The 55,053-nt window shown below is 48.3% G+C and carries 62 protein-coding genes and 4 tRNA genes (2 of these 66 cut by a window edge); 43 read left to right on the top strand and 23 right to left on the bottom strand.

Translation table 11 applies throughout. The features are described 5' to 3' along the window. The 10 genes from NG795_RS10885 to NG795_RS10840 form a co-directional block, all read left to right on the top strand. Positions 1-978 carry the 3' portion of a hypothetical protein gene (locus NG795_RS10885; RefSeq protein WP_367288688.1) on the top strand. The gene continues 963 nt to the left of window position 1, outside the view, so only the last 978 of its 1,941 coding nucleotides appear in the window; the start codon falls outside the window, past its left edge; the stop codon is at positions 976-978. 9 nt (positions 979-987) lie between these two features. Beyond that, positions 988-1,347 carry a hypothetical protein gene (locus NG795_RS10880; RefSeq protein WP_367288687.1) on the top strand — a complete coding sequence of 120 codons (360 nt, stop codon included), beginning with the start codon at positions 988-990 and terminating at the stop codon, positions 1,345-1,347. Positions 1,348-1,540: 193 nt separating this feature from the next. Beyond that, positions 1,541-1,741 carry a helix-turn-helix domain-containing protein gene (locus tag NG795_RS10875; RefSeq protein WP_367288686.1) on the top strand — a complete coding sequence of 67 codons (201 nt, stop codon included), beginning with the start codon at positions 1,541-1,543 and terminating at the stop codon, positions 1,739-1,741. 334 nt (positions 1,742-2,075) lie between these two features. Beyond that, on the top strand, positions 2,076-2,369 hold the full coding sequence (locus NG795_RS10870) for a hypothetical protein (protein WP_367288685.1): 294 nt from the start codon (positions 2,076-2,078) through the stop codon (positions 2,367-2,369). Continuing rightward, positions 2,362-2,571 carry a hypothetical protein gene (locus NG795_RS10865; RefSeq protein ID WP_367288684.1) on the top strand — a complete coding sequence of 70 codons (210 nt, stop codon included), beginning with the start codon at positions 2,362-2,364 and terminating at the stop codon, positions 2,569-2,571. Before NG795_RS10870 ends, NG795_RS10865 begins: the two co-directional genes overlap by 8 nt. Before the next feature lie 8 nt (positions 2,572-2,579). Continuing rightward, positions 2,580-3,062, top strand: coding sequence for a hypothetical protein (locus NG795_RS10860; RefSeq protein WP_367288683.1), 483 nt, complete (start codon positions 2,580-2,582; stop codon positions 3,060-3,062). A gap of 488 nt (positions 3,063-3,550) precedes the next feature. Continuing rightward, a complete protein-coding gene (locus tag NG795_RS10855; RefSeq protein ID WP_367288682.1) occupies positions 3,551-3,991 on the top strand; it encodes a hypothetical protein in 441 nt (146 codons plus the stop codon). Further along, positions 3,992-4,375, top strand: coding sequence for a hypothetical protein (locus tag NG795_RS10850; protein WP_367288681.1), 384 nt, complete (start codon positions 3,992-3,994; stop codon positions 4,373-4,375). Continuing rightward, entirely contained in the window at positions 4,359-4,559 is a 201-nt protein-coding gene (locus NG795_RS10845) for a hypothetical protein (RefSeq protein ID WP_367288680.1), read from the top strand. The genes NG795_RS10850 and NG795_RS10845 overlap by 17 nt, the downstream gene beginning before the upstream one ends. Positions 4,560-4,684: 125 nt before the next feature. Beyond that, positions 4,685-5,449, top strand: a complete 765-nt coding sequence (locus NG795_RS10840; protein WP_367288679.1) for a tyrosine-type recombinase/integrase — start codon at positions 4,685-4,687, stop codon at positions 5,447-5,449. Positions 5,450-6,270: 821 nt separating this feature from the next. Here NG795_RS10840 and NG795_RS10835 read toward each other — a convergent pair. Further along, entirely contained in the window at positions 6,271-6,834 is a 564-nt protein-coding gene (locus NG795_RS10835) for a hypothetical protein (protein ID WP_367288678.1), read from the bottom strand. 266 nt (positions 6,835-7,100) lie between these two features. Here NG795_RS10835 and NG795_RS10830 point away from each other — a divergent pair, with 266 nt between their 5' ends. From NG795_RS10830 to NG795_RS10800, 7 genes are all read left to right on the top strand, one after another. Beyond that, positions 7,101-7,421: a hypothetical protein gene (locus NG795_RS10830; protein WP_367288677.1), complete on the top strand. Its 321-nt coding sequence runs from the start codon at positions 7,101-7,103 to the stop codon at positions 7,419-7,421. A gap of 147 nt (positions 7,422-7,568) precedes the next feature. Continuing rightward, complete coding sequence (locus NG795_RS10825; RefSeq protein ID WP_367288676.1) at positions 7,569-8,180, top strand: hypothetical protein; 612 nt, start codon at positions 7,569-7,571, stop codon at positions 8,178-8,180. After that, entirely contained in the window at positions 8,167-8,424 is a 258-nt protein-coding gene (locus NG795_RS10820) for a hypothetical protein (protein ID WP_367288675.1), read from the top strand. Before NG795_RS10825 ends, NG795_RS10820 begins: the two co-directional genes overlap by 14 nt. A 368-nt stretch (positions 8,425-8,792) precedes the next feature. Next, a complete protein-coding gene (locus NG795_RS10815; RefSeq protein WP_367288674.1) occupies positions 8,793-9,809 on the top strand; it encodes a hypothetical protein in 1,017 nt (338 codons plus the stop codon). A 10-nt stretch (positions 9,810-9,819) separates the two neighbouring features. Further along, positions 9,820-10,215, top strand: a complete 396-nt coding sequence (locus NG795_RS10810; RefSeq protein ID WP_367288673.1) for a hypothetical protein — start codon at positions 9,820-9,822, stop codon at positions 10,213-10,215. Beyond that, positions 10,212-10,703 carry a C39 family peptidase gene (locus tag NG795_RS10805; protein WP_367288672.1) on the top strand — a complete coding sequence of 164 codons (492 nt, stop codon included), beginning with the start codon at positions 10,212-10,214 and terminating at the stop codon, positions 10,701-10,703. Before NG795_RS10810 ends, NG795_RS10805 begins: the two co-directional genes overlap by 4 nt. A gap of 15 nt (positions 10,704-10,718) precedes the next feature. Continuing rightward, positions 10,719-11,060 carry a hypothetical protein gene (locus tag NG795_RS10800; RefSeq protein WP_367288671.1) on the top strand — a complete coding sequence of 114 codons (342 nt, stop codon included), beginning with the start codon at positions 10,719-10,721 and terminating at the stop codon, positions 11,058-11,060. Positions 11,061-11,244: 184 nt separating this feature from the next. On the opposite strand, the gene NG795_RS10795 is transcribed toward NG795_RS10800, so the two are convergent. The 10 genes from NG795_RS10795 to NG795_RS10750 form a co-directional block, all read right to left on the bottom strand. Then, the gene (locus NG795_RS10795; protein WP_367288670.1) at positions 11,245-12,327 is read right to left on the bottom strand and encodes a hypothetical protein; all 1,083 of its coding nucleotides are present in this window, start codon (positions 12,325-12,327) and stop codon (positions 11,245-11,247) included. Continuing rightward, on the bottom strand, positions 12,324-14,519 hold the full coding sequence (locus NG795_RS10790) for a hypothetical protein (protein WP_367288669.1): 2,196 nt from the start codon (positions 14,517-14,519) through the stop codon (positions 12,324-12,326). Before NG795_RS10790 ends, NG795_RS10795 begins: the two co-directional genes overlap by 4 nt. Positions 14,520-14,522: 3 nt before the next feature. Beyond that, on the bottom strand, positions 14,523-15,374 hold the full coding sequence (locus NG795_RS10785; protein WP_367288668.1) for a hypothetical protein: 852 nt from the start codon (positions 15,372-15,374) through the stop codon (positions 14,523-14,525). Then, positions 15,375-16,307 (bottom strand): ribosome-recycling factor, encoded by a 933-nt coding sequence (locus NG795_RS10780; RefSeq protein WP_367288667.1) that lies wholly within the window; start codon positions 16,305-16,307, stop codon positions 15,375-15,377. It abuts the gene before it with no gap. Continuing rightward, positions 16,271-16,930 carry a recombinase family protein gene (locus tag NG795_RS10775; RefSeq protein ID WP_367288666.1) on the bottom strand — a complete coding sequence of 220 codons (660 nt, stop codon included), beginning with the start codon at positions 16,928-16,930 and terminating at the stop codon, positions 16,271-16,273. Before NG795_RS10775 ends, NG795_RS10780 begins: the two co-directional genes overlap by 37 nt. A gap of 77 nt (positions 16,931-17,007) precedes the next feature. Then, positions 17,008-18,105 carry a DUF6788 family protein gene (locus NG795_RS10770; RefSeq protein ID WP_367288665.1) on the bottom strand — a complete coding sequence of 366 codons (1,098 nt, stop codon included), beginning with the start codon at positions 18,103-18,105 and terminating at the stop codon, positions 17,008-17,010. A gap of 7 nt (positions 18,106-18,112) precedes the next feature. After that, complete coding sequence (locus tag NG795_RS10765) at positions 18,113-18,817, bottom strand: hypothetical protein (RefSeq protein WP_367288664.1); 705 nt, start codon at positions 18,815-18,817, stop codon at positions 18,113-18,115. A gap of 48 nt (positions 18,818-18,865) precedes the next feature. Further along, positions 18,866-19,345 (bottom strand): hypothetical protein, encoded by a 480-nt coding sequence (locus NG795_RS10760; protein WP_367288663.1) that lies wholly within the window; start codon positions 19,343-19,345, stop codon positions 18,866-18,868. Continuing rightward, complete coding sequence (locus tag NG795_RS10755) at positions 19,342-19,617, bottom strand: hypothetical protein (protein ID WP_367288662.1); 276 nt, start codon at positions 19,615-19,617, stop codon at positions 19,342-19,344. The genes NG795_RS10760 and NG795_RS10755 overlap by 4 nt, the downstream gene beginning before the upstream one ends. Beyond that, positions 19,617-19,901, bottom strand: coding sequence for a hypothetical protein (locus NG795_RS10750; RefSeq protein ID WP_367288661.1), 285 nt, complete (start codon positions 19,899-19,901; stop codon positions 19,617-19,619). Before NG795_RS10750 ends, NG795_RS10755 begins: the two co-directional genes overlap by 1 nt. Between NG795_RS10750 and NG795_RS10745 the strand changes: the two genes are divergently transcribed. After that, positions 19,900-20,037: a hypothetical protein gene (locus NG795_RS10745; RefSeq protein ID WP_367288660.1), complete on the top strand. Its 138-nt coding sequence runs from the start codon at positions 19,900-19,902 to the stop codon at positions 20,035-20,037. The two genes, NG795_RS10750 and NG795_RS10745, sit on opposite strands and share 2 nt — an antisense overlap. 8 nt (positions 20,038-20,045) lie before the next feature. Here NG795_RS10745 and NG795_RS10740 read toward each other — a convergent pair whose 3' ends face one another. Further along, complete coding sequence (locus tag NG795_RS10740; RefSeq protein ID WP_367288659.1) at positions 20,046-20,375, bottom strand: hypothetical protein; 330 nt, start codon at positions 20,373-20,375, stop codon at positions 20,046-20,048. 216 nt (positions 20,376-20,591) lie between these two features. Here NG795_RS10740 and NG795_RS10735 point away from each other — a divergent pair, with 216 nt between their 5' ends. From NG795_RS10735 to NG795_RS10690, 10 genes are all read left to right on the top strand, one after another. Continuing rightward, positions 20,592-20,873, top strand: coding sequence for a helix-turn-helix transcriptional regulator (locus tag NG795_RS10735; protein ID WP_367288658.1), 282 nt, complete (start codon positions 20,592-20,594; stop codon positions 20,871-20,873). A 75-nt stretch (positions 20,874-20,948) separates the two neighbouring features. Then, on the top strand, positions 20,949-22,367 hold the full coding sequence (locus tag NG795_RS10730; protein ID WP_367288657.1) for an ASCH domain-containing protein: 1,419 nt from the start codon (positions 20,949-20,951) through the stop codon (positions 22,365-22,367). Continuing rightward, positions 22,364-22,633: a hypothetical protein gene (locus NG795_RS10725; RefSeq protein WP_367288656.1), complete on the top strand. Its 270-nt coding sequence runs from the start codon at positions 22,364-22,366 to the stop codon at positions 22,631-22,633. The genes NG795_RS10730 and NG795_RS10725 overlap by 4 nt, the downstream gene beginning before the upstream one ends. A gap of 8 nt (positions 22,634-22,641) precedes the next feature. Then, positions 22,642-22,812, top strand: a complete 171-nt coding sequence (locus tag NG795_RS10720) for a hypothetical protein (RefSeq protein ID WP_367288655.1) — start codon at positions 22,642-22,644, stop codon at positions 22,810-22,812. A 2-nt stretch (positions 22,813-22,814) separates the two neighbouring features. Continuing rightward, a complete protein-coding gene (locus NG795_RS10715; RefSeq protein ID WP_367288654.1) occupies positions 22,815-23,042 on the top strand; it encodes a hypothetical protein in 228 nt (75 codons plus the stop codon). Continuing rightward, a complete protein-coding gene (locus NG795_RS10710; RefSeq protein WP_367288653.1) occupies positions 23,039-23,440 on the top strand; it encodes a hypothetical protein in 402 nt (133 codons plus the stop codon). Before NG795_RS10715 ends, NG795_RS10710 begins: the two co-directional genes overlap by 4 nt. Positions 23,441-23,514: 74 nt before the next feature. Then, positions 23,515-23,970 (top strand): hypothetical protein, encoded by a 456-nt coding sequence (locus tag NG795_RS10705; RefSeq protein ID WP_367288652.1) that lies wholly within the window; start codon positions 23,515-23,517, stop codon positions 23,968-23,970. Further along, the gene (locus NG795_RS10700; RefSeq protein WP_367288651.1) at positions 23,954-24,187 is read left to right on the top strand and encodes a hypothetical protein; all 234 of its coding nucleotides are present in this window, start codon (positions 23,954-23,956) and stop codon (positions 24,185-24,187) included. Before NG795_RS10705 ends, NG795_RS10700 begins: the two co-directional genes overlap by 17 nt. Then, positions 24,177-25,277, top strand: coding sequence for a type IV secretory system conjugative DNA transfer family protein (locus NG795_RS10695; protein WP_367288650.1), 1,101 nt, complete (start codon positions 24,177-24,179; stop codon positions 25,275-25,277). Before NG795_RS10700 ends, NG795_RS10695 begins: the two co-directional genes overlap by 11 nt. After that, positions 25,270-25,395, top strand: coding sequence for a hypothetical protein (locus NG795_RS10690; RefSeq protein ID WP_367288649.1), 126 nt, complete (start codon positions 25,270-25,272; stop codon positions 25,393-25,395). Before NG795_RS10695 ends, NG795_RS10690 begins: the two co-directional genes overlap by 8 nt. Before the next feature lie 26 nt (positions 25,396-25,421). Here the strand turns inward: NG795_RS10690 and NG795_RS10685 are convergent, their stop codons facing one another. Next, on the bottom strand, positions 25,422-25,553 hold the full coding sequence (locus tag NG795_RS10685; protein WP_367288648.1) for a hypothetical protein: 132 nt from the start codon (positions 25,551-25,553) through the stop codon (positions 25,422-25,424). Between the two features lie 270 nt (positions 25,554-25,823). Here NG795_RS10685 and NG795_RS10680 point away from each other — a divergent pair, with 270 nt between their 5' ends. After that, positions 25,824-26,654 (top strand): tyrosine-type recombinase/integrase, encoded by an 831-nt coding sequence (locus NG795_RS10680; protein WP_495855878.1) that lies wholly within the window; start codon positions 25,824-25,826, stop codon positions 26,652-26,654. Between the two features lie 56 nt (positions 26,655-26,710). Here the strand turns inward: NG795_RS10680 and NG795_RS10675 are convergent, their stop codons facing one another. The 3 genes from NG795_RS10675 to NG795_RS10665 form a co-directional block, all read right to left on the bottom strand. Next, entirely contained in the window at positions 26,711-27,430 is a 720-nt protein-coding gene (locus tag NG795_RS10675) for a cell envelope integrity protein TolA (protein ID WP_367288646.1), read from the bottom strand. A 189-nt stretch (positions 27,431-27,619) separates the two neighbouring features. Continuing rightward, positions 27,620-27,692 (bottom strand) — tRNA-Phe (locus NG795_RS10670). A gap of 116 nt (positions 27,693-27,808) precedes the next feature. Further along, entirely contained in the window at positions 27,809-28,258 is a 450-nt protein-coding gene (locus NG795_RS10665) for a PPC domain-containing protein (protein WP_367288645.1), read from the bottom strand. A gap of 241 nt (positions 28,259-28,499) precedes the next feature. Between NG795_RS10665 and NG795_RS10660 the strand changes: the two genes are divergently transcribed. Beyond that, positions 28,500-31,178 carry a phospholipid carrier-dependent glycosyltransferase gene (locus NG795_RS10660; protein WP_367288644.1) on the top strand — a complete coding sequence of 893 codons (2,679 nt, stop codon included), beginning with the start codon at positions 28,500-28,502 and terminating at the stop codon, positions 31,176-31,178. Positions 31,179-31,396: 218 nt separating this feature from the next. Here NG795_RS10660 and NG795_RS10655 read toward each other — a convergent pair whose 3' ends face one another. The 3 genes from NG795_RS10655 to rimO form a co-directional block, all read right to left on the bottom strand. After that, complete coding sequence (locus tag NG795_RS10655; protein ID WP_367288643.1) at positions 31,397-32,167, bottom strand: DUF8692 domain-containing protein; 771 nt, start codon at positions 32,165-32,167, stop codon at positions 31,397-31,399. A gap of 989 nt (positions 32,168-33,156) precedes the next feature. Beyond that, entirely contained in the window at positions 33,157-34,623 is a 1,467-nt protein-coding gene (locus NG795_RS10650) for a DEAD/DEAH box helicase (protein ID WP_367288642.1), read from the bottom strand. A gap of 372 nt (positions 34,624-34,995) precedes the next feature. After that, positions 34,996-36,351, bottom strand: coding sequence for a 30S ribosomal protein S12 methylthiotransferase RimO (gene rimO / locus NG795_RS10645; protein ID WP_367288641.1), 1,356 nt, complete (start codon positions 36,349-36,351; stop codon positions 34,996-34,998). Between the two features lie 666 nt (positions 36,352-37,017). Between rimO and NG795_RS10640 the strand changes: the two genes are divergently transcribed. From NG795_RS10640 to NG795_RS10625, 4 genes are all read left to right on the top strand, one after another. Then, positions 37,018-37,158 carry a hypothetical protein gene (locus NG795_RS10640; protein WP_367288640.1) on the top strand — a complete coding sequence of 47 codons (141 nt, stop codon included), beginning with the start codon at positions 37,018-37,020 and terminating at the stop codon, positions 37,156-37,158. Positions 37,159-37,579: 421 nt separating this feature from the next. Then, positions 37,580-38,722 carry a hemolysin family protein gene (locus NG795_RS10635; protein ID WP_436836042.1) on the top strand — a complete coding sequence of 381 codons (1,143 nt, stop codon included), beginning with the start codon at positions 37,580-37,582 and terminating at the stop codon, positions 38,720-38,722. Between the two features lie 101 nt (positions 38,723-38,823). Continuing rightward, positions 38,824-38,908 (top strand) — tRNA-Tyr (locus NG795_RS10630). Positions 38,909-38,982: 74 nt separating this feature from the next. Next, a tRNA-Thr gene (locus tag NG795_RS10625) sits at positions 38,983-39,054 on the top strand. Between the two features lie 142 nt (positions 39,055-39,196). On the opposite strand, the gene NG795_RS10620 is transcribed toward NG795_RS10625, so the two are convergent. After that, a tRNA-Arg gene (locus NG795_RS10620) sits at positions 39,197-39,270 on the bottom strand. A gap of 499 nt (positions 39,271-39,769) precedes the next feature. Between NG795_RS10620 and NG795_RS10615 the strand changes: the two genes are divergently transcribed. The 3 genes from NG795_RS10615 to NG795_RS10605 all read left to right on the top strand — a co-directional run bounded on the left by NG795_RS10615 (position 39,770) and on the right by NG795_RS10605 (position 42,583). After that, the gene (locus NG795_RS10615; protein WP_367288639.1) at positions 39,770-40,438 is read left to right on the top strand and encodes an Npun_F0813 family protein; all 669 of its coding nucleotides are present in this window, start codon (positions 39,770-39,772) and stop codon (positions 40,436-40,438) included. 135 nt (positions 40,439-40,573) lie between these two features. Further along, the gene (locus tag NG795_RS10610) at positions 40,574-41,563 is read left to right on the top strand and encodes a hypothetical protein (protein ID WP_367288638.1); all 990 of its coding nucleotides are present in this window, start codon (positions 40,574-40,576) and stop codon (positions 41,561-41,563) included. Between the two features lie 207 nt (positions 41,564-41,770). Next, entirely contained in the window at positions 41,771-42,583 is an 813-nt protein-coding gene (locus NG795_RS10605; protein ID WP_367288637.1) for a hypothetical protein, read from the top strand. Between the two features lie 176 nt (positions 42,584-42,759). Here NG795_RS10605 and rsmI read toward each other — a convergent pair whose 3' ends face one another. After that, on the bottom strand, positions 42,760-43,629 hold the full coding sequence (gene rsmI / locus NG795_RS10600; protein ID WP_367288636.1) for a 16S rRNA (cytidine(1402)-2'-O)-methyltransferase: 870 nt from the start codon (positions 43,627-43,629) through the stop codon (positions 42,760-42,762). Between the two features lie 133 nt (positions 43,630-43,762). Between rsmI and NG795_RS10595 the strand changes: the two genes are divergently transcribed. The 3 genes from NG795_RS10595 (at position 43,763) to NG795_RS10585 (ending at position 46,724) form a co-directional block, all read left to right on the top strand. Further along, complete coding sequence (locus NG795_RS10595; protein WP_367288635.1) at positions 43,763-44,674, top strand: sugar kinase; 912 nt, start codon at positions 43,763-43,765, stop codon at positions 44,672-44,674. Positions 44,675-44,752: 78 nt separating this feature from the next. Further along, a complete protein-coding gene (locus NG795_RS10590) occupies positions 44,753-45,232 on the top strand; it encodes a hypothetical protein (RefSeq protein ID WP_367288634.1) in 480 nt (159 codons plus the stop codon). A gap of 628 nt (positions 45,233-45,860) precedes the next feature. After that, a complete protein-coding gene (locus NG795_RS10585) occupies positions 45,861-46,724 on the top strand; it encodes a 3'(2'),5'-bisphosphate nucleotidase CysQ family protein (protein WP_367288633.1) in 864 nt (287 codons plus the stop codon). A 78-nt stretch (positions 46,725-46,802) separates the two neighbouring features. Here NG795_RS10585 and NG795_RS10580 read toward each other — a convergent pair whose 3' ends face one another. Continuing rightward, positions 46,803-47,453, bottom strand: a complete 651-nt coding sequence (locus tag NG795_RS10580) for a class I SAM-dependent methyltransferase (RefSeq protein WP_367288632.1) — start codon at positions 47,451-47,453, stop codon at positions 46,803-46,805. A gap of 400 nt (positions 47,454-47,853) precedes the next feature. Further along, positions 47,854-48,786 carry a CDF family zinc efflux transporter Cdf31 gene (gene cdf31, locus NG795_RS10575; protein WP_367288631.1) on the bottom strand — a complete coding sequence of 311 codons (933 nt, stop codon included), beginning with the start codon at positions 48,784-48,786 and terminating at the stop codon, positions 47,854-47,856. Between the two features lie 122 nt (positions 48,787-48,908). Here cdf31 and NG795_RS10570 point away from each other — a divergent pair, with 122 nt between their 5' ends. The 3 genes from NG795_RS10570 to NG795_RS10560 form a co-directional block, all read left to right on the top strand. Beyond that, the gene (locus NG795_RS10570; RefSeq protein ID WP_367288630.1) at positions 48,909-49,268 is read left to right on the top strand and encodes a hypothetical protein; all 360 of its coding nucleotides are present in this window, start codon (positions 48,909-48,911) and stop codon (positions 49,266-49,268) included. 193 nt (positions 49,269-49,461) lie between these two features. After that, positions 49,462-52,395 carry a TylF/MycF/NovP-related O-methyltransferase gene (locus NG795_RS10565; RefSeq protein WP_367288629.1) on the top strand — a complete coding sequence of 978 codons (2,934 nt, stop codon included), beginning with the start codon at positions 49,462-49,464 and terminating at the stop codon, positions 52,393-52,395. An 8-nt stretch (positions 52,396-52,403) separates the two neighbouring features. Next, positions 52,404-55,053, top strand: the 5' portion of a protein-coding gene (locus NG795_RS10560) for an O-linked N-acetylglucosamine transferase family protein (protein ID WP_367288628.1). Its footprint extends 1,139 nt past the window's final position; the window shows 2,650 of its 3,789 coding nt (coding positions 1-2,650); the start codon lies at positions 52,404-52,406; the stop codon falls past the right edge of the window.

Genomic DNA, 55,053 nt, shown 5'->3' with positions numbered 1-55,053 from the left:
TTAGAGGAAACCGAGGCGGAAAAGCAGCAGGCGATCGACGCGATTAATTTGGATTTGGCTCTAGCAACCGATGGAGATCGCATCCCCTCCCCTGAATGCATGGATGAAAAATTGCAGCCACCGCCCCAACACTTGCGCGATCGCTCTCAGGCAATTTTTGAGGTGGACACTCCCAACGGGTCCAGCTTTGTCCCCAGCAACGGGACCACTGGCGATATTTGGGAATCAATCTGGTGTGAGCAGTGCATTCACTTCACCGATTCCGGTTGCCGAATTTATGTTGAAGCGCTAGCCGGTGAGTCACCGGAGGAATGGCAGTATTGGGATAATAAACCCCTTTGCACCGGATTCGAGGAGGGAATTCCCCCCGAGGAACCCATCGCCCCGCCTCCACCGCCAGAAGCCTCCACCGCTTGCCCGATTTTCTATCCCGGGGATATCGTTCGCCGGTTCATTGAGCCTTATATCGTAGTGGGCCCGGATAAGGAGCGCCCGGGCAATTGGTTGGTGCGATCACAGGAATTTCCCGAGGCGGGGGAATATTCTCTATGTCTTCTCTGGCCTCACCTCAGCACCCCATCCAAATCCTATAAATTCCCAGAGTGTCCGCGCTCCCTATTCTCCCTATGGAATTTAGCCACCGAAAACTCCCACAAAATCCGCCTAATGGACGGGTGGGACAACCGAGATATTGCAGCCCGCTTGCAAAATGCCGGGTTCCAATTCGCTAATCGGATTTGGGATTTCTGCGAATTTGAAAGCTACGAAAAGTTATTTGCTGAGTTTGTCACCTGTGGAGATTGGGTGATTGGGCGATCCGGTCCTGCGATCGTCGCCTGTTGGGACCCCCATCTATTCATCTGGCAGATTGAATCCCAAGATTTAGATTACTGGGTTTCTCAGATTGAATCCTGGCAATCCGAGTGGCGCGATCCAGTGATTGTGAAGTCAAAAACCCTATTAAAAGCCACGGCATAGGGGGAGTGAATGACAGAGCAAAAAATTGAAATCAATGAAAAATTTGCCCAATATCTAGGCCAGCAATACGGACCGAAAGTTGAAGAACGATATCGGAAGATTGCATTAAACCGAGGCGGGCCAAATAGTGGGGCAAAAGCCAGAGAAACCAGAGAAGGTCGCAAGGTTTTCGAGGATATTTTCCGCAACTGTGCTGAGTGCGGAATCCGATTTCAAAAAAGAATCGGAGGCTCTGAGAAATTCTGCGGCAGAAGCTGCGCCGCCAAAGTCACCCAGCGCAAAAAGAAAAGAGAGAAAGAGGCCAAAAAACTTGCGGCTAAACTTGAAGCCGCCAAAGCCAACCCAACCAAGAAAGGTAAGAAAAAATGATGATTTTTGCTGCAATTTTACTCCTGTTTCGGACGACTGTTATACAACCTGTCATACATCACGCCGAACCCGTTCGCGAATGCCGGTCAGACCGCTGTGATAAAGATTAAAAAAAAGAAGGCGATCGTAACTGTCATGAGATCGCCCGTTCGTTCATTGAATTGTTGATTAAAGCAAGGTAGAGGTTACACTCATGACTGATTATAGCACACCACCGGAACTGAACCCGGTAGATTTGTGGCACCAAACCGACAAAACACAAGAGCAATTAGCTGAAATTTTCGACGTTCACCCCACCACCTTCGCCCGCTGGTGCAACGGCACCCGCAAACCCTCCCTCGCTTATCGCCGCCGAGCCGCCGAACTAGCGCACCAATTACTTTCCCGTCAATAGCCAGCGTCAATAGCCTGTCATTCAGACAGGCTTTATATTGACGATAGACAAGCGATAAACAAGCGCACCGGATACGCGATGGATACGCGACTATACAACGCTTCCCTAGCACCTGAGATTAGCTGGCTTACCAACTCCCAAATCGAGCAACTCTTACAGGTCTCCCCTTCTGTCTTACGGCAGGATAAATCAGTTTTAAGAAGCCTCAAACTTCTTAAAATCCCAGAGAGATCTAAAGGGTGTGAGAGGGAAGGGATTCAATTATTAATTGAATTTCGCCAGTTAGTGCAAGAGCGAGGAAGGGAACCCGCAATAAGAGAAATCTGGAGGAAACATGGCCCACGCAAAGGATAAAGAAAAAATTGAGGAACTACAGGGAGAGAGCAAGCAATCCGCTGATTCCCCCATCTATCAAACCGCTGAAATAGCCTCAGAAAAAATGATTGAAGAAGTGGAGGGATTAACCCTTTATCTGTTCCAACAGAAACTACAAACCCGGGCTTTTGGGGATTCCTTTCGCGGCAAACTACAAGCGCTTTTGCAGGATGCTCCCCAAGCTTTTGAGGCCAGAATCTTGCAGTCAACAGGTCCAAACAAACTACTCACCCCTCACCCCAACAATGGCTAATTCAGATAATCCGAACGAGTTTGTAGAAACCACGACCCGGGTCTATCTCCAAAGGGAAGATGCTCGGCAGAGTTCTTTCGAGAGAGCATTCCCTCTTCTAATTCTGGCTTTTATGGTCGCTGGCATGGTGGCTTTAACTGCCAACCAAGGATCGGGACCTTCGACTATCAACAACAATCATCATATTGAGGTAACAAAGTAATGGGATTAATGAGCATAATATTGGGCCGTGGTGGAGAGAATAAATCCAGTGCGATCGCTCAATCCGAAAGCAACATCAACTCTTCCCTAGTTTTCCAGCCCGCTGGCGGATTCTCCCCCAACAATCCAGGCAAGATGGCAAACTTGCGAAGCGCCCCCATCCTGGAAGGACCCCGATACTTCACCGCTGACGAAGCCGACAAACTAGAGGAGCTGGCCCGCCAAAAAAAAGCGCAAGTCAAGCCCACTGAACAAGCCCTCCATGCGTTGGGGCAAGTTGAGAAAGCAGATGCCAAGGTTCAGAGCGCCTACTACCGGGAATATGCCCCCCGGGTTGCCAGTGCGGAACTAAAGAAAATCGCCGCCAAGACTCAGTTTGCAACTCACTTGCATGGGCTTCGTGCTCCCTATGCTTCCCTCGGGGCTGGATTGGGAAGGGCAGAGAATAAGGCAACCGCTGCGGTCGCCGCCATCAAAGCAGGATTAAGGTAATTTAGCTGCCCGGGATTTACCCGGGCTTTAGATATGCTGGCAAGAGGTTACCAGTTTTTAGGTCTATTTTTGTTCGGGTTAGCCCTTGCGGGGATTCCAAGTTTTGCGGTTCAAATATTCCCCCGCTTACTGGGTTGGGGTTGGGCTTGTCTGATTATTGCGGTAGTTTTTCTTGTCCTGGTAGCAGCCTGTGATGATTATCTAGTTACCTACTTAAGAATTGAGAAAGAGCAATTTTGGGCGGGGGTATTTTCCCTTGCTGCAAGTTTCTTGGTTGGGGGGGTGATTCAGTGGCTGTAGTCTTTTTTTCAGGCTTTGACCAAGGCAGGCGAAATGCTTTCACTACTTCAGTGATTCTTCACTTTTTTTGCTTGATTCTGCTATTTTCTGGAATTACTTTAGTTTCCATCTCCCCATCACTCTTTAGGGACAATCCAAGGATTCGGAGTATTTGCCTATTCTATGGCCTATTTTGCGGAATCGGCCTATTGGTGTGTGGCGTTCAGTTGGAGGTGACGGATAGGCTTTTAGAGCGAATTAAAAAAGTTGAGGATGAGATTGCCTTAAGCCAATTCGCTGCGGAGCAATATGCACAACAGCAGTATTATGAACAAATCGCAGAGGAGGCTAACCCGGAACTTCCGCCTACTTCCGCACCTTACTTCCCAGCTACTTCCGTTCCTACTTCCGTTCCTACTTCTGAAGCGCTAACCGTTGGTAGTCAAGGAGTAGCGGATTCTGGAAGTGTTAGTGGAAGTGGAAGTAAAGGGGCGGAAGTTGGGAGTGCGATCGCCACCCTCACCGCCATTAAATCTGCATACTCCGAAGGCAAGAGCGATACTTGGATTATTGAGGAAATCCTGGGAATGAAGGGGCGCAATTTTGAGAAAGGGAAAGAATTGTTAAGTCAATATAAGGGGGTTGTTTGAATGATGGAAAAATATGGAGACAAATATTTAGATATTTCTCACGCCAGAGAAATAGAATTTGACAATTCAGTGAACCCCACTGCTAGGATTATCTGGGCTGATGGTAAGTGGGAAGTTTTTGGAGGGGAAGCCGCTAAATCACTTTACCTCTCGCTTAATCCTGATGATGTTACCGACCCCGACATTATTGGTACAGTAGTAGCAACCCTTACCCTAAATGCCGCACAGAAAAAATGGTTTGTTGGTGTAACTGACGGAATAGTGAAGACATGGGAACAGAGTTACGTTGAAACAGAAGACGTTTTGGCGGCCCTTGTTCCAATGGTCAAAACTTATCTGAAGCGATATTCGGCTAAACTAAAGGCTGATGAAGAGGAATCGTAAGGGGCTAATTGGGATTGAAAGCGATCGGGGATACCTTCGACTGAGATTTCCTCCCCAATTTTTCAAGCGATATCTTTATCTGAATCTTCCAGACTCTCCTCAAAACAGAGCGATCGCCCAAAAACTGGCAGAGGAGAAAAACCAGGAAATCCAGCAAGCTCAAATCGAATCTCTAAATTTTTAATTCCCCCAATCCCTACTCCTGAGAATACTCCCCTAGCCCGAGAGGGGTTGGGGGAATTTTTTTGCCGGTACCGAGAGGCTAAGGCTCAGGAGCTTAAGCCCTCCAGCCTGAAAAATCTTGATTCAGTGATTCGGAAGATTCCCGATTTTCCCCGCTCCGATATTTCCCCAGAAGCCGCCAAAGCAATCAGCCAATATTTGCTCCGAAGTTTCTCCCGGGATTCAGCCCGCCGAGCCCTTCAGCAATTGGGAGCCGCTTGCAATTGGGCGGTAGAGCGAGGGGAATTGGAGGCAAATCCCTTTGAAAATCTACAGCTCAAGCCCCAGAAGAAACGGCCAAAAGTCGATCCATTTTCTGAGGCAGAGCGCGATCGCATCATCGCCGAATTCGAGCGCGATCTACTGCACCGACATTATGCCGGGTTTGTGAAATTTCTCTTCCTCACGGGCTGCCGAACTTCTGAGGCTGTTGGGCTTCGCTGGGGAGATTGCGATCGCGACTTCATTAAATTTTGCTCTCCCGTCGTTGAGGGCATCCGCTTAAACTCCACCAAGACCGGGGAGGTGAGGCGGTTCCCGATTAACTCGCAACTTAAGGAATTGCTCGAATCAATCAGGCCGGAGGAAGTGGAGAGCGATCGCCCGGTATTTCCCAGCAAGTCTGGGGATTTGATTCTGCCCAATAACTTTTTGAGGCGGCACTGGAAGCCTGTACTAGAAACGCTGAGGGTTCCCTATCGCCCGCAGTACAACACCCGCCATTCTTTTGCTACCTTCTGCCTTGCCAGAGGTGAAAGCCCTGCCAGAGTAGCTCAATGGATTGGGGATAGCGTACCCACCCTCATGCGCTATTATGCCGGATTCATCTCCGGGGAAATCCCCGATTTTTGAGTGACATAGGCTGACATAGGCTGACATAGGCTGACTTTCTAGCTTATTTCTAGCTTATTTCTAGCTTATTTCTAGCTAACCGTGAAACCCTCATCCTGTAAGGAATGTAGCCAAAAAATAACCCTCCGAGGACTAGAGTCAATCGGAGGGTTATTTTCGGCTGAAAGCCTTGCTATGTAAAGATGCCAGGAACGAGACTTGAACTCGTGACACGAGGATTTTCAGGGCTAAAAAATAACTTGCTTCCTGTATGCTCCGGTACCTACAACAGATAATTGAAGCACCATATCTCGCGTTCCACCGTATTGATTTACTATCCGGATATCCACCCCATAAGAAGTTGCTACAACTAAAACAATCCCTTGAGTGGCGTACCCGACGTAAGTATCTCGAATTAAAGTAGTGGAAAAGGGAGAGGAAGGGTCAAGTCGGTGTGTCCAAAACTCAACCCTGAACCCCCCAAATCCCCACCCCCCAATGTGTCCACCTCCCGTTAAGTTGCAGCAACAAGCGATGTAAATATCGTCTTGAAAATTAAGGGGGATAGAAAAAAACGGTTCAAAGGAACTAAATTGGAAAGTCTGAATAACTGGTCTGCCAGAGATTTCTGTCCAAGGGATAGTTTCCTCTGCTGGTCTAGCCCCGATCTCCTCCGGAGTAATCGCATCCGTCCTACCCTGGTGGTGAGTAGAAGAGTGGGGAGGGATTCCGGTATTTTGCTCTCCGGTTAGTAAGTTTATTATTTTAGGCATTAGTCCTGTTTATACAGTGTTTACATCCTGTTTACACTTCGATTACAGGGTGAGTACACATTGTGGAAATTAGGGTAAAAACTCTTGAGCCATCGCGAGTTCACCTAAATCAGTAGCGGTCAGTAGTATTGGTGCGTTATTGACAGAGATATTTATTCTTGCATTAAATTCCCCAGTTGTTAAACTGGGTTCGATTCGCCATGAATAAATATTGTAGGTGGTTGCCCTCTGCAAATTCGCCCCCATTATTATAGCATCCGCTAAGTCCTGGGCCCAGGAATTAGAGGCGAAAGTCCCCCCTGCCCCCGATGAAAATCCAGTATTCAGATAGGGTTCTGATTCGATTTTAAATCTCTCTGTCCCTGTCCTGGTCACTTTGCCCGCAAAATCCACACTAGCAGTAAATAGGGCCGTGTTAAAACTGCCGCTCAAAGGGTCATCAGAGAGCGAACTCGTTATATTGTTCTGTCCCGATGGATTAAGGTTTTTATCCCGTTCCCGGGACTGCCCTAATTTGATTAGCCGGAAAATAAGATTTTCGAGCAACTCGCTACCATCAGGGGATTGAATTGTTCCCCCTGTTCCTAATGTAATAGATCTCATTGAGTTGATGTATTTATTGTGAATAAACAATAATTATAGGGGACAGGAGAGGTAAAACGTGGCAAGCCAGGTTCAATCCCCCGATGGGTTCAGATTGTACATCAAGAATTTCACCAATTTTATCAGCCCGCTGGTATGCATTCAGGAATCTTTGCACCCAATGGGTGCAAAGACGCATTTAAACCACAAAGATAGCAGCCAAATCCCTTAGCCTGCAAGGATTTAGCTCTTGACATTTTTCTAAGAGCAGAGTTAAGCTCAAAGGAGAATTTTTCCAAACTACAGGACGATAAGTTATGGCCACTTTGACGGTTGCAGAAGTCGCGGCAAATCTCCCTGTGGGGAGCCTGGTTTCCCTCGATATCACAAATCCTGCCCTAACTGCTTATAAGCCCGTCGATGATTTTTTGACGGCACTACAGGCAGCGCAGGACGCGGATAACGCGGGGACTCCTGCGGGACAAGACGTTAACCTCATCAGCACATCGGAGGGTGCGGCAACGAGCATCGCCGATCCAGCAAACCCAGGACAGTCTGTGGTGGTGGTTCCAAGATTCTATTCCGTCACCACTTATCGGCGAATTGTTGTGAATGAAGTGCTGAGTCCCCTCGTTTAATCTTGAGGGGGGAATTTCTTGCGGGATGAGTGGGGGATTGCCGGGTAGTCAATCCTCCCGGTCTTTAATCTGTTTGGTTCTTTCTAATTAATGGGAAAATAAGGGGGAAAGGTGGGCAAGACTAACGTTTACAAAAACAAACAGCTCATGAGCGTAAAAATGGGCATTCCAATTGGTTCAAGTGGCGTCATCAAGCAGGTAGGGAACTATGGCTTTATGACGAATATTGACATGGCGGAAGCATCTGCACTTGGGCAAGCTCCAGGCAGAACGGGGGGAGTTGCTGGGAGCTATATTCAAAATTTAATTATTGGTGGCGACGCACCCCGGCCTGCGAGGGTGACGAAAAAGACTGTAGAGTATTCAGTAACGTCTTATGTCGGGTATGACAAAATTGCTCAGGCACTGGCTAGTGGATGGAAACAAAGTGCAAAAGTCCAATTTCGAGCCGCAAGACAATCCAAGCTGTCTAAGCTGGTTTTCGTCACGATTCGGGGTGTAAAATATGCGTGGCGAATGAGAGCCGAGCAATATAATAAGATTAAAGGATTCGCTTCAAACATTGGATTTAAGGAGGCTTCCCAAAATGATGCCGACTTGGTTTATGGTGCCACTTTCCCCAAGCCTCCAAAAATTGGGATTACCATCACAGGAGAGGGCGGTATGGATAACCTAAGCACTTTCTGCGATCCCACGAAGATAGATGATTTGAAAGAAGGATGGGTGCTTCTAGATCCGGGCAACTATGGTAACAGCTAATGATGTACGGAGGATCCTGACCCCAGATGATCCAGAATTTGCCTTGTGGCTGGGAATTCCTCCTCCCACATGGCAATCTGAGATAGAATCTAGATCGGGGGAATGCGTGTTAATCGCAGAGGCAGAAAGTGGAATTTTGCGGCCTGCGAGCTGGCAGGAAACGGATGAATATCTCTACGGGGGAGAGTACGATGAGCGGATGCTCTCCTTGGTGGAGATTGAGGATGCTTACGAGTATTATTAGGGATGACGTGGTATCACGCAGGTTCGGTCCAGGCTCTCACTCATTGGATAAGCCTCCCCGCTCCCATTGATGCTGATCCATCTATTGTGAGAGTAGGTTTTAGCCTTCACGGAAACCATCTAAGGATTTACTCGCGGGTATTCATTCGCCCCGTGTACGCTATTGGAGGGGATTGGGTCCGGGGTGCGGGGATCCGAATCTACCCGGATCTAGATGAGCAGATCGTCTCGCTTCCTTTTATCTCATCCGGGATACTGAGATTTATTGAAATAAAAAAAGGATTTAGGTCCTGGCGATGGCGCAACGTACCCGATGCCCCCAACCTGATTAAGGTGGCCTTTTTCGTACCGGAGCAATAGAGATTAGATATGCAAATTGACGAACAAAGATTATCCAGCTCAATTTTTGCAGGCTGTACCCCCCTGGAGATAGCGAAAGAGGTGGCGGGGAATTTTGTAAATGCCGTTGGCGGGGTATTTGCCGATATTGGCCGAGGAATTTTTGGCTGGCTGAAGGGTGCGGCTTCTGGGATAGCGAATGCGATCAACTGGATTCGGGGTGCTGCCGGCAAAGTTAGCCAAGCGATTTCAGGCGCGATCGCCTGGGTCGGCGGCAAGCTCGGACCCTGCGGCAGGCTAATCGCAGGGGGCTTAATCGGGGCGGTAGTCGGTGGGGGAGGTCTGGTAGGATTGGCGATTCTTTCTGCCAAGGTTTCGGCATTTGTTGGCACGGGATTGATTGCCAAGATGGCATTCTCCTCAGCGATGGGAGTTGCTTTGGGTTTTGCCGTTCGGGGTTTTGGGAAAATTTACAACTTCAATTGGAACGTGACGGATCAAGAAATTACCCAATCCCAACAGGGTTTGGTTCGTAATTTTTATACAATCCTGGGTGGTGCGCTCGGAGAGGCTACAGGGCGGATTGGGTGTGGACTGATTCCTGGTAAAGCGGTAGGGCTTTTCACTGTAAACCCAAGCACACTAGCCCGAGTGGAAGAGTTGATCCGCTTCACTGGGGGAAAAGATGGGTTGCGGGAATCGGGCCAGTTTATTGAGGATACGGTGGACGCTCTTTGGCCCATATTAGATTCTGCCGCCAGATCTAGCGCAAACTACTTAATGCTTTCCGCTTACAAGAATGTGCGAAAGATAATTCGGAAAAGCGCTAGTTCGGGATTTTTAAGTAGCATCCTAGGTGAAGACCGCAGAAGAATTATTGAGGCTTGGGGAAGTCCGGGGTCCAATGCGTGGAGTTTCAAAAAGGCGGTTGATTCCCGCGTAGAAGGGATTAAAAATGCAAACCTTAAAGCGTTTGCCGAGAATTTCCTGGAGGAGTTGTTCGATTCGTGCACGGATAGCTTGTTGGCGCTATCATATTCTTTATAATAGAGGAGCCGTGGATATCACATGGGAATTAATAGGGCTACTTGCATCGACAGTGAGCGGCACGGTAGCCATATTGGTGAAGCTAAACCATATAGAAAATGATTACCAGGCGGAAAAACTTAAGAACAAAGATATTGAATCTCAACTTTTAAGAACGACCAAAGACCTGGAAATACAACACAAGGAAATTGCAAGATTAAAGGCTCAGATAGGGAGAGAATTTAACAACATTGCTTGGCAACTCCGTATAATAATCGGAAATCAAAAAGATATAGAGACTTTTCTCGAAAACCGCTCTGGGTACATCCGAAGAAAATCTTCGGAGATAGACTCGGAAGAAGATACAAGGGGATTTATGCTCAAGAAAATAAAAGAATTGGATTCTCCAAATGACGAGGATAGATGAAGAAATTGAGCATTCCCTGCTTTTCCCCAAGGCGGATAAATCCAGGATTGACCTGTATTGCGATGTGCCTCGCTTACCTTGAAGCCGATCGCAAGCCAAAATATTCTCACCTTCAATGGGAAGATGAAATTTATCAATATGCGAGGGATAGCAAATACCCACCCAATTCACCCGATTCCCTGGTTAAAATTGTTCGCGAATATGGGAAAAGCAATCGATTTTCCCAGAACGCAAGCATTGAGCAATTAGAGGATCACCTGGATGGGGGGTTCCCCATCGCGCTCCACGGTTATTTCACTCCGTCAGGGCATATAGTTGTCATCTCGGGATACGAAAATGGTGATTTTTGGGTTCATGACCCTTACGGGGAATGGTATGCGACCGGATACCGAGCCGATTTACCAGGCGCTTTTCAACGGCACTCTTACGATTTAATCCGGGAGATTTGCGGGCCCGAAAGACTTTGGGCGCATCTAATCAGTAATTAATAAAGGTGAATAAATATGTTTTTTGAATTGATGAAAATCACCCCCGCCCCGGAACAATATGCTACAGGGACACCTGTAGTTATTCCGGCCAACACGACCGCAGTCGCTTTGATTCCCGCAAACCCAGCAAGGATTGGCTTGGGCTTGATAAACCAAACCGACGGCCCAATTTACCTCAATAAAGGGGATGTGGCAACCTCGCCAGCATCAGCCTCAGCAAAAATTTTCGTAATTCCGCCTCAAAGTTATGTCAGCTTTGACGGAAAAAGCGAGACGCCTACCGAAGCGCTTAATGTGGTGTGGGCTGGAACGGCTACCGGGAATTTGACAGCTATCGAGCGAGTTGTGGTAGAGTAGAGGGAAGGCGATCGCAGCCAAATTCCCTATCAGGGATTGAAACCAATTTTGACAATCTAGCGATCACAACAATCAATCCCTATCAGGGCAAAAATAATCGGCACTCTGACGAAAGAGTGCCGATTATTTTTTGTCTTACCCGACGAGTTACCGTCGCATCGGGTAACTCGTCGGGTAAGACAACTCACTGAACCGGAAGCAGTAGTTGATTGAGGCGGACCTGAAAGTCGGGAGGTTCGGTTTTGGCGGTGAGCAAGAAACGGACAGTGCTGCCCTTCACTTTCCCGGCATAAGTCCTTCGGCCTCCTGATAGGCGATCGCGCTCCGCCATCTTGACCACTCGCTGAGTCAAAATCCCCACGCTACAGGGGAAAACCTTGTAAGCCTGTCGATCATCCCTATCTTTTTTATTCTCGTTGTCCCCCTGGGTGTAGAAAATCCCTTGGGTTGGGAGTGTCGTTAGTCCAAGAAAACCTTTTAAATTTTTCTTCGCCTCAGACTCGTTGGGGCCGGATGCGTAAACTGCTGATAGCTTTTTAATATCCTCACCTTTACCAATTTTCGCGTTGGCTGAAATTCTCCCCCACATCAGACCCGTATCGCCTCCGCAGACTTCCCTCAATCGCCGGTAGTTTAGGGCTGATCTAGCAACGAAAGGAACCCGGACGGTTTTGTAGTGGACCGGCTTTTCCGTTTTCAACCGGAATATCAGGGTAAGCTTTGATTCTTGCGGGAACTGCCTCAAGTATTCGCCGATCGGGTAACCGACCCACGCCCCCAAATCATATTGTTCTAGTTGCTGCGATCGCTGCATGGCGATCGCAACCTGATTTACAATTTCCCTGGCCGTCCCCCAAAGGATCAAGGAGTCACCATCCAAAACCAGCTCGCAGACATATCGCCCGCCGGGATATTCGTGCCGGATGAAGATGCGAGGGCGATCGGCAAACTCCCGACCCCACGGCTTGTTTTTATCATTGAATTTCACATCCCGAAAGTTGGTAACGTCGGGAAATCCCTTCTCAAAGGATTCTATGAATTTCTTCAAATCCACCAACCCCAATTCATTGTTCAGCAATTCTCTAAACGCGAGAAATAGTGAGGAATTGGCAACGAGGAACGCCTCGGACCCCGCCAGGTGATAGAAGTCCTCCTTGTCCCGGTCGGGCTGGAGTTGGAGCACCTGATAAGCACCTGGGGGATTGGAGGCATTCACCAGATCGAAGATTCTATCTCCCCATTTAGTTATCGCGCCTCCTTCGCTCATCGCTTCCGCCTCCGCCCGTTCTTGCTAATATCCTTAATTCTAGGCTTTTCCTTCGCCTGTTTGGGTTTAGTTTCCGAGTGAAGTCCGGATTCTACATTTTCGTCTGGGTGGAAATTGTCTTCCAAGCGTTCTGAGAAATCTTTCATGTCCCAGTTAGAAGGAAGGCCTAAAACTCTGCGGATTTGCTCCATGTTCAAAGCCCCCTGAACTAATGCGTTTAATCTCGCAGTTCCTAGTGCTTTCTTTAAATCTTCCTTCGAGCTTATTTGCTGGGTGAGTGCTGCGCTGGCTGAACTTGAGTGTTTGAGAAGTTCCAGTAGCCACTCCGTGAGAAGCTTATCCTGATCTATCTTAGTGACAATAATTTCATGGGTACTTGGCCTTAAAAGTTTTTTCAGATAAACATTGACTTCTTCTTCGGTTGGCTTAGTGTATTCCTTCCCCTGATTCGGCAATGTCGCCAAGGGATTAAATGCCATTGGCAAAAAATCCTCTTGTTGGCGAACTTTGTAATCTAAGAATTCCTCAATATTATTAGTCGTCTGGTTGGTGATCGCTGTGATTTTGTGGGTCAGTCCCACCTCAGTGAGGATTGCTCCCAGAATCCTTAAGGTCGGATCTTCATCCGAATCTGGGGAATTCTTGGGGGCGGATCGCGCCACCAAATGAGCTAGGGCTTCTAGTGCTTGCTTGAATCCGTCACTTACAGAGTGAATCTGCATTGAGAAGGGTTGATTCCCCTCGGTACCCGGGTCGATATCTTCGATTTCGACTGTCGTCGGCCAGAATCCGCCCATACGATCTACTTGCTTCGTGATAGCGGAAAGCGCATCTGAATATCCTGCAATGGGGATGTATTTACTCGCGTCGAAATCGTATCCCACTATTTTTCCTAAAATCTTCAATGCTTTATTTTTAAAGAAGCCTACCACGCCATTAGAATCAGCCGGAGAAACTAATCTGCGAGGAAATTTCCCTAAAATTTTCTCTGGGTTGCCCTTCTCATCAAATTTTAAAAATTTATCGGGCTGTAGAACGGCTTCAATCCTTTTTAATCTTCTCAAAGCAGCCTTAGAAGCATCGCAGCAATCATTATTCATTTGTGAGTGCGGTCCTGTTTTTCTTTTGGTCCATTTACAATTGTTGCGATTTGGGGACCATAATGCCCAATACCGCCACGTAGCTTGCACCCCGGCATCCCATGCCGGAGTATCATCCCCAAAAAGGTAATCTAAAGATTCAAGTGCACCGCTTCCATAAACTCTAGCTCGCGGCACGGGGTTCAATGCTCGAATCCATTCAATCACTTGGCTAGGCGAGTAGCCCGCTTCTGCTACCTCCTCGTCTACTGTTATCGCTGCCGCAAAACTTCGCGGACCTTCCATGCCGCTAAGTGTGTGGTAGTAAAAATCAATTCCGCCCTTTCTACCCAATTTGAAAGAAGTATTTGCTGGAATCAATTGACCAGTAGCAGACCGGCGATAGCTTCCGTCATCGTTTTTTAAGTAGTGTTGCCAGCGTTCAAAGTAGACACGGATGGGTTGGCTGTTTCCCCAAGTAAACCGAGGGACAGTAAATTCACCAAATGGAGGCTCATATTTGGGGGGAGAATCCCGTATATAAGCTCTCCACCTTGCCCCATTCGCATTGCCATCGTTATGCCAAACGACTAAATTAATTGTCTTGCAATTAAATCTTACGTTTTCAGAGTTTCCAGGTTCCTCATCTGGCGGAAACGGATATTCTGGTAATGGCGGCGGCGGTTCTTCGGGTTGTGGTGGCTTCTCATCGCATTTCCCGGTTGAGTATGCGATTTGGAATGTTGGCATCTCAAAGCCCAGAACATTCATTTTAAATGTGATGATAATTTCACACTCGGAAACGGAGATATTATCTACGCTAACTCCGGTATCCCTCGGGTCGTTAAGCAAATCCCCTTCACAAAAAGGTGAACCTGGCCAATTTTTGCAATCCATCGGATCTACTGGCCCGCCTGGAGTTGCGCGCAATTCGCCCCAATCGCCTAAATCGAGGACTGTATCTAACGACACGTTTTCCCCTTCGTGAATGCCAAGCTCAGGCACATCCGGAATCCAAGGGGGTTTCATACCACCTTTACCTGGACTTCTTGGCGATTTTCCCCCGGGTGGTTTTTTGCCGCCCAGACCAGGTGTACGCCCTCTTCTGCCCATAAATTACGACGCCTCCATTCCTGTAAGCAAAATAGTCTGATTGACATCCTCCCCTTCTTCCGGGGGGTCAGCAATTGCAGAGATAGAGTGTCCTATTCGATATCTATTCGCTTCGTAATTAAGTGTATCCCCTGGATTCAGGAAAGTTCCCGCCCCAGCAACCGCAGATTGTCCAAAAGATATCCAAACTCGACGGCTCCCAGCGTTTCTCATCCAGATTAATTTTCTGGTTAAGTTGACCGCTCTAACTGGTGTTGAAGTTGTCCCAATATCAGCAGCGAAATTGTTAATAATTTCGCTTTGTTCGGTGACCTTTGGAATTAAGTCGATATTTTGACGCCATGCACCTTTGACAATGACGTAATCGTTTTCTCCTAATGGTCCGTAAAAGTTTCCATTAGTTAGCATTGCGATGAATTTCAAACCAATTTTTGATTTATCCCCCAAAACGTCAACCTCGCCTAAAGCCAGGTAGGGGGAAATAGCGGGGAGATAATATTCTGCCCCTCTATTTTGGAGAATTATAAGTGCCTGCCTTCTCCAGGGGTTTCCATTATGGGACTGGTAGAGTTCCAGTCCTATCTTGGGAAATCGGCGCTCAACATCTCGAATTTTTGCCGCTTTTTCTGAATTTGTGTCGTCGGGTGCAATCGTTGGAATTTCGGCCAAAGCTAGACTCTCAATAAAAACTGTGAATTTTAGCTGCTCTAAATAAAAGGATTGAAAAACGTCATACCGAGAACTGAGTCCGCTGTATTGTTCGTATAATGGCGCGGTATTAAATATCTCTGTGATGTTTTCTTGCGAACTCGCAGAGGTGAATTCGTAATCGAAGGCTCCCGTTTGCTCCGGCATCTAAAACCCCAGAATTGTAAATACTTTGGTGGCAGCGTCAAAATTAATAATGGCGCATTCAAAATAATTTGTTTGGGGATTCTTGGCATAAATGGCCCCTATTTTGCGGGAGAGATTCGGTTTCAATGTAAACAGACTACCAGTGTGGGGAAAGTTTCCTACCCAGCCGTTTTGTTTGATTCTACCTACGAAGTCAGTAGGCAAGCCGTCGATTTCTGGGTTCAAGAGGTCTGAAGCCACCTCAAAAATCGCCCTCATACCGTTGCCGATTACATTCGGCAGCCACACTTGAATGTTGTTGCCCTCGGGGATAATTACGCCAGACGCAACCTCTACTGAAAACGTATAGCTTTGGCCTAACTGAAAACTGGCAAAATCGAATAGTTTGTATCCGGTCACACCGTCAGAGGATTGGAACAAGGTGTTAACCGATTCCAGTCCCTCGGGAGATATCATGGTCGGGTCATACTGATATCCAGGGAAGTTGGACCCGGTCGGAAGAAGTAACTCTATTTCTAATGGTGCGAGCGGCATATCGTCAATGTCCTCTGGGTTAATGGGGTCTCGGCTGCGGATTGAAACTTTAACAGTTCCGATGCCTGATAAAAAAATTTGATTGGCCTCCCCTCCCGCATTATCTTCGGAAAAAGCCATCCCCGGAGCCAGGGGATATTTTAGAGGGTTTCCTGGGGAATCGGCAAAGTGGAGCCAAACTATCGAAGATCCAGAATTAAAAATCAATATTGTGCGAGGGGATGGCCTAATCGTGGCCGGTACGATTAATCGCTCCATTCCTTCAATTGACTCTATCTCCCCCGAATAAGAATGCTTATAAAATTTCGTGAGGTCCGTGGCGTTGGCGTTGCCTGATCCGCCAGAAGGAATAATGGGCATGATTATTTGAGGATATTTGATATTGATTTCGGATACCACTTGCCGCCACGGTGCGATCGCACCCCGGACTCGTTAGCCCAATCCGCGATCGCCTGGAGACTTTTCCCCCTCCGTCGCATTGACCGCATTTTTTTTATTATCGCCTGTTCGGCCTCAACTGGCACGCGCTTCCCATCAACAAGTCGCCAACCGAACCCGTGCCCGCCTAGCTGCTGACCCTGGGATTTTTTGTGCTGGAGTGCGATCGCAGTCCGTTCCCCAATTGTTTCCCGTTCCCACTGGCTGACAACACCGAGCAACCGGAGCATCAGTTTTCCCCCAGCGGTCCGGGTGTCAATTTGTTCGTTAAGGGAAATGAGCTTATATCTCTCCTCAAAATATTCTGAGAGGAGAACTTCCAGGTCAGCCACACTGCGAGTTAGGCGATCAAGTTTGAGCACGACCAACCCCTCAGCGGATCCATCACGGAGGCAACTGAGAGCGTATTGGAGCCCGGGGCGATCAAGCGATTTTGCTGACAACCCCGGATCCTCGCATTCGGCGACCAACCGCAAATCGAATAATTGGCAATATTGCTGAATCTTCATCCGCTGCACTTCGAGAGAGAGTCCCTCACGGGCTTGTTCCTCAGTCGAAACGCGGGAATAACCTGCAACGTTCATGGGGTTAGGGTTTTGCGGTTGCCTGGTGTATAACCAACGGGCGTTGTTTACAAATTGAGTTTAGCACAGGTCAGTTTTTAGGGATTTTTGCCTACATATTTAGAACGGCGTTTGCCACCCTCGCTCCAGTATTCGTACCAGTAGGGACCGTGGGGGCATGATTTGCAAGTTGCCTTACCGCATCGGACGAGTTCCTGCCGCCGATATCCTTTTGATGTCTTGACGGGTTCCCCGACAACCTGCCGACCGCTTTTCACTGGCGGGGGAGTCCACTCTTCATCCTTAATTGTCTCCTGTAGCCAAATCAACAGGCTTCGCTTTTCGGAAATAGACAGTGGGAGGATTTGCTCCCGAATTGTCTTACCCGTCAAGTCTTCATGGCGATTAATCATCTCAGTCGGGTAAGACGGTGAATCAACATTGGATGGGATGTCATTCGTCTTACCCGACGGTTGACTATCCTCGATGACTGTTTCTGTCGGGTAAGACAAAAAGTCAAACATCTCTTCCTCTGGAGAATCAGGCCATGATTCAACCGGGCCATATTTCTCTTCCATTGGGAAAAGTGCTGGAGCGGGGGTGCGATCGCCTTCAGCATCCTCCTGAACTTCTCCCTCCAGAGTCGGCGGGCGATTCTGTCGCCGTGCCTCCTGCCATTTAAGTTTATTTACCTCTCGGAGTTGGTCTCCAAAGCGGTCTGAGAGGATGTCATAAATTTCCTTTGTGCTAATGCCGTACTTTTGGGCAAGCATGAGCAGACTGACATCCGGTTGCTTATATTCCAGAGCGATCACCTCATCCCGAGATAATTCCGTCTTACCCGACAGATTCTCATCCTCGATGACTGTTTCTGTCGGGTAAGATTCCTCCCACAGCAGTGCTTTCCCTGAACTGATGGCACTTCGGGTCCCCTTCTGCCTTCGGGGAATCCCCTTATCCCACTCAATGAGCAAGGTGTCAGACCAGGGATATTTGCCCTGTTTGATTTCGACGATGATGCCCTCTGGGGAATTGGGTAGCTTGGCTTGAATGCGATCGCCAATCTGGAACCGTCTAGTTTCGGGTTCTGGCTGATTGGATTCATTCTCCCAGCCCCAATCCCCTACACTGTTTTTTTCGGGGCGAGAGAAGGCTGATAAGTCGAAGAGAGTTGATTGTTCAATCTGTTTTGTCATAGAGCCTCTATGCTGCATAAATTCTTTGGGAAAGTGATGATTCCTCGTAATAGTCCCCAAATTTGGAAGTGAACCAGTTGAGGAAAGCCACGGAGGATGAAGCGTAATCGGCCTCTAAGGCTCTATAAAGGTATGCCGGTAAGTCCTCTATCTCTGAACCTCTCGCAAGCCTCCATGCAACGTAATTTAGGTGCTGCTCGAAGTAGTCCCGACCCATGAGGGTGTCGAACTGGCGGATCTGGTATCCTGCGATCGCACTCATCCCCGGTTTGGCAGCGAAGTCAATCAGGATCCGTTCCAACTCCCGCTTATCTTGATTAATATCTTTGCTGTTGTTGTTATTACCCTCTGCCGGAATAACTTGATTTGAGGCTACTTTTTCTGCATCGGGTCCCAAATTTTGGGAGTCGATGCCGAGGCGAAAAACTGAGCAAATTAGGCAATCGGCATATTTCCATCCGCACTGTTTCCGGATGATGAGCACGCCCCGATCGCACAGTTGGGCGAATGCCCGTTTTAGGGTGCGGGGGTCATAGGCGTTTCGCCCTGCCTTCACCTCGTCCGCCTCAAATTCTTTAAGGTCTAGCCAAATGTCGCCGATGCCCTTGGCCTTCCACAGACACCACCACCACAGTTTCCGGGCTGTGGGGGATAGGCCAAGCTCGATCGCTGCCTGTTCGTGGGGTTTGCCCCAGTATTCTTTGCCGCTCATAAATCCTCTGAAATGCTGCGATTTGGGCGGTTGCCCGCCCGATGGTCGTTAGATGTATTCGTCGGGGTCTTCGTCAGGGTCGTAGCCGTCGTCCTCGTCCTCTCGCAGTGGGAAGGCTAGGCTTTCGTAATTGTCCTCTCGCGGTGGGAAAGCTAGGCTTAGGCTGTCGGTGGGTGGCTCTGGTGATTTAGGTTGCCAGGGGAATTCCTCTGTGATGGTGATGCCGTGCTTCTCCAGTAGGGCGATCGCTTCGTCCCATTGGTTTCGGAGTCGGGCAAGTGCTTCAATGCCTTGGTCTAGCTTGCGTTCTATCGTTCTGGATTCACTTCTGAGGTCGGTCACGTTCTGGGGTTCGGGTAACTGGATGTGAACCCATGTCTTTAATTTATGGGCGGTTTCATCGGCTACGATCGCAGGGTCTTCGCCTTCCTCGTACTCGATTTCAACTTCGGCATAGACCTTGGCGGTTTCATAGTTGCCAAGGGATTGGGTGTATCCGTATCCAACTTTGGCGATTTTTAGTGTCATTGGAGTTCTGGGTAGTCGGGGTATGTGAATGTCACGTCGGTGTAAACTTGCCCGAATTTTTTGGCCGGTTGGCTGGTCATGGGCCTTCCCCGCCTCCGGTCTGATTCGTCGCGCTCGTAAACTGTCGGTGTGGTTTCGAGGTAAATAAACTCGGTTTCTTCGAGCTTTCCTAAAAAATGGGTGAAGGCTTTACAGTCTGGGATTTCTCCGCTCACTCGCAGATTTACAGAGAACAGGTTGGGCTTTTCTGGGGTGGGTTTGGGCTTGGGCATTATTCCTCCGAGTCGGATTCTGGGCCGAAATACCAGTCGAGTTGGTCCCGGTCAAGCGCCTCGTTTAAGGCTTTGGCGAGTTCTGAGCTGATTGAGTCGAGAACTTCGGTGTAAAACCCTTCCTTGTCGCCTGTCATGCCAGCGGCCAGTTCCATTCCATTTGTTGATTCGCAGACATTGGTTACCGCGAGAAGAACTTTCCCGACGGTTCGGGCGTAGGGATTTGTTTTATCGTCTTTAAGCCGATTGGCGACGGCGATCGCATCTTGAATGGTGTAAGTCATGGTTAAAGCCTCTGAATTTGGGTGGCGATCGCATCTCTACGACCGTCTCCAGGTTTGGTTTCTCGGTTGCGATCGCCCTCAGCATCACCGGCGGCGATCGCAAGTAATAGAAGGATTGCCGCGCAACCCTCTGTAATCCTCTGTTTAGCCATCAATCCTGATGCTGGGCGCATCCAGCTCCAAAGCGCCCTCCAAAATCTGGACTGTGGTGCGATCGCCTGTCGGAATGCCCTGACTCTGGCGGATGTGGCGGATGTAGCCGTCGATAATCTTGAAATCGTCCTCGGTGAGGGCGTTTTGGACGGAGACTACGCCGGTGTGAGCGGCAATAACCCCGCGCTGCCAATCGATTTGTGCCTGCAATTTGCGGTTTTGCGCTTCAAGTAGGGCGATCTTTTGCCGGTTCTCCTGCAAAACTGCGTCCGCTTCGTCAATCTGGCGGATGTGTCCGCGCACGAAATTTAGGTCTGTCATGCTTTTCCTTTGGTTAATGGAATAATTCGTGGGAAGGGGGAGAAAACGGTGCCGTTGCTGCGGCACCGCGTCGGGCAAAGTAAATCAAGTGGATGGAGCTTTCCTATGCGTCAGCTTTTTACTTTTTCTGCGATATAATCACCTCCCCTTATTTGGGGGTCAGGCCCCCAAAATTGCTGTCGTCCGCAACTAGGCGTTACGCCTACTTATGATAACATGGTAGAGAAGCAAGTCAACGATGAACCGGAGAAAAATAATTTGAGATTCCTTCGAGAGCTTCTAGGGATGACCCAGCAAGAGCTGGCTGAATTTTTAGGGGTGGCCGTATCGACCATAAGCCGATGTGAACGTGGCTTGTCTGAGCTAGAACTCCCGTTCGCCAAGTGGCAGAAACTTGCGGCTCTAGTTCGGCAGCGGCTAAAAGTGGATCTTATTGATGCGCCCCCTTTCGAGTTATCAGGGAGCCGAGTGACCTCCCTGCGAGATGTTTTTCGCTAACCCCTTGACATAGGCGTTGCGCCTAGTTAATATGATAACTAAGCACAACGCCTAGTTATTACGGCTAGTAAATTAATGGAAGAACAGCAAGCGGTCCTAAAATTACAAAGAGCCTTTAAGGAAAGCGGCATCCAAACGCGCAAGCTGCCCCGGTCAGCAGCTTTGCGGGTCTCCTTTATGGACTCATTTTTCCGAGTGACTCATGCCGGAGAGGGCAAAGGCTGGTTGGTCAACGGTTACAACGAAGATGGGGACCCGGTGAAGCTGTCCGAGTTGCGATCGCTGTGCGAGGAACTCTCCCCGGTGGCGATCGCACCGGCGACGGATGAAGCTGCTGAGGTGGCGATCGCATCACCGGAACCCGCACTGGGAGAGGAGTTAGCCGGTATTACTCCCGAGTCGCCGGTGGCGGATGAAGCTGCTGAGGAGGCGATCGGCAACTCGGAACCCGCACAGGGAGAGGAGTTAGCCGGTATTACTCCTAAGTCACCGGCGACGGATGAGATTGACATAGACTCATCTGGTCTCTTTTTGGAATCGGTAAAATCGGTTTGCGTTGAGAGTGGCTGGACCCTATCCCAAACGGGAGAAGACACTTTCGATATTCTTGTGCCGGAGGATGAAGATGGTGCGATCGCACCGCCAACGGACCAAATCACCGGAAAAGCCCTCACCCTCCAGCAACCCTGGGCCTGGGCCATCACCCATCTGGGGAAAAACATTGAAAATCGCGTCTGGCCCACAGACTACCGGGGCGAGCTTTACATCCATGCGGGAAAGGGATGGGATGCGAACGGAGCCGCATGGATTGAGCAAAACATTGGAGCCAAAGTCCCGCCACAAAGCGAACTGGCGGCGGGTGAATTGGTGGCAAAAGTCAATCTCGTGAACTGCCAACACTGGACAAAAACCGCAGAACAGCGAGAACACGCTGCGGCAGGCTCCCGGAACCTTTGGTGGCAAAGTTTCGGATATCACTGGTTTTTAGAAAATATTGAAGTGCTGGAAACCCCGATTCCCCTCCGGGGCAAGCTCGGGATATTCACCTTTTCCGTAGTTGATCCAAAGGTGATGGACCCGTGCAACGTGGACAGTAACGCCTGGTGCGTGGCGAATGCACCGATTGCCGATGATGAAATTATCGTTGATTTTGGAGTCCCGGGGACAAAAATCGGAGGATTTACCCTGCTGCCCACTCGTGAGGATGAGTCCGCAGTCCGGCGACGGTATTTAATTGGACAAATTCATAATTTGGCCCGACGCACCGGGGTTAGCGTTTCTAAGGAAGAATCTGAAATCCTAGTTGACCCGGAAGAATGCCCGATGGCTGATTTGGAGAAACTGCTCAATCAATTGCTGACCCTTCCCCCAGTTGAAGCCGGGATTGATTGGTGGCAAGGGCATCAGTCTTGGTGGCGATCGCGCCAAGACGATGACCCCGACGACGACGGCGAACCCATCAACTATCGCCCCAGCGCGGAGATGGCCTCATGAAGAAGAAACAACCAGAATGGGAAAGTCTCCGGCACGTCCCCAACAAAGAATTAATTTTTGGCAGCGCAATGATAATGATTGCGCTCTTGTATGCAATCAAGGAAATCCGAACCATTTCATTGTTGCTGCCCCTTTCCACAATGAGTACACGCCAGCTGCGGCGACATTTCATGAGGAAAGCCAAAAAGAAACTGGGGAACATGACTGAAGACGAATTCGCTGCATTCATCACAGAACACTTCAACTCAGATGATTTTAAAAACTAGGAAGATTTATGTCTGAATTCGCAACCATTCTCATTGTCATGACCTGTGGCGTCTCTTCCATGTGGACAGTTTCAACTCAAAGCGAATTGAAGCGAGAACTCCAGCAAAAGAATCAACAAATTCAAGTGTTAGAAGCTCGGACCGACGGACTAATCACTGGATGCTTAGGAGGGAAATAATCATGAAAGACATGATGATAAACCTTCTGTGCGGCATCCAAAAATACCGATACAGAGTCCGTTTTAACGATTCGCTAGACTCTCATGTTAACGAGACGGAAATAGGAAGCTCTAGCCCTGTCACGGAGAGGGAAGCCGAGGAAATCCTGAAAGAGCAACTCAACGCCAATAATCTTTTCCCAAAATGGGTTCAAGTCATCGAATTTAGCCAAATTCAAGGAGAATTATGATTGAAAAGTTTGGAGACGAATACCTAGACCTTTCTAAGGCCAGACAAATAACAGTAGAAGACCGTGGCTATGATACCATTTTCGCTCAAATCGCTTGGGATGGTGGAGACTTTGACCGATTTAAAGGAGAAACAGCTAAAGCCATACAGTCTTGGCTAAACCCAAAAGACTTCGACCCAGACCCTGTAGCCCAAATCAACCAAAATTCGTTGATTGAACTACTGGAAATCTCTACACAAACTTTTCGCCGGTGGCACGCTGCGTTGGGTTTTCGAGTTAAGAGGTACTACTCAGACTCTGAGAAAGCAGCATTTCTGGATCTAAAGAACCGACTAGAAGATACAGAAGGTTTTGACGAAGCGGTTAACGCAGTCATTGCCTACCACTTTTCAGGTTAACCCCCACGTCATGTCACGTCATGTCACGTCATGTCACGTCATGACGTGACTCATAAACCAAATCTAGGTGCAAAATGAGCAAGGAAGAACTACAGCAACAACTAAGACTCAAAACCAGGCAATGGCAAAGGTGGTGCGGCGCTCTGGGGTTCTCAGCAAGCTTAGAATCTTATTCTGAAGAGCAAATCAACCAGTTGCAAAAACTTCGGCAGCTTCTCAATGAAAAAGTAAATTTTGACGATGCGATCGCCGCCATCACCGGACAACCTCCCCCAGAAGAAAATGCCTTTGCTTCCGCCCTAATGAAACGAGCGAAAAGTCAATTAGATGTCTTGCGCCCGGAAGAAATCGGGGAAGCATTGATTGAAGTTTTTGACCAACGAGTTGCCATCGGCTTTATCAAAGGAGCTAAACGAAAAAAGCCGACCGCATTCGAGCAAATGATTGGCAGTTTCTCTCCATTAGCAATTGAAGGAGATGACTGCTTAGAAGCATTAATCTTGGAGGCAGCAGATGATGAAGTTGCTTGAATTCCTCCCCTTCGTTGTAGCCCCTTTATTTATGGCATCTTGGCTAGAGGCATCTTTTCCCATCTGGAAAAACTGGCCGCCGATTTTATGGATTTTAGGAGTATTACTTCTGCTGATTCTCCTCGGCAAGGTTACAGCAGGAAAATTAAATCCGGCGACTTTAATCGCACTAGGAATTGGGTTTGTCCTCGCCGCATGGAGGTACTGTGCTCAGTAGATATTTACCTGCCATCAATGGACTGGCGGACCGAACGGCCAAAGACCTACATCGCTCTTTTGAATCGGCACTACTCCAAAAGTTTGCCGAAAAAATGAAGGGAGCGGACCCGGATGCCGGTGCGATCGCAGGTTCCCTCGCCCGATGGCGACGGAGGGCAAATCATACCGCCATCGGTTGCGCCGGTGCAGGAGTTCTATCACTTTTCTTCGGCGCTGCATCCCAGCCGGGGACCCCTAGCCGGGTTGGGTTTTCCTCCTTGGCGGTTGGTGCGATCGCCGGTGCTCATATCCAGAGGCGATCGGCAGAAGAAATTGAACCCGTCCTCGGAATCGTCGCCAGAATTCAGGCGCATAACTCCATATCCCCACTCATGCAAATCATGAATCAGCCAACAACCTTACAAGCACATCTAGTACCAGAGGCAACCGTCTCGGGTGCGATCGCACTACCAGAAGCGCAACCCCGATTTTTCAACTGGGACGAACTGAAGGACCCCGACATCTACCCCCACTGTTTAATCATCGGGCCAACCGGCTCGGGAAAAACTTTCAGCACCGAACGGATTTTAAAATTTCTGGGTAGTCCAGCCCGGGTGATCACCACCAAGCGCAAATCAGATCAGTGGGTTGGCTTGGAAGTCATTGGGCATCCCCGAAACTTCCCCGCAATTTCAGAAGCCCTGGAGGATTCTCTGGAGGAAATGCAGTCACGGTTAGAGGCGATCGACAAACCTTGGGAACAGCAGTGGAATGTGATTGACGAGTTGCCCGCGATCGTCGCCAACTTACCCGAAACCCAAGACTATCTGACTACTTTTATCCGCGAAGCGAGAGAGACCCGACTGAGATTCATGTTCCTAGTTCAAGGCGCTCAGGTCAAGACCATCGGATTAGAAGGTCAATCTGACCTCCGGGATAACCTCCTAGAGATTCGACTTGGCAGATTTGCGGTTGACGAGGCTGGTGCGATCGCCCGCAAGACGAAATCCCCCGAAGCCCAAGCCAACCTCGACTGGCTTAAATCCCAAAAATATCCCCTCTTAGTCGGAGACCTTCCAGCACTTTTACCGGAGGCAGGCAATGGATGAATATTACGCCAAGTATTTAGAACGCCAGCATGGGCCAGAGGTAGCGGCAAGATATAGAGAAATCACCACCCCAAAACAAGATCACAAGCCCTTCCCCAAATGTGCCAAATGTGGATAGATTTTCACTCACACGAGAAAAACCGACTATTGCAGCAAGCAGTGTGAGATGAAGTCTTGGGACAAAAAAACCAAAAAACCTAAGAAATAAAAATGCGATCGCTCTGCGCGGGCGATCGCATTCCAGGATTTAGCGGCATGGAAATTTGATTGTATCATGAAACGGCAAAGAAAAGGAACAGTAGGCATTGAGAACACAAACGGATGGTTGCGCCTCCGCTTGCCAAGAAGCGTCTCCCCGAATGGAAAGCAGAGATACATATACTTAAATCTCCCGGACAATAATGAATCCCGAGATATCGCACGAGAAAAAGCGCTTGAGATAGAACTAGATATTCGCCGGGGAACATTGAAGCAAATTGAATATTATTTGCCGCAGGTTTTTCCCCTCCCCCCAGTTCACCAGGGATAGACCTGGGGGATTTGTTTGTGAGATATACTGAGTTCAAATCGAAAACCCTAAAAAATTCCTCTTTTAAAGATTTGAAAAGAACCTTCAAACACTTGGCTGATTTTCCGACAACCGAAATATCCCCAAGCGCGGCCAAAGAGATCCGCGCTCACTTGCTCACGACTCTCTCACAAGAAACAGCTAGGCGAGTATTGCAGCAAGTGAGCGCTTGCTGCCGTTGGGCATCCGAGATGGGATTGATTGAAATAAATCCGTTTGAGGGGCTGCCGACCATTAAGCGGAAAAAGCAGGGGAGTGAAATATATCCATTCACCCGGGATGAGCGCGATCGCATTCTAGCCCGATTCAATTCCGAGCCGATTCACCAACCGTTTGCCCCCTACGTCGGGTTTCTGTTCTTGACCGGATGCCGACCGTCCGAGGCGATCGGTCTCCAGTGGCGTCACGTTAATTGCGAGTTTGTCACTTTTGCCGAGCCCGTCGTCGAAGGGTTCCGGGAATCTTCCACCAAAAATGCATCCATTCGCAGGTTCCCAATTAACAAATCACTGGCAGAGTTGCTAGACTCCATCAAGCCTGCCAATTCCAGCCCAAATTCTCCGGTGTTTGTCAGCACCGGCGGGGGAATGATTCGCCAAGAAAATTTCAATCGGCGCCACTGGCGTCCGGTGCTGGACTCGCTAGAAATTCCCTACCGGAGACCCTACAATACTCGCCATAGCTTTGCCACTCTCTGCCTGGATGCCGGAGTTCCGGTCCAGCAAGTCGCGTCATGGCTGGGGCATTCCCCCACCATGACTCTGAAACATTATGCTGGCTTGACCCGTTCCGAAGTGCCGGAACTCTAAAGTCTTACCCGACAGAGTTAATATCTTATCTAAGATTCTGGCGGGTAAGACAGGGACTAGCGGCGACGGGACCGCTTCTCTTTTTCAGTGATCGCATTGAACATATCCTCAAAGACCGCCTCGGTTGAGGGTGCGATCGCCGGTTGCTTCCGAGATTTTAAAGCCCGCTTCTCAGCCTTAGCCAACTCCTTCGCTGCCCGTGCTTCCTCATTGGCTTTTTTCCGTGCTGCCTTTCGCTCTGCCTTCATAGCCTTGCGATCGGCCCGCCAAGAATTGAAAAGGTATCCAAAATGATAGACATACGACAATGACAGCATCCAACTGGCGGCCCATGAAACCAGGTTCTGTTTCACATCAAAAGAATTCAGGGGCAGACGGTAAAGGCTGTTAAGAATAATCCCTGCCGGAATTGCTGCCAAAAGAAACACAAACAACGAAATAAACCCTTCACCCCAGCTAGAACGGGAGGGCTTATTGGTTTTAACATCACCAAACAGCCGAAGGGTAAAATGGTGGGAGTAAGTAACACCGGGCAGCAGAAAAATCCACGCCAAAAAATATGCTGCTACTATGCTGGCGATGAAATCATCTCGTTCTGAATAATCAAAATCTTTAATGTCTGGATATAAGAACCACAGTACAGCAGAGAAACAAGCTAAGACTAATCCAGAGCGAACAATTGAGATAGGATAGGGAATCCAGTTGGGCCAGAAATTTTTCATAATGCCGCCTCTAAAGCCTGATTTAATTATCAGCCTTTTTTGGCGTATCGTCACTTTATCGTCAGTTTATCGTCAAGCGGAGGATACTCTGGGTGAAGCAACTGCCCAGCCAGGGTTTCCGGCGTCGGGCTGTATCGTCAAACGGTGAAAACGCCGCCAATTGTTACCAAACGAGTAAAAAGACCCCAAAAAGTAAAAAGCGCTGAATCCTTTACAATGTAAGGATTTCAGCGCTTTGAGTTATGCCAGGAACGAGACTTGAACTCGTGACACGAGGATTTTCAGTCCTCTGCTCTACCAACTGAGCTATCCCGGCTTGTTTTTTCATGCTTAACTAACATAGCAAACATCTTTGGAATTGGCAAGGGTTTTTTGAAATTTTTTTTGAGGCGCAAGAAATGTAGCAACATTTGCTGTTACGCCTCAAAGGGATTAGATAGGGCGAAGACGAGTGACTTTGAGGTTAAACTCTCCTACGCCCCCTTCGCCAAAGGCTCGCACTCGCACGATATAATTCCCGGCCTCGGTGATTCGGGAAAATAAGAGGGAGTTGGTGGTACCATCAGGGCCATCATCATTCTCGGCGATCGTCATCCCATTCGGTCCGATCATCGTAACAATGCTGTCAAAACTATCGGAGAGGAGGTCGATCACCACTTGATCCCCCGGTTGTAAGGTGACAATATAATCCCGGGCAAATCCACCTTGTCCGGTGGGAATATCTCGTTCAGATAAGGTATCTGTGATTTCATTGTTGGATGGCAACCGGATGGGGTTGTACATATTTTGAGCACCAACGCTGGCGGCACTCATGGCGATCGCCAAGGCGGTGGCAGGCAGGATCGAGACTAGCCGGAAGTTGACCATAAAAGATTTAACCATGAAGAAACGATAACTCAAGCGACTCCATAAAATTTCTGGCAAACTGAGCAGAAATCGGGGAAAGGAAAATTTGATTTTTGGGGTCTACCATCGGTGAACACCATGATATAAGTGGCAATCTAGCATAGAATCCGGTGAGGATTGCTGCTGAGTGGGAGGGAATTCGGAGTGCCCTGGTGTATCTACAGCGTTCCGGGTAGCGATTTCTAACGATCCATGAAAATCAGGAGGATTTTGGCGGGTGAAGAACTATCAAAAACATCACGGTTGGTTGACGATCGCCGGTTTATGGTTGCTAGGGGCATTCTGCGATCGCCTCTGGTTTGCCCTTGATCGCTCAATACCCTCTTGGGATCAGGCCGATTATTTAACTGGGGCCTTAAACTATTGGCACGCATTCCAAACCCCCCAGTGGTTTTCCGGGGATTGGTGGCGCAGTTTATGGTTACTCTCCTCTAAAATGCCACCGGCCACTTACATCATGACCGCATTTTTTCACAATTTATTTGGGCTCGGACCCGATCTCGCCACCCTGGTTTACCTCTTCTTTAGCGCAATTTTACTCCCTTCAGTCTATGGTTTAGGTCGCTTGCTGTTTAACCCCCAAATAGGCGTCTGGGCGGCAGCTTTATGTCTGATGTTTCCCGGTTTATATCATGCACGGCTGGATTTTCTCCTGGATTTTCCCCTCACTACCCTAGTAACTCTTTCTTTCTATTCTCTAACCCTGTGGAAGGTCACCGAACCGTTAGACTTAACATCTTTCCCTTCAGAAAATCCCCCTCGACATGACATTTCCTTTTTTCTGAAGTCTCCCGCTTGTCAAGCTTGGGTTTGGGCCGTCGTCTTGGGATTATGCGTCGGATTATCTCTGCTGATCAAACAAACCGCTTTATTCTTTCTAATCACCCCAATTGTCTGGGTGATTGTGAGTACGATTAAAGACCGGCATTGGGTCAGATTCCTTCAGTTAATGGTGGCGGCCTTCGTGACGGGGTTAGTGATGTATCCTTGGTATCGCACGAATTGGTTACTGGTGTTCACAGGGAGTCAACGTGCTGCAATTCAGGCGGCAGTGGTTGAAGGGGACCCGGCCATTTATACTCTTCCCGCTTGGACATTTTATGGGGAACAACTCCCGGATCATGTATCCTGGCCGTTTCTGGTGGTTCCCCTGGCAGGATTTGTCTTTTATTGGTGGCGTTCACGAGGCGATCGCCACTTAACTGAGTTGACAGCAAATTTGGAAAATCCAGTCTGGAAAAGCCATTTTAATTCTCCATTCAAATGGTTAGCGATTTTTTGGGCAGGGTCTTATATATTATTCTCTTTAATTCTGAATAAAGATTTTCGCTATGTCTTACCCTATCTACCTGTTGTCTCCTTGGTGTTAGCTTATGGATTGATGCTGTTTCCCCGCCAGTGGGGAAAATGGGTGCGTTGGGCGACTTGTAGTGCGGCGCTGGTGTTGATTTTGGCCGATGTGTGGCCGGTTTATGAGTGGCATCCGGATATGGCGTCTCATCATGTCTATCGGGGACCGGATTGGCCGCATCGAGGGGTAATCTCAGAAATTATTGAAACCACTCCTTATTTGCGATCAACTTTGGGGGTGTTACCTTCGACGCCGATGATTAATCAGCATAATTTCAATTACTATGGGAATTTGCAACAGTTTCAAGTCTATGGCAGACAGGTGGGAACCCGGCGATCGCACGTTGCACAAGATGCGCGATCGCTGGATTGGTTTTTGACCAAGACGGGAAATCAGGGTTCGGTCCCGACGGAGGCACAAGGAGCGATCGTGGAATTGGTCGAAACCGGGGGTGAATTTGATTTACAGGCGAGTTGGCCGTTACCGGATGACAGTACCCTCAATTTGTATCATCATCGCTTGCCAATGGTCACGGTTGAGGCAATGGAGGCATCTGCGACTCCAGCAATTCTCACTCTCGATCGCGTGACGGTTCCGGCGGAATCTCCTCCTGGTGTGCCGGTTCCGGTGACTTATGAATGGACGGGAAATTGGGACTCGTTGCGGGATGGAGTAGTTGTCTTAACTTGGCAGTTACAGAGTCCGGCAGCATCTCCCTCGTTCCGTGAGTCTTGGTTGCATGATCATGGGATTGGCAAAGGTGAGCTACAAGCGGTGACGGCACCGTTACAGGCGAAGGTGATAGAACGGATGGCGATGTTACCGCCTGCGGATGTGACACCGGGAACTTATACCTTGGTGGCAACTTATTTGAATCGAAAAACTGGGGAAACTCGGGAGATTGATGTGCCTGGGGTGGCGATCGCCATCAATCCCGCAGCAACGGCGACTGCGGCACCGGAACTGGATTGGATCACCCAGTTGCGATCGCTGTCTGCGACATTACCCCAAGGACCGGAAGCGTTGGAGTTTATTTTTGATGACATGGCACGGGTGAATCAATATGACCCAATTCAAGATTATCTCATTCAAGCCGAAAAATCCCTGCAATATCGGTTACAACAAGACCCAGACAATGTAGAATTTGCCTACAATTTAGCCTTTAGTCAGGTTTTGCAGCAGGATGTGAAGGGAGCAATTTCGGCGTTTGAACGGGTGGTGCAACTGGATTCAGAAAATCCTTATGCTTATGCGTATTTAGGGTTTGTCAATCTGTATGATTGGCATCCACGACAAGGGGAACCCGCTATTAAACAGGCGCTTGAATTAGGACCCGATGGGGTAGAAGTTCAATTACTGTATGGGATTTCAGCCTTGATGCAGGGAAATATTTTCGCCACTTGGTCTCGATTGCGCGGGTTTATTCCGCCTCTGGTACAATTTGGAGTTTTAGTAATGATCTGGATGGGGGTGTTTTTGGTGGGTGTAATTTCTGTGATGATTGGAATTAAATATCAGAAGGTTTTTAACAAAAGTTTTGAATGATATATATAGCGTTTCCCAGAATTATGACGGGAGGTACATTTTGGTCGGGGGAGTATCTTGCTTGCTAGATTATAGCAAGTAAGATGCTCCCACTAAAGACCTTCACCTCATGAATCGAGGAAATGCTATAGAGGCAGGGTTTACCCTTCTATAAATCTGGACCCACCTCCAATGGTAAGGTTAAACTGCCGAAAAGCCATTCAGTGCTTACCCTCAAATTAAGATTGAAAGCGGTGCATCCCTTCTTGAATCTGTTGTTTGCAAGTTAATGAAAAATAAGTAAACCAACTCACAATCCCAAATAGCTTAAATCCATTTTCTAATAATGCCCGATCGCGATCATAAATCAGACCCATCTCCACTAAATCTATAATAGCCCGCATATCTAGCAAAATTGACAAGGCAAAACAGACAAAAGCCAAACCCAAAAACACTAAATAGCGGCTATTCAAGATAATTTTATAAAATTTTATCAGGTACAGCGCCAGCATAATCACATAAACTAAATAAACTATTTTTTCCGAAATGGCCAAATAAGTAGGAAAAACTTCCTCATGAAACTGAAAAGAATCATCCAGCATCAAGACTGTGGTGATCAATCCTCCGAAGAGGAGAAAGCGTTGATGTTTTAGGGAGGGATTCAAGTGTTGGAGATAAAGGGAAGTAAACAGACAAATAGCAGCAGTGGCCGACCATAATAAAATGCCAAATTTGGTGACCATTCCGAGATAAAAAGGCCAATCTGCAACTTTAGATGGGTCGCCCATGAGATGATGAATGGGGACTCGATTTTGCTGTCGGACCAGCAATACAATTAGGAAGGTCGGGAGATAGACGGCCACCATCAGGGGGAATAATTCCGTGAAGCGATCGCGTAAGCTATCCCTGGCTCTAGCTTCCCTAAAATTGTCATTCAGGGGTTCATTTGTCTTAATATCTGGTCCGAAATTTCCAGTTAAATCTCCAACATGAGGCGTCTTTTTATTCATAGATTACCTGCTTAATTTTATAGATTTTGAAGACCATTTTCCAACCGATTGGAATGATTTTTACAGCAGATTATAAGCCAGCATTTTGCAAGTTAGGGACGAGTTTTACCGTAAATTAACCCTATGTTAACCCAAGCCAGTCCGCTTGTCTACCGCCTTAGAGAGGAGAGGATCAAGTCAGTACGATTGGCATCTGGAAAATTCCTAAACCCCAGCCAGAGTGGGTTTAAGAGTGATTGAAGACTAAAAGTCCAGCCGATATTCTGCCACTTGATATCACCGATCGCCCTCGCCAGTTGAGGAAAATACTTGGGTTTTCCCCGAACTCAAAACAGTGCCATAACTAAATTTTCCTAAACTGTCAACGCACTCTAGTTTGAGTTTTTATAGACTATTTGAGATGAGAGGGCAGATTTTTGCGGAACTGCTTCAAAAAATTTAAAAAGATTTAAAAAAAGTTTAAAAAACTTTAAATGAGTGTGAAATCGTATAAAATATTATAAATTTGGCCGAACGAGTTTCTGAACATTGATGTGAGGAGTCTGCCAAGTGTCTTCTCGATTGTCATTGCCGTCTATAAAGAGTAGGCACTCAAAAATAACATCTATCTTAAGGCTGAATTTCAACGGGGATTTCTTAGACTTGAATGATAAACCTCTAGCCCTGGAATCTTGATGCAAGAATAAGTAGTAAACCAGCCTCATCTTAGAGTTCCAATCCCGTTAAATTTTCAGCAGTAGCCCTTGGGCTGCAATTGTCAAAACCCGTCATGCCATCAACGACCTGGATTGGAACTTGCCCAAAAAAATTATGGCCGGTTGCATTCTCAAAATGCTTACCAGCCAGTCAGGTTCTATTGGAAAGTTGAGAGGGGGTACTCTAGCGATCGCCAGATGATCCCCCCTAGAGGTTACCCATCACTCTAGGGTGAGAGGGAACAGGACCCAGACCTATTGTCCTGATTCATTCCCCCTTACCGGCACTACCCTCTACTGACGTTCGCCAATGGGCTCACGGGAAGAAGAAGAGTTACGAGGTTTTGAGCGCTTGATCGGCTTCGACATGGACCGGGATGAGCGATCGCCGCGATCTCGGTTGTCATAGCGCTTGTCAGAGTAGCTATCCATTTCCTCTGGCGCATCTTCCATGATATTGTTCGCCCAGTTGGGACGAGTGCGATCATAAGCCATTTGCAGGGCTGCCGCAGCGATCGTGTGGGGGTCATATTCTTCGCTCAGTTGAGCGACGATGGGCAGGAACGAAGCCAGACGTTCGCCACTGAGGATTTCCCGAACTTGAGCTTGCAGTTTTTCCAGATGCCGCGCCTCAATTTGAGAGCGGGTCGGAATCGAGCGAATCTTCAGGGTTTGACGCAGGTGCCGCTCAATTTGTTGGAGCTTGCGCCGGTCAAACGGCTGAATCAGGGAAATGGCAGTCCCTTCGCGACCGGCGCGGCCCGTGCGTCCGATCCGGTGGACGTAGCTTTCCACTTGATCCGGTAAATCGTAGTTAATGACATGGGTCAAGTGATCCACATCTAAACCGCGTGCAGCAATATCCGTGGCGACAATCCAGCGCACCTGTTGCTTGCGGAAGCGATCGATTAACCGTTCCCGTTGGGACTGGTTGAGGTCCCCGTGGTATTCATCCACGCTGTGACCTGCCGCTTGCAATTGGCTGGTGAGTTCAGCCGCCGCCCGTCGGGTGCGGACGAAAACGATCGCCGTTTCCGGGTCTTCCAATTCTAAAATAGGCAGTAAGGCCCGAGATTTGGACCAGCCGCGAGGGACCATGTAGATTACTTGGTCGATTTGCTTCGGCGTTGATTTGTTTTGCTCAATCTTCACCGTCACGGGATCGCGCATGAACTTATTCATCAGCTTACGAATGGAGGGTTCCATCGTGGCTGAGAAGAAAGCCGTCTGCCGGTCCTTGGGGGCTTTATCGAGGATTTTTTCCACGTCGTCAATAAAGCCCATACTGAGCATTTCGTCCGCTTCATCGAGGACGAGATGGGTGAGGGTGTCCAGTTTGAGATGCCCACGGTTGAGCAAATCCAGAACCCGTCCGGGGGTACCGACAACAATTTGGACGCCTCGTTCCAAGCGCTGAATTTGGCGCTCAATGGAGGATCCACCGTACACGGCAAAAATCCGCACCCGGCGATCGTCGGTTAATTCCCGAATCGCATTACTGACTTGGATCGCCAGTTCGCGGGTTGGGGCCAGAATCAGGGCTTGAACATTCTTGTCGTTAACATCCATCTGCTCCAAAATGGGCAGAGAAAATGCGGCAGTTTTGCCGGTTCCCGTTTGGGCTTGTCCAGCTACATCCTGTCCGGCCATCAGTTTAGGAATGGCTTGTTCTTGAATGGGGCTGGGTTCGGTAAACCCAAGTTTTTCTAGCTGTTGGACGCGCTCTTCTGAAAGACCTAAACTTTGAAATGAAACAGTCATTTATTCTCCTAAAACGTTTGAGTTTGGTGCTGCTCAAGGGCAGCTAATACCATTTCTCGTTTTTGATGCTACATGGGGTTGCTCTTAGATATTTGGAGCTAGGACAGATACGCTTTCGATGTAGAGCATAAAAATAGAATTGGTATTGATGCTAATTGAGATTAGCGGATGTTGAAGGTTACTTCTGATTTGCCTTCTCGTTACCCGAGTTGTAAAGAAAAGGCACGGTAGAATCGGGCTTTCTGTCTTAAGGCCCGGGCCACCGATCCGGGGCAGGTATGGAACGAGCTTTTAAATTGCAGAGGATCTCAACATATCTGTTAAAGACCATACCAAAAACCGTCTTAAACTTCCCCAGAAAATCTGGATTCCTTAACCGAGGGCAATGGATTCCCGTTGTACGAGGTCAGCTACAGTTGCCACATGACCATAGAGGTCGTAAACGTCAGCACTGGCGATCGCCACCGGCACCCTCGAACCGAGACGTGCATTTCCTCGAACATAGACCAACCCATCCACTTCTGGCGCAAATCGCGCCGATCGGCCTATTAACTCCCCAGTTTCGGGGTGTTCTTGTTCGATTAATACGTCTACAACCTTACCGACTTCCCCTTGATTTTTCTTCAGTGAAATCGGCTGCTGCAATTCCATCAAGGCATCACGCCGCTCATCCATCACCTCTTGCGGGAGTTGATTCGGCAGCGTATAGGCGGGGGTTCCTTCTTCCGGGGAGAAGGTGAACACGCCTACATGATCGAACTCATGACGTTGAACAAACTGATACAGGTGATCAAAATGTTCATCGGTTTCGCCCGGGAATCCCACAATAAAGGTGGTTCGCAATACCGCCTCTGGCACTGCTGCTTTAATTCCCTCGATAATCCGATCATTGACCCCCGCTTGCCAGGGCCGATTCATCGCCCGCAGCACTTCTGGATGGGAGTGTTGCAAGGGTAAATCTAAGTACGGCAGCACGTTCGGGGTTTCCCGAATCGCCCGCAGCACTTTCGGGGTCAGTCCCGTAGGATAGGCGTAGTGCATCCGAATCCAGGGGACATCTACCTCGCCCAATGCACGCAACAGTTCCGCCAATTTGGGTTCACCGTATAGGTCTAACCCATAGTTGGTGGTAATTTGAGAAATTAAAATAATTTCTTGGACGCCTTCGGAGGCCAATTGCTTGGCTTCCGCTACGATGGACTCGATGGTGCGCGATCGCTGGTTTCCCCGAAGATGCGGAATGATGCAAAATGCACAGCGGTAATCACATCCCTCCGCGACCCGCAGGTACGCTACACCTTCGGTAGTCGTCCGGTAGCGCGGTGTCGTCTCATCGGCGATATAAGTCGGTTCTGCGGAAATCTCTGTGACTCGCTCGCCGACTTCGACCCGTTCAATCACTTCTACGATTTTATTATAATCCCCAGTTCCCACAACTGCAACTGCTTCGGGCAGTTCATCAAACAGTTGTTCCTGGAAATGTTGCGCCATGCATCCAGTAATGACGATTTTTTTGTTCGCCTCCGCTAGTTCTACCAGCGTCCGGACTGACTCTTCCCGAGCCGATTGAATAAAACTACAAGTGTTGACGATGACGTAATCTGCTACTTCTTCATCAGTATCGACCGAGTAGCCTGCTTGTACCAACAGGCCCAGAATATGTTCGGTGTCAATGCGATTTTTCTCGCATCCTAGATGAGAGATAGCAATGGTTGGCTTGTTGCCCATGCAGTTATTGCTTCGAGTTATTGTAATGGTGCTCCGTAGAAGAAGCGAGTTTCGCTCCTGATCGTCAGTTTTATCAAAATACAGTATAGCCGCTTTTTCTACAAGTTTTCCCAATCGAACTCCTGGGGCTAGGGGTAAGGGTCCTTAAAAAAGGAGTTCCTTATCCTTTCGGTTCTGGCTTGGGGCCTGTTGGATGTAAGGCTCCCGCTGTGGAGACGGTCGGTTGCACGGTCAGCAGCTTGTATCTCGTGTCAATGTACTATAGCATCTAACCGCTATTAATCGCTTTTTCAAAGTATTTTCCCCATGACTTCCCAATCCAGACTCTAGGTGTGGGTTTGGGGACGAGGAATCGGGGCCGAGGGTCTGAGGTCGTTACCCCCGAGGTTGATCACCGCACCCTTGTTCTGGGCCAGTCCATCACTATTCCCCCATTATTTTAGAAGATAGAGTTGAGACCCTCTACCGCCCGAGGAGAATCCGCAGTTACAATGATTAGGGAGAAAAACCAACCCCCGACTCTAAAACGGGGAAAAAAGGGGAGAAATGCTAAGTCTGTTCTCCCCTGACTAAACGACCCTCTCTCCGGGATCTTGAAACGGGGCAGAGGGTCGCGATTGAGCGAACATTTAATCTTTGTTGTGCCTGAGCCAGGAGCGTAGCGCTATGTCAGACTTAAATCGTGGAATTATGAAATTTAAAGGGGCCGACAGCCCATTGCTGGTCGGACTTTCCTCTGTGCTGATTTTAGGCGGCATTGCCTTTTTGATTTGGTGGGGGTTGCAATCTGCCTATAGTTTCAACTAGACGGGGATATCGAGGCGATCGCCCCGATGGGTCCGGTCTACCTTAAGTCTTCATCCTAATATGGGGCTAAGGTTGGGAAATCAGGGTCTGATAGTCCTACCCGCATCGACAGGTAGGGGACCCCTCCTTAAGCCTCCCCAAAACCCGGGGGAGGGGACCGGACTTAAATTAGGGATTTTTTGACTTTTTTAAAAGCCTCTTTCTTGAAATCAGCTAAGACTTTGGCCGGCGATCGCCCCATCAGATCAACCGAGACTCCTTTCGGCAAAAAGAGGGGACTTTTGTCGCCCGGATCATCCGGACTGCTTTGACAACGAGATCCGATGGGAACGTTATTATGGGCATCAAGAGAGAACTTGATAGCCTAATGATCACAACGCTCTCCATTCGTTTCATTCTACCTAATTACTTCTGCCCCATCGTGATTTCTTCACCCTTCCCTCATTCGGTACTAGCAGTTTCTCAACTGCAACCCCTGTTAGGAAATATTTGGCTTGATGTCGGGGTCCTGATGTTCATGCTGGTCCTCTCTGCCTTATTTTCCGGTTCAGAAACGGCTATTACCGCCCTCGATAATCTGAAACTGCGATCGCTCATCAAAGAACAAGGGGACCCTCACCGCATCTTTACCCTGGTTCTGCACAAGCGGACTCGCTTCATTACCACCCTCCTCGTCGGCAATAACCTCGTCAATAATTTTTCCGCCATTTTGACCAGCAATCTGTTTGCCTTGTGGCTGGGAAATGCCGGATTAGGAGTAGCCACAGCCGTGGTCACCCTGTTAGTCCTGATTTTTGGGGAAATTACCCCCAAATCTTTAGCGATTAACAACGTGATTCCCATTTTCAAGGTGGTTGTAAGACCCATCTACTGGTTATCGCGGGTGCTGTCCTTATTTGGGATCGTGCAGTTGCTCGAAAAAATCACCCATCTGATGATTCGTTTGGTTCAAGGGAATAACGTTCAACAAGGAGAATCGTTAACCGATCTCCAACTGATGATCGAAATTCTCGGGGGTCGGGGTCAATTGGACTTGTACAAGCATCAGTTACTCAACAAAGCCCTGATGTTGGATAGTTTAAGCGCCCGGGAAGTGGTCAAACCTCGGATTGAAATGCGAACGATTTCCCATGAAGCGACGTTACAGGATTTGGTGGATTTGTGTTTAGAAACGGGATATTCGCGGATTCCCGTCCAGGAGGAATCCAAGGATAGAATTGTGGGGATCGTTCACCTCAAGCGCGCCATTCAGCAAATTAGGGCCTGTCAACAGGAAGGCATCGAGAATGGGGGCGTGACCCTGGCAATGGATCCTCCGGTTTATGTCCCGGAGACCAAACGAGTAGCCGACTTGCTCAAGGAGATGTTGCAACAGCGGCTGCATATTGCGATCGTTGTCGATGAGTATGGCGGAACCGTCGGTTTGTTGACCCTAGAAGATATTCTCGAAGAACTCGTTGGGGAAATTTACGATGAGAGTGATTTGGACAACCGGACCCACCGCAAAGGGGTTGTCAATGCCTTTCCCCTAGGTATTCGCAGCAACTGGGGGAATGGTCGATGAACTCGCCGGGTCAGGTTTAAACCCGGGCTTTAAAAAAAAGTTCGCTTAAAGCCTTGACTTCTGTGAGAGTTCTGCTAGTATTAGTAATTGTGGACAAAAAAGGGTCGATGCCCGAGCGGTTAATGGGGGCGGACTGTAAATCCGCTGGCTACGCCTACGCTGGTTCAAATCCAGCTCGGCCCACCACAATTCCTTCAAAGTTCAAGGTGAATGGTCAAGAAATCATGACCGCTTAACTGTTTGAAGTTTGAATGTTATCTGCCCGTGTAGCTCAGTGGTAGAGCACACCCTTGGTAAGGGTGAGGTCACGAGTTCAATCCTCGTCACGGGCTTTTGAATCTGAAAATATTAAAGAATGGGGTCTAAAACTGGGAAGAGTTTTAGGCCCTGTTTTTTTGATAACAATTAGGGCAAAAGGGAGAAAAACTCTTTTACCAGGGATTGACCCAATTGGGGAAAACCGGAACCGAGAAACGGGTGCGGCAGGACTCGAACCTGCGACCAACGAATTAGAAGTTCGCTACTCTATCCACCTGAGTTACGCACCCAAACAACGGTTATCGGAAAAACCCGATTGAGGTTCATTTCTTGCAGACCGTCAAAACCCAAGTGGCTGCCCGGGTTGATTTCTGTATTTTATCAAACAAGAGGGCATTTGCATAGCGGTTTTCACAGGAGATTGGGTTTTTCCCTTGAAAAGCCTGCCTCTAGGGATAACCCTCTTCAATCCACCTCAATCGCCTCGGCCAGAAATCACCAGGGGTTGGGGGTGGATCCATGTTCAAAGTAGGAATAACAAGCTTGGGGTTTTTCCGGATAAGGCATAGAGTAAGATAAGGGTTAGTCAGGGCGTTGAATTACGTCGCCAGGGAAATGAGCAAGACTTGCCGAGTTGCGGTTAACTGCGTGAGTCAGACTAAACTAAAGCCAAAGTGTGGTTCAACTTAATCTTGAAACCAAGCAGGCCGACAAACGAAACTCTGGCTTGAAGCCATTTCCATTGAACCGACAGCACCCACAGGCCACGAGGACTCAATTGGCAGCGTCATGTTTATTCTGAAACGGCAGGATGTTGAAATAACGGGTATTCAGCACCCAAAAACGGGTCAGCAAATACCGATTTTGAACTATCAAGGTCAGACCTTTCGCTTAATTAACGTGTTTAGCGCTCAACAGGCGGATGAGGCAAGGGCCTTCTGGAGGGACCTAACGGATAACCGTGGGAAAGCTTGCGTACTGCTTGAAGAGAGCGATCGATACAGTGTTTGGGGCAAAATCCGTCTCGACCAGTTGACAGATGATGCTCATGCAGGGGTAGCAGCAGCGCCCCTGTACACCCAAGCTTGTATTTTAATGTTACAAGCGGTTTTCTTTGACATAGAAGACTTGCTGGGCAATCGGCAAGCGGGTTCATTTGAAAAGGACATTGCTGAGACCTTTAAAAAATGGCGATTCCCTCAAGCGGAATCACCGGATGCAGTTAACCAGTTGCTCAATATGGACCCCTTGGGCGGCGCTCAAGTCCCGTCTTGGCAAGAGCATCATTTGAATACCTTGTTACAAGAGCTCTATCGCTTGGGCAAAGCCTATTTTGGGAATACCAGCTTTGTAGAACGAGCCTTAGATATCTTGGAAGATATGCCCGCGGCCGAACGCAAGCAGTTTAGAGATTGGCTTGGACAATCTCCCCTCGGTGAGATGTGGTCCCTATCTTGAAAGAGGGTTCTTTCAAGTGGGTTTTGTGTTCTTGTCGTTAATAAACGGCTCTCTAGGCAAGCCCTTGGCCGTTTTTACGTTTAAGAAAGTCCTAGACCCCAAGACCGATGCCCCGTTAGCAATTTGGGAATTTCTATGCGAACGACTTCAGAAAAATTAACCAGTTCTCAACCCTTGTTTGCAGCTCAGACCCTGGTGGTTGCCGGAATCACCTGGGCTGTTTTAGCGTTGTTGTTTTTTTTGTTATTTAGCGTACCGGAAGCGCCTGGAGAGGGGAGACCCTTGTGGTACTCGATCGGTACGTTAATATTTGAATTAGCCGCTTTCTTGGGCGCTGCCATTCTCTGTTTTAGAAATTGGCGTGCTCCCCAAATTGTCAGTGGACGGAATGTCTGGCTGGCGATCGGGGTGGGAATGTTGTGCTATTTTTTAGGCGGCGTGTTGTTTGGCTTATGGGAGCTGTATTGGAATCTGGCCCCGGATGTGTCTTTGGGGGATTTCTTTTACGCCATTACCTATATTGCTCTGACCGTGGGGATGGTTTTGGCGGTTTCAGGGCGCAAGCTGAATTTAGAAGTTTGGCAGTGGGCCGTCCTCGGGGCGATCGCCTTGGCTGGGATTGCCTTAGCCTACTGGCTGGCTGTGGCTGAACCGATTGATTTACCGGAGGCCGCTTCACCCCAGGCGATCGAGCAGGTTGCGCCGCCACCTACCGGATCCGGGACCTCGGCTCCTGCTCCAACCTCCAGCACCCCGCAAACGGCTCCGGACTTCATTTTGGCCATTGACCAAGCCCTGACTCCTGTGGCTTTCTATGTGAATTTGTTCTATGTGATCATGGACGTCTTGCTCCTGATCCTGGCAACTGCACTGTTGTTAGCCTTCTGGGGAGGACGTTTCTCTCAGTCTTGGCGGATGATTGCGGCGGCTACTTTTTCCCTCTATATTGCCGATATGTGGTTTAAGTACGCCGATGTCCGCGTCGCTAACTACGAAAGTGGCAGTCTTTTGGAAGTCTTCTGGGTTTTCAGTGCCGTTCTCTTCGGCATTGGTGCAGTCTTGGAATACGATATCTCTACTCGGTCTCGTTCTCGTGGACGCAGAAGAGGCGGGTCCTCCGATTGATTCAACCCCTGTGATCCCCGCTCCGACTCGGCTACAATCCCTTGTCCGGAACCGGGCCGCTTTTTAACTCACCCTTAATCCAACAATGGCATGATATTCTAGTCCTCCCCCATTCAGACACTGGCCGCGCTAAGATGGCCCTCATCCCCCGAGCGCGCGTTCAATGCCTCCGACTCTCGTCCAAATGTTTACCCCCGATGATGCGGCATGAGTTCTCGAAAACTATCTGAATCTGACAAAAGCGACATTATTGATCTGTATCGACAGCCCGGAGAAACGACTTTAACCCTGGCGAGTCGTTACGGTGTCAGTAGCTCGACCATTAGCCGCATCCTCAAAAGCTCGTTATCCGATGAGGAATATGAATCCCTCATCCAGCAAAAGCGCTCTGGTCGCTTCCTTCCGAGCGAGCCAGAGTCCCTGGATATCGAAGACGATCAGCCCTTAGCGGCTCCGCGTCAACGACGCATTCGCCTCCGTTCCGCTTCCGGCGCTTCTGAGGAAGAAGATAACAACGAGCTTGAACTCCCAGTGTCAGGCTTTAACGATCGCTATCCGGGCATCGAAACTAGCGCCCTCCAGGAAATGTTGGGAGAAGACATCCTGGATGAGGATGATGAGGATGAGGACGATGAGGACGATGAGGATGATGAGGATGAGTGGGGGGATGATGAACCTCTCTTGCCACGACGTCCGCTTCCCACCTCTATCGTTGTGGAAGTGTTACCTCTGGCGGAAGCGGAACTTCCAAAAATCTGTTATGTGGTTGTAGACAAAGGGGGGGAGTTAATTACTCGCCCTCTCAAAGAGTTTGCCGAACTGGGACAAATTCCCGCGCAAGAGTCTTATGAACGAACTCTGCCGGTTTTTGATAATCACCGAGTCGCTCGGCGCTTTTCGGCCCGAAATCAACGGGTGATTAAGGTTCCCGATGGCAGGATGCTGCAAAAAACTAGCGTTTATTTGCAATCTAAGGGGATCACCCGTTTACTGATTGATGGTCAAGTTTACTCTCTGTAAGGGTAAATCAGGAGAGGAAATAGGCATGGCCCCTTTAACCCCCAAGCCCTGTTGATGGACAAATAGCCTTCTGCTCTAAAGCTCGGTTCTGCATGGAACCAGAGGGCAGCCTCCGGGTCCTTCCGGAATACCCAGTTTCTGAGTCTCTCATTTCCCCTGTACCGAGGCCCTCGGGTTTACAGGTCCTCGGCATTGGGCTGATCTAGGGCGATCGCCAGTTGATAAATCTGGCGACGGGGAAGGTCGGTTTCCTGCGCCAACTGTCTGGTTGCTTCGGACCGGGTGAGTCCCTGGGCGATCGCCTTTTGTAATGCAGCTTTGAGGGACTCTTCGGAAAAATCGGGGGTTGAGCGATCGCCCCCCTCAATAACTAAGGTAAATTCTCCTTTAGGTTGACAATTGTCTCCATAATGTGCTATGGCCTCGGCAATGGTTCCCCGCCAAAACTCTTCATGGAGCTTCGTTAACTCTCGCCCTAACACCAAGGTGCGATCGCCCCCCAAGATTTTCTCTAAATCTCGTAATGTTTTGAGCAACCGATGAGGCGCTTCATAAAGCACCATCGCCCTCGTCTGTGCCTTTAACTCCTGCAACTGCTGCTGTCGGTCTTTTCCCTTCACCGGCAAAAACCCCTCAAAGGTAAATCGAGAGGCGGGTAAACCCGCTGCACTAATCGCCGTAATGCAGGCACTGGGTCCGGGAATTGGCACTACCAGAATTCCTTTTTCCAGACAAGCTTGGACAAGTTCATATCCGGGATCCGAGATTCCGGGCATTCCGGCATCGGTGACGAGGGCGATCGCCTCACCCTCTGTTAACCGCTTAACTAATTCTGGAATTCGCTGTTGCCGGTTATGTTCGTGATAGCTAATTTGTGGGGTTTTAATTTGAAAATGATGCAACAATTTCCCCGTGTGACGGGTATCCTCAGCGGCGATCGCATCAACTTCCTGCAAAATTCGGACCGCCCGGAATGTCATATCTTCCAGATTCCCGATGGGCGTTCCCACAATATAAAGTGTGCCTAATTTTGAATCAATTTCCATGAATAACGGGCTAAAATTTTCCCAATCTTAATCTGGACGATGTACGCAAGGGATGAGAGTAGACTCCTGAAGCGGATTCCTGGCTCATCCGCATCCCAATTCATGATAAAGTATGAACCCCAAGAGGTTTGGAATGGAAGAATCGGCTGCCCTGAAACGAGATGATGAAACCCTGAAAAAACAAGGATTGTTTGTGGGGTTAGTCACCCTGGATATGATCTATTTAACCGCAGGAGTGCCGCAGAACAATCAGAAAATTGTGGCGAGTGACTCGATGATCAATGCGGGAGGACCGGCAACCAATGCGGCGATCGCCTTTAGTTATCTCAGCAATCACTCGACCCTCCTCGGGGCAGTGGGACAACATCCCCTCACCGCCATTGTTTATGAGGAATTAGAGCAGTATGGGGTGGCGATCGCTGATTTAGACCCTCACCGCACCGAACCCCCACCCCTGTCTTCGATTATAGTCACCCAAGCAACCGGCGATCGGGCTGTTATTTCCATCAATGCCACCCAATCTCAAATCCTGGGCGATCGTCTACCCCTCGATTCCTGGTCCAAGTTTAACATAGTCCTGATCGATGGACATCAAATGTCCATCAGTCAACGGATCGCCCCAATCAGTCACGCCCAAACCATTCCCGTCGTCTTAGATGGAGGAAGCTGGAAACCCGGATTTGAAACCCTTCTCCCCTTTATAGATTATGCCTTATGTTCCAGCAATTTTTATCCTCCAAACTGCCACAATGCCTCGGAAGTTTTCACCTATCTTGCCCAATTGGGAATTCCCCATATTGCCATTACTAACGGAGAAAACCCCATTCAATACCTCAGCCAGGGTATCCCCGGTTGGGTAGAAGTTCCTAAAGTAAAAGCCGTTGATACATTAGGTGCAGGTGATATTTTTCATGGGGCATTTTGTCATTATATTTTACAAGAAACATTCCCCCGGGCTTTAGCTTCTGCGGCAAAAATTGCCTCCAGCGCTTGTGAAGTCTTTGGGACACGCCAGTGGATGAACCTCACCTCAAGCCGGTCCTAACCTATCTCTTTAGAAGGATTGGACGGTGATTTGAATGAATTAGAATTAACCCAAAAAGCCTGTAAAGGAAGGTAAACGATGCAAACCCGAGAACAATTCCTGCGGCTCTCTCCTCGTAATCCGTGGATTGGTTGGGGATTAGGAGTCTTTTACTTAATTTGTGCCTGTCTATCCCTGCTCTTGATTCCGGTTGGGACGGCGATGATTTGGATTGCGATGACCAGTCCCTTACTGATTATTGCCGATGAATTATGTGCCGCTATAGAAATTAGTCCTAGTCACATCGTGCGGCGCAGTCCTCTCAGTCCGAGGCTGATTATCCCTTGGGTTAATGTAAAACGAGCTATTTTAGTATCTAATCGGAAAAACAATCGGTTAGTGTATATTCAAGCGCGAGAACCCTTACAATATTCGATTTGTTTTAACAGTAAGCAAAAAAAATTTAGAGATGGATTGCGTCTAATTTTTGAAATTGCCGAAGCCAATCGGATGGATATTGAAATTAAAGGATTGTCCCGGCGTCGAGATTGGAAACAATGGGCTTACTTAGAAAATTGAAGGGATGAATATTAGAACGCTTGCAAAAAAAAGGATTGCTCCCCCCAAACCCCCTTATTCCGGGGGTCTTTTTAGAATTGGGCCAGAAGTCTATTAAAGCATCCTAATTTTGGAGATAATCCTCCTGAAAAAGCCTGCTTTATAAATAATAGACGCCGACAGGAGTTACCCATCACTTCGATAGAGAGTTGGGGAAGTTGAATGCGGTGCCGCTATTTATCGGTTTATATAGTATCTAAATGAAGGGTCACAATGATTTAGATCCACCTATATATCTCTTGTCTCCCGCTTATGGGGAAGTGGGGTTCGAGTCTAATTATTCGCGTTTTCTCTATAGAGGTGTTCAACAGATTCTTCCAGTCACTTCAAGGAACAAGGTAGTTCATTAATATAGAGAATCGGTGAAATTACTGAGAAATTGTTAGAAATCAGAGCGAATGTTAGCAAGTCTTGAATCAAGAAAACAGGGGTTAAGTTAAGATAGAGAGGTCAGATTAAATGTAACACCTAAGATAAGCTGACCTTCTCAAAAGTATAAAAAACCCGGATAAATCACCGAGAGAGGGTTTTAAAATTAGGCCAATAACTCAAGAGGAAAATGAGCAAAAGCAAACAGTTGAGAGCAACAATGACGGACAATCGCTTAGAGAAATTGGAGGAGATCGGAGCGATCGCCCGGATGATTGGTTGGGGGAGTGCGGATATTCTGACTTACTATCATAGCGATGCTGCTGGGAAACTGAAGGTGAGGGAAAAAAAAGAAGGTCCCGTCACCAATGCCGATGTAGCGGCGAACGAGTATATCTTGCAAAAATTACGGATTGCCTTTGGCAGTCTGGAGTTTGGCTATCTGAGTGAGGAAAGTTATCAATCCCATACCAATGGCGATCGCCGGGATCATCAGTGGGTTTGGATTATTGACCCGATCGATGGCACTCGCGCTTACATTCAGCAAAACCCTAACTATGCGGTACATATTGCCTTAGTCTATCAGGGGCAACCCGTAGTGGCAGTGGTGGCAGTCCCTTCCGCCCAGAAATTATATTATGCCCAACGTGGAGGGGGGGCCTTTGTGGAAACCCGTTCTGGCGATCGCACCCCAGTCCGAGTCTCCTCCCGCGATCGCCTCCAGGACTTATGCCTGCTGACCCGACGGACCCGCAAAGGGGAGAAATTGGACGAACTGTTGCAACGCTTACCCTGCCAAACCCAACAATATATGGGGAGTATCGGGTGCAAAATTGCCGCCATTGTGGAACAGCAGGTGGATGGGTTTATTTCCCTCTCCGGCAGAGGTGCGCCCAAAGATTGGGACTTTGCGGCCCCAGAGTTAATTTTGACGGAAGCCGGGGGCCAGTTAACCTTTGTCGATGGGACGCCGTTGCGCTACAACCAAAAAGATGTGAATCAGTGGGGGTGCGCGATCGCGAGCAATGCTCATTGTCACGAAGCATTATGTCATGAAGTCGAGAAGATTTTGGCCACCCTCTAAACTCCTGTGTGCCGAGGGTGAGCTCACCGACTGCTGCCGAAGTAGAATCCGGTGATTTGGCAAATCTAACCGATTGAGTTATTCAGGTAAACGATGGGCAATAATCGCATAAAAGGGGTCACCACCGCCCATCCCCATAAACTGCAAGATAGAAGGTAGATCGGACTTGCGGGCGATCGCTTCCGGATTAGAAAACCCTTCCACTGCCTGAAAGTAACTTTTCACCAGAGCAACGCGAGACCCTTCATTCCCCTCGCGCCATGCTTGAATCGCTTTCTGATAAAACATTCGATTGGAAAAACTAATAATCGCGATGCCACCAGGTTTCAGGATGCGGTGAATTTCGCTAAACACCACTTCGGGATGTTGGATATATTGGACCGAAACCGCATTCAGAACCGCATCAAAACTTTGGTCCTCTAGGGGGAGGTGGGGATTGTCATTGAGATCTTGGACAAAATAATGGTTAAGACGGCGATTTTTCCCCAGTTCCTCTTCATTGAGACCATGACCTTCCACATGAGCAAAGGTCATGTCTGGGGGGAGATGGGAGACCCAGGAACTCATCATATCGAAGATGCGGCTGTTGGGTTTGAGGCGATCGCGATAGAGATGGGTTAGTTGGTCAATGAATCCATCATCCACATGGGTGACGAATCGGGGGTAGGAATAGAACAGGCGATCGTCGGACTCATCGAGTTTCGTGCGTTGGGTCGGTTGTAACAACATAAAAACAGGGGACAGTTAACTTGACTTTATTCTTATTCTAAAAAAAAATTAAGAAATATGAAGCATCAGCGGGGCTCGCCCTGGCAGTTCTTTCCCGGCATTGGCCCAAACTATGGCCCTGGAGGTCTGCGCCCTCAAGGAGAATTTCTACCTGTAGCGGAAAGCCCCAGAGTCAATCTACCCAAACTGAGGGAACTCAATCCAGACAGCAGGTTTCTGGCGCAATATTTCGGACAGAAACAACCCACTTTTTTAGAAACTTAGAAACCTGGAAGCGCTTTAATTGTTGGGGAAAACTGGCAAAAATCTGTGGAAAACTGACATCAATCTGTGGAAAACGACCGATGTTTTAACCGAGATTTCCAAGGGAGGTTTTCCCGTTGATCGCCCAGTCTAGGCATTATTTTCGGGATTCAGGAGAGTCCGGCGCATAGCTAATCTCCGGGGATTGATAGCTAGGCGGTTCGATATGAATTAAAATCCGGGCTGGAGAGAATCTGGCCTGTAAACGCGCTTCCACTTCCTCGGTAATGGCATGAGCCGTTTCCACATCCTTGGCATCAACAATCAGATGCATTTCAATAAAAACCTGACGTCCGACCACACCGCGAGAGGCAATATCATGGCAGTTGAGTACCCCGGGAACTTGCAGGGTAATGGAGTGAATTGCTTCTGGGGCGATCGCCATTTGATCCACCAACCAGGGCAAATTATCCGCCAACACTTCCCACCCACTTCTAAACACCAACAAGGCCACGGGAAAGGCCAAAATCACATCCACCGATTGCAACCAAGGCCAGCGACTGGCAAAGGTAATTGCAATTAACCCCGCCATCACGACAATCGTCACCCAAACATCGCTCATGGTATGTTTGGCATCAGCAATTAGAATACTGCTCCCAATTCGCCGACCAACGGTCCGTTCATAAAAGGCGACAAAGATATTGATTCCCAATACCACCAGCAAAATCCATAGTTCTCTGGGGGAAACTTCCACTGGGGTTCCATCCCCGAAGAAAATCCGCGCGATCGCACTGCTGAGAATTTCAAAACAGGCTACCCCCAAAAAGGCCGCAATCCCCAAGGCCCCTACTGCATCAAACTTTTGATGGCCATAAGGATGTTCGCGATCGGGATGGGGAGAGGCGAAATGATTCGTCACCAATCCCAAAATATTATTGGCACTATCGGTCACACTATGCAACGCATCCGCCAACAAACTCAGGGAACCCGTCAAGGTCCCCACCACCGCTTTAATTCCCAACACGACCAAATTTAAGCCCAGGGTAATCAGGAGTACCCGGCGAACTTCAACCCGATTATCTGTAGCCACGGATCTTTCCTTCTACAACCTACAAAAATTGTAGGCCATTCGGTTTCTGTGGAAGTTCACAGATCCCAATGTCCCCCTTCACCCTTACCATAAAGAAACCGAATATTAAAAGTAGATCCCTCATGTCTGGTTCTCAACTCACCCTAAATTTAGTCGAGGGTTCCGTCTCGTTTCGATTCTCTCCCGAAGCAGCGCGGGACTTGCAGACGGCCATAAACGACCTCATGCAGCAGCTTAAAGCCGTGGCATCGAAAGCCACCCCCGGTGCCGGTGCAGGCAAACCCTCCCCCCAGAAACCGATGGAATATCGTTCTACTGGGGATGTGTTTTTAGAAATTTTCTGCAATCCCAATATTTACCCCACCCCCTTTGCCGCCAAGGTACTGATTACCCTGCGCGACGATCGCATTCGCCTAAGTACCGAAGCCGAACTCACCCGGTTAATCGAGGACCTCAATCTGTATTTAGAACAGGTGGGTTAAGGGCGATCCTAACGCTGAGTCACTTGTTTTGAGGATAGCCACAAGGGATTACACTCATAGACAGGGGACAGTAGGGGCAGTCAAGCAACTGCCCTTATATCTTGGGTTTAAATCCCCACATTGATCTCAGTCATTAGCGGTTGTTCAAACCCTTCAAGATTTTTTATCCACGAGTTTTATACTAACGGGTAACATGAAACGAATTGTCATTTTAGATACTTGGACTAACAATAGTAATTTAGGTACTAAAATTATTGTAGAAGCAGTCGAACAGCGCCTCCAAGAAATTTTTCCTCAAGATTTTTTTTATCGAGTTCCCGCCCTCGAATATCTTCAATCTGGACGTTCTAAAATTCATCAGGCAGATTATGTTTTTTTGGCTGGCACTAATCTCCTCAGTTCCAATATGGAAGCGACCAGTCAATGGTGCATCAAACCTCAAGAAAGATTTTGGCAAAATAAAGTTATTTTAATGGGACTGGGCTGGGGGCAATATCAAAGCCAGGAAATCAATGATTATACCCGTTCTCTGTTAAATTCCGTGCTGCATCAACAAGCGGCTCATTCAGTCCGGGATGATTACACCGCTCAAAAGTTGAGTTCTTTAGGATTTAATGTCATCAATACGGGCTGTCCCACCCTCTGGTGGTTAACCCCAGACCATTGCGCTGGTATTCCCACTCAAAAAGCAGATCAGGTACTTTTAACCTTTACAGAATATAACCAAAATCCTCATTTTGACCGAATTTTATTTGAAATTTTATCTGAAAACTATTCTAGGATTTATTTTTGGGCCCAAATGTATGGAGACTATGAGTATGCCCACAAAATTGGGGGCAGTCGCCTGGTTTTCATCGAACCTTCGTTAGAAGCTCTTGATGAACTGTTAAGCTCTAACCAAGCCTTGGATTATGTTGGAAATCGTCTCTCTGCTGGGATTCGCTCCTTACAACACCAGCGGCGATCAATTATTGTCGGCATTGATAACCGGGCAGTGGAAATGGGCCGGAATTTTAATTTACCGATTATAGAACGCCCGACTCTTCCAACTCATTTAAAAGCCTTAATTCATCAAAGCTGGGCAACAAAAATTCGCTTAGATTGGGAGGGGCTTAAAAACTGGAAACAGCAATTTGAAAAACCCGCTTCCAGGAAAGCTGGATTTATCTCTAGGAAACGACTAGAACGGACTGAGGAATCGAGTCATCCTCAACCTTCTGCTCAGGGTATGTTGAATCGAGATGTTTTAATCCAGAACGCCTTACGAGAGCTCAACGCTAACAACAATCAAGAGGCATTAAAACTATGGGAACAGGCGATCACCACTTCACCGGATCTCCCGGGGTTACATTATGGCAAAGCCGTTGCTTTAGCTAGACTGGACCGGCAGTCTGACGCGATCGCCAGCCTCAATCACTTGTTATCTGTCTTTCCTTCCCATCCCAAAGCGCGGCAATTAGTGACTGAACTTCAGCCCCCTCATTCGGCTTTAGATTTAATGAAAGCCGCCCAAATGAGTTTAGAAAGTAACCAAATTCATGCCGCTTTTCATGAATTAGCAAAAGCCAAATCATTCCGGCAACCGACTCCGGGATTAGATTATTTGCGAGCCATCTGCTTTATCAATCTGAATCAACTTGAGGGAGCCAAAGAAGCCTTAAACGAAGAATTGCGATATTTCCCCAACAATACTGAAGCCCGAACCCTGCGCCATCGCATTTTGTCGCAACTTTCTTCTCACAATTCCGCCCCAATTGATGACCCGGAATTTCAGGAACTGCTCCGGATCATTCGCCCTTACACCATGTTAAGCGAACTCCGCCTCTATTCCCTATTTTCCCTCACCAAAACCCTCTGTTTACAAAATATTCCCGGCAATATTGTCGAATGTGGCGTCGCCGGTGGCGGATCAACGGCATTAATGGCTGCTGTCATGAAACGCTACAGCAAACAACCCCGGTGGTTATATGCCTGTGATTCGTTTGAAGGAATGCCAACCCCCACAGCAGAGGACAAACATAACGGCATCCCCGCAGAAGCAACGGGGTGGGGAACAGGGACCTGTGCTGCGCCGGAAACCAGTGTTCGAGAAATTTGTACTCAACTGGGTGTAATCAACGGGGTCAAACTGATCAAAGGCTATTTCCAAGACACCTTACCGAAAATGCAAAATCCGATGGGGATGATTGCATTGCTGCATATTGATGGAGATTGGTACGAATCAACCCAAACGATTTTACAGAACTTATATGATCGAGTAGTCAATGAAGGGGTGATTCAAGTTGATGACTATGGGTACTGGGACGGATGTCGCCAAGCGGTTCATGAATTTGAAACCCAGCGTCAGATAAAATTGGAAATTAAACCCATTGACAACACCGGAGTTTGGTTTGTAAAACCTGATAAATTCCCAGTTAATCCGGAATTAGAAGCGCAGATAATTGCTGAATTTGCCCAGGATGATCCGGTCGCTTATGGGATTGAAAGTCAAATGTCAGCGAATGAAAGATTTCAACTTTACTACACCCTGCGTCACCTCGTCTCTAAAACATCCAACCCCCTGCGATTTATAGAAATTGGCTCTTATGCTGGGGCCTCGTTATTTTTAACCTGGAAAATCTTAAAACGGATGGATCGGGCGATGGCTGGATTTGCCGTAGAACCCGGGGGACAACCGCAATTTTATGAAGTGTTAAAACAGGTGCAACCGGAGGTCAGTCATTGGCGGTTATTTTCCCATCAAGCTGCGGGAAAATTTCCCCAAATCTGGGAAAAGGATGGAAATCAACCCGGGTTTATTTTTGTAGATGGAGATCATACTTATCCCGGAGTAAAGCAGGATATTCTCAATTATTTTCCCCTCTTAGCACCGGAGGGGATTATGATGTTCCATGATTATCTACCCGTCCTGAACGACCAGAATCGAGATGCGATTTTCTTCCATCATGGGAATCAGGAACCGGGGATTCGCCAAGCCTGTCAGGAGTTGATGGAAAATACTTATGGTTGTGAAATTCTGGATATTCCCTTACTCTATCCCACAGATCCGACGCAAACTCAAGCCCATTTACCGATTATTCCCGGGGTCTATTCAACGATTCGAGCCTATCGCAAACCTGCCCAGTAAAAAAAATCATGACTAAAATTATTCATATTATTCAACAACTGTCTTTAGGCGGCGCGGCGCGTGCTCTGATTGCGACGGCAAAATACTCTTCACAACAGAGTCAGGTTCAGCATCAGGTCATTTCGCTGCTGCCTCTGGATACTCGGGCATTAGAAATCGCTCAAGCGGCTGGAATTTCTGTGATTAATGCGCCCGATCGCGCCCGATTAACAGCGGAACTGCAAAGGGCTGATATTGTGCAGGTGCATTTTTGGAATGTTCCCGAACTGTATGAGTTTTTGCAGTCGAAACTACCGCCGATGCGATTGGTAATCTGGTTTCATATTGCTGGGGATAAACCTCCGCAAGTGGTGACGAAACCCTTAATTGATTATGCAGATTTTGCAATCGCTTGTAGTCCGTACACTTACGAAAATTCAGTCTTTCAGAGTTTGGCTCCTGAAGTGAAGTTGAAAAAAACCCGCATGGTTTATGACACAGCGGATTTCGCTCGCTTGTCAAACTTGCAACCGCAACCCCATAGCACGTTTAATGTTGGTTACATTGGGACTGTCCATTTTTGTAAAATGCATCGCAATTATGTCCCCATGAGCGCGGCGATCGCCATTCCCAATATCCGGTTTATTATTTGTGGTCCGGGGATGGGACAATACTTACAACAGCAAGCCCAACAACTCGGTGTAGGCGATCGCTTTGAAATTCGCGATTATGTGGAAGATATAAAATCCGTCATTGAAACCCTAGACGTTTATGGATATCCCCTTTGCGAAGATACTTATGCTGCTGCCGAATTAAACTTACAAGAAGTAATGTATGCCGGGGTGCCGCCGGTGGTTTTCCCTTATGGAGGAGTTAAACAGCTTGTGGTGGATAACTATACGGGATTAATCGTTCGCAGTGAATTAGAGTACAAACAGGCGATCGAATATCTCTATCACCATCCCGAAGAACGGTACCGATTAGGGCGAAATGCTAAAGAATATGCCTCCCAAATTTTTGATGTAGAAATTGCGGCAAAACAGCTTAATCAGATTTATGACACTCTGATGCAAGGTCCGAAACAAGACCGACAATGGGGCGTTGATAGAACTTCTAATCTGCTGCAACAAACCGTTTCTCTCCGAGATATCATCGGAGCCAGTCAACGCCTTTCCGGCGCGGATTTATTTATTGAATCCTTGGGGGATACCGCTCCACAATTTGCCCAAAGCATGATGGGACAAGAATTAGAGGAATTATGGGAAAGCGATCGCAAAATTGCTGACTCATCTATCTTACTCTATAGTTATGGTTCCGGAGGGATTTTACATTATAAAAATGCCTACCCCGATGATGGCTATTTGAGATTTTGGTCCGGATTGATTCTGCAACAACAGCAACAACACGCTGAAGCAATCGCCGAATTTCAAAAGGCGACAGCCCTCGGATGCAACCATTGGCGGATTTTTTGGTACATTGCACAATCGGCTGCTCAAGTCAATAATATTCCTTTAACGGAACAAGCCTTAACCACAGTTTTGCAGAACGCGCCCGATTTTTCTGAAGCCCAACAACTGTGCGATCGCCTCAGATCTACCCCCTCCCAAAAACCTGCGATTCCAGCCAGTTCCCACCCGCGCGATACCCTCCAGCAAACCCGCCAGCAACTGGCCCAGCAATGGTTAAATACCCCCGAAGAAGAATTACAATCCGCCTATTTAGGGGAACTGGGAACCGCCCATAAAGCCCTCCTAGAGACTGACATCAAACATCACCCGCTCACTCCCACTGAACAAGCATTCATCCGTCAACTTTCCACCCAAATTGCCCAGGGATTTGATGCCCCCAAGGCTTTGCAATCCTTCATTACCGCTACCCTCTATTGCTATCCCCATCAACTCCAGATTCCCTACACCAATGCACCGATTCCCAAATGGTTCGCCCAGGACTATCTCAAATTTATGTTTGCCAGTCCTACCCTGTTCCATGAACCTGGAGAAGTCGAACAATACTATCGCTATTTCCAAGGTTGGATAGAATATGTCCATGAGAAAATATTCACCAATCCCGACTCACCTCTCTGGCAAAGCGTCGCGGAGTTTTTCACCCAGGAAAATGCCAACTTTGCGCCGCTTTACTTTAGCCATGCTAACCTGAAATCTCTGTATATTCACAGAGCAGAGATTATTAAATTTGCCCTCAAGAATCGGGGATTTCAAGTGGATTACGTCTTTCCCCCCCGTTCGGAAAATCGCCCCAAAATTCGGCTGGGAATTTTGAGAGACCATTTCAATCCAGCAACGGAAACTTTGGCAACCTTGCCAGTTTTTGAACATTTGGCTCGCGATCGGTTTGAGATTGTTCTCTATGCGGCTTGGGTCAATGGCAGCCAACTAGAATCGTATTGTCAAAGTCGGGCCGATCGCCTCGTGAAACTACCAGAACCCCTCTTAGAACAAGTCCAAGCCCTCCGCAACGATGACCTAGATATCCTATTCATCGGCACCAATATTACCGAACTCAATAAACCCTTAACCGCCCTCGCCCAACACCGACTCGCCCGAGTCCAAGTCACCTCCATTGCCTCTCCGGTTACCACGGGCATCCGCAATATCGACTACTATATTGCCGGGAATTTAACCGCACCTACTAACACCAGCAGTGAACAGTACCGCGAGA

It is taken from the genome of Laspinema palackyanum D2c (assembly GCF_025370875.1).
Taxonomy (GTDB): Bacteria; Cyanobacteriota; Cyanobacteriia; order Cyanobacteriales; family Laspinemataceae; genus Laspinema; species Laspinema palackyanum.
This window is presented reverse-complemented; position numbering and strand designations above follow the sequence as displayed.

What these genes read in the sequence shown, in the direction of transcription:
- NG795_RS10860 (WP_367288683.1), top strand. Translation starts at nt 2,580, where the DNA reads ATGAGCATAATATTGGGCCGTGGTGGAGAGAATAAATCCAGTGCGATC.
- NG795_RS10865 (WP_367288684.1), top strand. Translation starts at nt 2,362, where the DNA reads ATGGCTAATTCAGATAATCCGAACGAGTTTGTAGAAACCACGACCCGG.
- NG795_RS10785 (WP_367288668.1), bottom strand. Translation starts at nt 15,374, where the DNA reads ATGCCGGAGCAAACGGGAGCCTTCGATTACGAATTCACCTCTGCGAGT.
- NG795_RS10610 (WP_367288638.1), top strand. Translation starts at nt 40,574, where the DNA reads ATGCGAACGACTTCAGAAAAATTAACCAGTTCTCAACCCTTGTTTGCA.
- NG795_RS10820 (WP_367288675.1), top strand. Translation starts at nt 8,167, where the DNA reads ATGGTAACAGCTAATGATGTACGGAGGATCCTGACCCCAGATGATCCA.
- NG795_RS10870 (WP_367288685.1), top strand. Translation starts at nt 2,076, where the DNA reads ATGGCCCACGCAAAGGATAAAGAAAAAATTGAGGAACTACAGGGAGAG.
- NG795_RS10585 (WP_367288633.1), top strand. Translation starts at nt 45,861, where the DNA reads ATGACGGACAATCGCTTAGAGAAATTGGAGGAGATCGGAGCGATCGCC.
- NG795_RS10570 (WP_367288630.1), top strand. Translation starts at nt 48,909, where the DNA reads ATGTCTGGTTCTCAACTCACCCTAAATTTAGTCGAGGGTTCCGTCTCG.
- NG795_RS10615 (WP_367288639.1), top strand. Translation starts at nt 39,770, where the DNA reads ATGTTTATTCTGAAACGGCAGGATGTTGAAATAACGGGTATTCAGCAC.
- NG795_RS10775 (WP_367288666.1), bottom strand. Translation starts at nt 16,930, where the DNA reads ATGAACGTTGCAGGTTATTCCCGCGTTTCGACTGAGGAACAAGCCCGT.
- NG795_RS10850 (WP_367288681.1), top strand. Translation starts at nt 3,992, where the DNA reads ATGATGGAAAAATATGGAGACAAATATTTAGATATTTCTCACGCCAGA.
- NG795_RS10770 (WP_367288665.1), bottom strand. Translation starts at nt 18,105, where the DNA reads ATGACAAAACAGATTGAACAATCAACTCTCTTCGACTTATCAGCCTTC.
- NG795_RS10580 (WP_367288632.1), bottom strand. Translation starts at nt 47,453, where the DNA reads ATGTTGTTACAACCGACCCAACGCACGAAACTCGATGAGTCCGACGAT.
- rimO (WP_367288641.1), bottom strand. Translation starts at nt 36,351, where the DNA reads ATGGGCAACAAGCCAACCATTGCTATCTCTCATCTAGGATGCGAGAAA.
- NG795_RS10665 (WP_367288645.1), bottom strand. Translation starts at nt 28,258, where the DNA reads ATGGTTAAATCTTTTATGGTCAACTTCCGGCTAGTCTCGATCCTGCCT.
- rsmI (WP_367288636.1), bottom strand. Translation starts at nt 43,629, where the DNA reads ATGGAAATTGATTCAAAATTAGGCACACTTTATATTGTGGGAACGCCC.
- NG795_RS10800 (WP_367288671.1), top strand. Translation starts at nt 10,719, where the DNA reads ATGTTTTTTGAATTGATGAAAATCACCCCCGCCCCGGAACAATATGCT.
- NG795_RS10715 (WP_367288654.1), top strand. Translation starts at nt 22,815, where the DNA reads ATGAAAGACATGATGATAAACCTTCTGTGCGGCATCCAAAAATACCGA.
- NG795_RS10685 (WP_367288648.1), bottom strand. Translation starts at nt 25,553, where the DNA reads ATGATACAATCAAATTTCCATGCCGCTAAATCCTGGAATGCGATCGCC.
- NG795_RS10845 (WP_367288680.1), top strand. Translation starts at nt 4,359, where the DNA reads ATGAAGAGGAATCGTAAGGGGCTAATTGGGATTGAAAGCGATCGGGGA.
- NG795_RS10710 (WP_367288653.1), top strand. Translation starts at nt 23,039, where the DNA reads ATGATTGAAAAGTTTGGAGACGAATACCTAGACCTTTCTAAGGCCAGA.
- NG795_RS10805 (WP_367288672.1), top strand. Translation starts at nt 10,212, where the DNA reads ATGAAGAAATTGAGCATTCCCTGCTTTTCCCCAAGGCGGATAAATCCA.
- NG795_RS10735 (WP_367288658.1), top strand. Translation starts at nt 20,592, where the DNA reads ATGGTAGAGAAGCAAGTCAACGATGAACCGGAGAAAAATAATTTGAGA.
- NG795_RS10590 (WP_367288634.1), top strand. Translation starts at nt 44,753, where the DNA reads ATGCAAACCCGAGAACAATTCCTGCGGCTCTCTCCTCGTAATCCGTGG.
- NG795_RS10760 (WP_367288663.1), bottom strand. Translation starts at nt 19,345, where the DNA reads ATGACACTAAAAATCGCCAAAGTTGGATACGGATACACCCAATCCCTT.
- NG795_RS10595 (WP_367288635.1), top strand. Translation starts at nt 43,763, where the DNA reads ATGGAAGAATCGGCTGCCCTGAAACGAGATGATGAAACCCTGAAAAAA.
- NG795_RS10745 (WP_367288660.1), top strand. Translation starts at nt 19,900, where the DNA reads ATGGTTAAAGCCTCTGAATTTGGGTGGCGATCGCATCTCTACGACCGT.
- NG795_RS10875 (WP_367288686.1), top strand. Translation starts at nt 1,541, where the DNA reads ATGACTGATTATAGCACACCACCGGAACTGAACCCGGTAGATTTGTGG.
- NG795_RS10880 (WP_367288687.1), top strand. Translation starts at nt 988, where the DNA reads ATGACAGAGCAAAAAATTGAAATCAATGAAAAATTTGCCCAATATCTA.
- NG795_RS10700 (WP_367288651.1), top strand. Translation starts at nt 23,954, where the DNA reads ATGATGAAGTTGCTTGAATTCCTCCCCTTCGTTGTAGCCCCTTTATTT.
- NG795_RS10640 (WP_367288640.1), top strand. Translation starts at nt 37,018, where the DNA reads ATGTCAGACTTAAATCGTGGAATTATGAAATTTAAAGGGGCCGACAGC.
- NG795_RS10790 (WP_367288669.1), bottom strand. Translation starts at nt 14,519, where the DNA reads ATGGGCAGAAGAGGGCGTACACCTGGTCTGGGCGGCAAAAAACCACCC.
- NG795_RS10750 (WP_367288661.1), bottom strand. Translation starts at nt 19,901, where the DNA reads ATGACTTACACCATTCAAGATGCGATCGCCGTCGCCAATCGGCTTAAA.
- NG795_RS10705 (WP_367288652.1), top strand. Translation starts at nt 23,515, where the DNA reads ATGAGCAAGGAAGAACTACAGCAACAACTAAGACTCAAAACCAGGCAA.
- NG795_RS10690 (WP_367288649.1), top strand. Translation starts at nt 25,270, where the DNA reads ATGGATGAATATTACGCCAAGTATTTAGAACGCCAGCATGGGCCAGAG.
- NG795_RS10765 (WP_367288664.1), bottom strand. Translation starts at nt 18,817, where the DNA reads ATGAGCGGCAAAGAATACTGGGGCAAACCCCACGAACAGGCAGCGATC.
- NG795_RS10605 (WP_367288637.1), top strand. Translation starts at nt 41,771, where the DNA reads ATGAGTTCTCGAAAACTATCTGAATCTGACAAAAGCGACATTATTGAT.
- NG795_RS10740 (WP_367288659.1), bottom strand. Translation starts at nt 20,375, where the DNA reads ATGACAGACCTAAATTTCGTGCGCGGACACATCCGCCAGATTGACGAA.
- NG795_RS10655 (WP_367288643.1), bottom strand. Translation starts at nt 32,167, where the DNA reads ATGAATAAAAAGACGCCTCATGTTGGAGATTTAACTGGAAATTTCGGA.
- NG795_RS10725 (WP_367288656.1), top strand. Translation starts at nt 22,364, where the DNA reads ATGAAGAAGAAACAACCAGAATGGGAAAGTCTCCGGCACGTCCCCAAC.
- NG795_RS10755 (WP_367288662.1), bottom strand. Translation starts at nt 19,617, where the DNA reads ATGCCCAAGCCCAAACCCACCCCAGAAAAGCCCAACCTGTTCTCTGTA.
- NG795_RS10825 (WP_367288676.1), top strand. Translation starts at nt 7,569, where the DNA reads ATGAGCGTAAAAATGGGCATTCCAATTGGTTCAAGTGGCGTCATCAAG.
- NG795_RS10795 (WP_367288670.1), bottom strand. Translation starts at nt 12,327, where the DNA reads ATGAGCGAAGGAGGCGCGATAACTAAATGGGGAGATAGAATCTTCGAT.
- NG795_RS10565 (WP_367288629.1), top strand. Translation starts at nt 49,462, where the DNA reads ATGAAACGAATTGTCATTTTAGATACTTGGACTAACAATAGTAATTTA.
- NG795_RS10720 (WP_367288655.1), top strand. Translation starts at nt 22,642, where the DNA reads ATGTCTGAATTCGCAACCATTCTCATTGTCATGACCTGTGGCGTCTCT.
- NG795_RS10815 (WP_367288674.1), top strand. Translation starts at nt 8,793, where the DNA reads ATGCAAATTGACGAACAAAGATTATCCAGCTCAATTTTTGCAGGCTGT.
- NG795_RS10650 (WP_367288642.1), bottom strand. Translation starts at nt 34,623, where the DNA reads ATGACTGTTTCATTTCAAAGTTTAGGTCTTTCAGAAGAGCGCGTCCAA.
- NG795_RS10830 (WP_367288677.1), top strand. Translation starts at nt 7,101, where the DNA reads ATGGCCACTTTGACGGTTGCAGAAGTCGCGGCAAATCTCCCTGTGGGG.
- NG795_RS10730 (WP_367288657.1), top strand. Translation starts at nt 20,949, where the DNA reads ATGGAAGAACAGCAAGCGGTCCTAAAATTACAAAGAGCCTTTAAGGAA.